Origin of the sequence: Microbacterium sp. B35-04 (assembly GCF_010634885.1) — a bacterium.
In the GTDB taxonomy this organism is placed as follows: domain Bacteria; phylum Actinomycetota; class Actinomycetes; order Actinomycetales; family Microbacteriaceae; genus Microbacterium.
Genome location: NZ_MWLP01000011.1, coordinates 1 through 53,415, shown reverse-complemented (window position 1 = coordinate 53,415; position 53,415 = coordinate 1). Strand labels below are relative to the sequence as shown.

The window sequence follows — 53,415 nt, the reverse complement described above, 5'->3', positions numbered from 1 at the left end:
CACCGGCGAGGACGGCCTCGTCGCGCACGAGTGCATCCTCGACCTGCGGCCGCTGCGCGAGGCCACCGGGGTCACGGTCGACGACGTCGCCGTCGCCCGCCTGGCCACCGAGCACCTCCTCGCCCTCGGCCACCGAGAGATCGCGCACATCGGCGCGAGCCCCGAGTTCGACATCGACTTCCACATCCCGACGCAGCGTCGCCAGGGCTTCGAACAGGCGCTGGCGGATGCCGGCATCACCGTCCGCCCGTCACTGTTCGAGCCCGCCGACTTCACGATCGAGGGCGGCTTCCGCGCCGCCAAGCAGCTGCTCGGAAAGCCGGGCGGCCGGCCGACCGCGATCTTCGCGGCATCCGACGAGATGGCGATCGGGGCGCTGCTGGCCGCACGCGAGCTCGGCTACCGCGTGCCCGAGGACCTCTCGGTCATCGGCATCGACGGCCACGAGCTCGGCGAGTTCTTCCGTCTGACCACGGTCGACCAGTTCCCCCTCGGCCAGGGCGAGCGGGCCGCCGACGCGATCCTCGAGGCCCTCGAACCCGCCGACTCCGACGCACCGCCGCACCGGCCCGGAGAACTGCCGTACGAGCTCATCGTGCGCGCATCGACCGCACGCCTCCCCTCCTGACCCCCTTGGCCGGCCCTCGGAACCCCTCGCGGTTCTGCCGAAAGCATGGCCCGTCACACGACACGCCGGCACCCGGCATGCATCCACGGCGCGTCGCCGTCACCGACCCGACTTTTTCGCGCTCTCGCCTCGAACCACAGGTCGTGACACCTCAACCGAGGCCCGGCGCCCCGCGGCGCTTCCGGGGGTCACAACACGCCGCAACGCTCGCCTCGACACCACGCGTCGTGACACCTAAACCGCATGCGGCAACGCCCGCTTCGTAGGCGCGCGTCGCGACGCGTGAGCCGGGCGGCAGGCCCGCGATGCCGCGGATAGGCTCGAGCCCATGACCCTCGACCTCGAAGCGCTCTACATCGATCTGCACCGGCATCCGGAGCTGTCCTTCCAGGAGACCCGCACGGCGGGTGTGATCACGCAGCGCCTCACCGAACTGGGCATCGAGTTCGAGGAGGGCATCGGCAAGACCGGCGTCGCGTCCGTGATCCGCAACGGCGAGGGCCCCGTCGTGTGGCTCCGCGCCGACATGGACGCCCTGCCCGTGCCCGAGCAGACCGGCCTCGAGTACGCCAGCACCGCCCGCGGCACCGACCCGTCCGGCAACGACGTGCCGGTGATGCACGCGTGCGGCCACGACATGCACGTCACCGCGCTGCTCGGAGCGCTCGAGCGACTGGTCGCCACGAAGGACGAGTGGTCGGGCACTGTCGTCGCCGTCTTCCAGCCTGCCGAGGAGTACGGCGCCGGCTCGCAGGCGATGATCGCGGACGGCGTGCTCGACCGCTTCCCGAAGCCCGACATCGTGCTCGGCCAGCACGTCACGCCGCTGCCCGCGGGAACCATCGGCGTCCGCAGCGGCACGCAGATGGCGGCATCCGACGGACTCACCGTCACCCTGCTGGGTCGGGGCGGCCACGGCTCCCGGCCCCAGGCGACCATCGACCCGGTCGTGATGGCGGCGGCCACCGTCATGCGCCTGCAGACCATCGTGTCGCGCGAGGTCGACCCGCGCGACGTCGCCGTCGTCACCGTCGGCTCGATCCACGCCGGCCTCAAGAACAACATCATCCCCGCCGAGGCGAAGCTCGAGCTGAGCCTGCGCTACCCCGACGACGAGGCGCGCGCCCGCGTGCTCGAGAAGGTGGAACGCATCGTGCGTGCCGAGGCCCAGGCGTCCGGCGCCGAGCACCCCCCGGTGATCGTCACCGACCACACGCTTCCGCCGACGATCAACGATGTCGCCGCGACCGAACGTCTCACCGCCGCCTTCGACGCCGCGTTCGGCGAGGGCACCGTCATCGACCCCGGCATGTTCACCGGCAGTGAGGACGTGTCGTGGTTCGCCCGCGAGGCCGGTGTTCCGCTGGTCTTCTGGTTCTGGGGCGGTGCCGACGCCGCAGCGTTCGCCGAGGCGTTCGCCGCCGGCACGGTCGAGCGCGACATCCCCACCAACCACTCGCCCTTCTTCGCGCCCGTGCTGCAGCCCACGCTGAGCCGCGGCGTCGACGCGCTCGTGGTCGCCGCGCGGGAGTTCCTCGACGCCCCCACCGCCTGAGGGCGAGCGGATGCCGCGGGTCGCGGAATCCGTCACCCCGCTGCGGCCGCTGCCCCGGGTGCGGCCGGTGCCGACCGTGTCCGCCCGGTGCATGGATTCCGTGAGGATCGCTGCCCGGATGCGTCCTCGCGAAGTCCTCGCGCGTAGCGTTACGGGCCGTGACGAACGAAAGCCGTGAGCCGTCGGTAGACGAGGCGCCGAAGGCCAAGCGCCTCATCCTGGGCGATCCCCTGGCGTCCACCGATACCGACGAGCACCTGCTTCCGAAGAAGAGGGCGCTGCCGATCTTCGCCTCCGACGCGCTGTCGTCCGTCGCCTACGCGCCGCAGGAGCTCCTCCTCATCCTCCTGACCGGTGGCCTGGCGTTCCTCGCCTTCGCCCCGTGGATCGCGGCCGCGGTGGTGGTGCTCCTCACCGTCGTGGTGATCAGCTACCGACAGCTCATCAAGGCCTACCCGTCCGGCGGCGGCGACTACGAGGTCGCCCGCAAGAACCTGGGCGAGATCCCGGGCGTGGTCGTGGCCGCGGCTCTCGCGGTCGACTACGCCCTCACCGTCGCGGTGTCGGTGGCCTCCGGCGTCGACAACATCATCTCGGCGCTGCCGGGTCTCAACCCGTTCCGCGTCGAGATGGCCGTGGGCTTCGTCATCCTGATCGTCCTCATGAACCTGCGGGGCGTGCGCGAGGCCTCACGCGCGTTCGCGATCCCGACGTACGTCTTCATCGGGTCGGTCGGGGTCATGATCGTCGTCGGACTGTTCCAGGTCGTGATGGGCGAACCGCCGGTGGCGTCGAGCGCGCACTACGCGGTCGAGACCCAGGACCTCACCCAGGCGGCCGTCATCCTGCTGGTGCTGCGGGCGTTCTCGAGCGGCTGCTCGGCGCTGACGGGCGTCGAGGCCGTCTCGAACGGCGTGCCGGCGTTCCGCACGCCCAAGGTGCGCAACGCGCAGACCACGCTCGCGCTCATGGGCGGGATCGCGATCCTCCTCTTCTCCGGGCTCACCGCCATCGCGCTGGTGGCGGGCGTGCACTACGCCGAGAACCCCTGCGACCTCATCGGCTTCGACTGCGCGAACCCGCAGCCGAGCCTCATGGCGCAGGTGTCGTCGGCCGTGTTCGGCATGAACTCGATCCCGTTCTTCGTCATCCAGGCCGCGACCGCGATCGTGCTGCTGCTCGCGGCGAACACGGCGTTCAACGGGTTCCCGCTGCTGGGGTCGGTGCTCGCCCGCGACGGCTACGCACCCAAGGCGCTCAACACCCGCGGCGACCGCCTGGTGTACTCCAACGGCATGATCATCCTGGGCCTGGTCGCGATCGGCGTGCTCATCGTCTACCAGGCGAACCTGACGAACCTCATCCAGCTGTACATCATCGGCGTCTTCGTCTCGTTCACGCTCGGTCAGATCGGCATGATCCGGCACTGGCGGCGGGGGCTGAAGGCGATCCGCGAGCTTCCCGCCGATGAGCGCAGCAGCAGGGCGGTCCGCTCCGAGCTGTTCGGTCTGCGCAAGGGCCTGTTCATCAACTCGCTCGGCGCCACCATGACGGCATCCGTCCTGATAATCGTGACCGTCACGAAGTTCACGCACGGCGCGTGGCTGATCTTCCTCGCGATCCCGGTGCTGTCGTTCCTCATGATCGGCGTGCACCGCTACTACCGCGACGTCGAGCACGAGATCGCGATGGACGACCGCACCCACTTCGGCTCGACGGGCGACGTCGCCCTGATCCTCGTGAACAAGCTGCAGAAGCCGGTCGTGAAGGCGGTCGACTACGCCCTGGCCGCCAAGCACGACAAGACGTTCGCGGTGCACATCTCGGTGACGAAGGAGGATTCCGCGGCCCTCGAGGCGGAATGGCGGGCGCACCGCATGCCCATCCCGCTGAAGATCATCGAGTCGCCGTACCGCACCTACGCCAGCCCGATCGCCGAGTTCGTCAAGGCATACCGGCAGCAGAACGGGTCCGCGGTGGTCACCGTCTACCTGCCGCAGTACATCGTCGGCCACTGGTGGGAGTCGATCCTGCACAACCGCCGCGCCCGCCGCATCGCGCAGCAGCTCATGCTGGTGCACGGCGTCTCGATCACGCTGGTGCCGTGGCTGCTGGATTCGTCCGAGCTCATATACGGGCGCCGCTCGCGGGCGCTTCCCGGCGACGACCGCGCGGGTCGGATGTCGGCGCCCGAGGTCAATCGCGTGGGCCGGCGGGTCATCCGCCCGGCCGGACCGCCCGAGAAGGCGGACGGGGCTGAGCCGCCGGTCCCGGCGCAGCGCTGACCGCGGGCGTCTCACGCGACGGTGTCACGCGAGCCCGCGCCGGGCGGCGGCATCCCGCGTAGCCTTGAAGGGTGACCCTTTCCGCTTCTGCCCCTTCGCCGGCCGCGCTCCTGGACGCCGCGGCGCTCCGCGCGGACTTCCCGATCCTCGGCGAGCGCGTCAACGGCGAGCGCCTGGTCTACCTCGACTCGGGCGCGACGAGCCAGAAGCCGCAGGCGGTCATCGACGCCGAGGTGGACTTCCTCACCCGCGCGAACTCCGCCGTCCACCGCGGCGCGCACACCCTCGCCGCCGAGGCGACCGAGCTCTTCGAAGACGCGCGCGCCACCGTCGCCGGTTTCGTCGGCGCACGGCCCGAGCAGCTGGTGTGGACCAGCGGTGCGACTGCCGGGCTCAACCTCGTGGCCTACGCGATCGGCAACGCGTCGGTCGGGCGCGGCGCTCCGGCATCCGCCCGCTTCGCGCTGCAGCCCGGCGACGAGATCGTCGTGACCGAGACCGAGCACCACGCGAACCTCATCCCCTGGCAGGAGCTCGCCGCCCGCACCGGCGCCGTGCTGCGTCACATCCCCGTCCACGACGACGGGACGCTGGACATGGATGCCGCAGCCGCCGTCATTGGTGAGCGCACGCGCATCGTCGCGTTCACGCACGTCTCGAACGTGCTGGGCATCGTGAACCCGGTGGCCGAGCTCGTCGCCCTGGCCCAGTCCGTCGGCGCAGTGACCGTGCTCGACGCCTGCCAGTCCGCGCCACATCTGCCCCTTGACCTCCCGGGCCTCGGGGTCGACCTCGCGGTGTTCTCGGGCCACAAGATGCTCGGACCGTACGGCGTCGGAGGCCTCTACGGCCGCGCCGACGTGCTCGAGGCGCTGCCGCCGTTCCTCACCGGCGGGTCGATGATCACGACGGTGACGCTCGACGAGGCCTCGTACCTGCCGCCGCCGCAGCGGTTCGAGGCGGGCACGCAGCCGGTGTCGCAGGCGATCGGCCTCGCGGCCGCGGTCCGCTACCTCGACGGCGTCGGCATGAGCACGTTGCACGCGCACGAGAAGGCGCTGGAGGCCCGGCTGGGCGAGGGGCTGCGGTCGATCCCCGGCATCCGCCTGCTCGGCGATGCGCCGGGCGCGGAGCGGGTCGGACTGTGGTCGTTCGACGTCGAGGGCGTCCACGCGCACGACGTCGGCCAGTTCCTGGACGCCCGCGGCGTCGCGGTGCGCGTCGGGCACCACTGCGCCCAGCCCCTGCACCGCCGATTCGGGCTCACCGCGTCGGTGCGCGCGTCGACGGCGCTCTACAACACCGCCGACGACGTGGACGTGTTCCTCGACGCGCTCTCGGGTGTGCGCGGGTTCTTCGGAGCCGGCGCATGAACGGCCTCGAGTCGCTGTACCAGGAGCTGATCCTCGACCACTCCAAGCGCCCGCACGGCAAGGTGCTCCTCGCCGCGGCCACCACCGAAACCGCCGCCGGAGCCGCCGATGACCCCGCCGACACCGGCCGGGTCGCCATGTCATACCAGCGCAACCCGATCTGCGGCGACGAGATCACGCTCCGCGTCCGCCTGTCCGACGACGGCAGCACGGTCGACGAGGTGACGTGGGACGGCGCCGGCTGCTCGATCTCGCAGGCCTCGGCATCCATGCTCGCCGCGCTGATCGAAGAGGAGGGACGGATGCCGCGGGCCGAGGCATCCGCTCTCGTCGAGGGCTTCCGCGAGGCGCTGCGCTCACGCGGCGAGACCCCGCTCGACGAAGAGGTGTACGGCGACGCCGCCGCGCTGTCGGGCGTCTCGAAGTTCACCGCCCGCGTGAAGTGCGCCATGCTCGCGTGGGTCGCGTTCGAGGACGCCGCCGCCCGCGCCTGACGCCGAAGAACGCCGTCAGCCGGCGACCGGGTGCGTGCGGTGCACGGTGATGTCGCCGTACCCCGTGCGCGCGTACAGCTCCAGAGAGGCCTCGCCCTCGATCGGGCCGGTGGCGGCGGCGAGCTCGTTGCGCACCGCGGCGTGCTGGCTGGACGCGTCCAGCCACACCGCCGTGCCCGAGCGGATGCCGAGCGTCACCGCGCCGTACGACGCCTCGATCCGTGCCGTCCCGCCGTTGAGGTCGCCGATCCGCACCGGCCCGTAGGCCGAGCGGACGGTGAGTGCCGGCCCGGGATCGCCGAGATGGACGACACCGCTCGAGGTCGCGATGTCGGCGACGCCCGAGACGGAGCCGACGTCGATGCCGGCATCCGATCCCTTCAGTCGCAGTGCGCCATCCACGATGCCGATGCGCGCACGGCCCGAGCTGATGCTGACGTCCGCGTCGCCGCGGACGTGCTCCACCCGCAGCTCGCCATGGCCGAGACCGAGGTCGGCGCGGCCGGTGCGCTCGAGGGTGGCATCGCCGTAGTCGAGCGCGATGCGCGCGGTGCCGACCGCGCCGGCGACGCGGATCGACCCGTACTTGAGCGCCAGCGACACGTCGGAACCGGTCGGCACACGCACCGAGACGTCGACCGAATCGCCTGAGCCGAACAAGGTGAACCGCACGGGGCCGACGATGCGCAGGTCGGATCCCGAGTGGATCACCCGCACGGCGTCGGCGGCGCTGCGGTCGCCGTTGCGATGCGGGTTGGCCGGACCCACGTCGACCGCGAGGTCGCGGCGCTGCTCGGCGACGACGTCGATGCGCCCCATCTGCAGTTCGATGCGCAAGGCGGCCGGACCCGACACCGGAAACGTCGTCATCAGCGCACGCCCTTCCTCAGCGCACCCAGCCGATGTACGACGCGCTCGTGCGCGCCGGGGCGTCCGACGCCGGATCGAGCGCGGCCGTCACGGCGCGCACGAGCCAGGTGTTGAGCGACAGTCCTTCCGCCGCGGCGGCGGCTTCGGCGCGGACCTTGAGCGAGTCCGGCAGCCGCAGGGTCGTGCGGGCGGTGGCGTCGTCGGCGTCGTCGACGGATGCCGCCGCCGACGCCGAGGCGACGGTGACCGGCCCGCTGGCGCTCGCTGCCGTCGGGGCGGACTCGGCGCCGGGGCGCGACACGACGAAGTCGACCTCGCGACCGCGCAGGCGCACATCGACGGAGCCCGGCGCGAGCTCGCGCGTGATCTCGCCCGCCGCCTCTGACAGGGCCTCGAGGATCGCCAGCCGCGCGGCAGGCTCGAGCGCGGCGGCCAGACGCGCGGCAACTTCGGCGGTCTCCGTCCCACCCGTGGCCGAAGCCGCCGCGAGCTGTCGCTGGAGCTCTTCGACATGACCGGCGATCTGCATGACGTCAGAGTGACATCACAATGGCGTCACGTCAACGTCGGACTCGAGCGGAGCGCCTGGGGACCGTGAGCGTCGGGCCGCGCGGCGTTCGGATTCCGTGAGGACGGCGGCTGCGGCATCCGCTCGGGAGTTGCATCGGATTCACGCCCGCCGCACCGCGGGCGACCGCAGGGTCCGCCGCGCGGACCGCACCATCCGGGAGTTCCTGTGCTCGATGTCATCTACCTCGCCCTGACGCTCGCGCTCTTCGCGCTCGTGTGGCTGATCGCCCGGGGCGCCGAGAAGCTGGCGGCCCCTGACCGGGCCACCGCTCCGCACGACGCGATGCGCGGCGAGGAGGGGAGCCGATGATCGTCTTCTCACTCGTCGCGGGAGTCCTCGGCCTGGCGGCGATCGCCTACCTGCTGGTCGCCCTCGTCAACCCGGAGAAGTTCTGATGGATGCCGCGACCGTGCTCACCGGCATCCTGCAGCTGGCGACCCTGCTGCTGATCCTCGCACTGCTGTACCGGCCGCTCGGGGACTGGATCGCGCACGTCTACACGACCCAGAAGGACGCGCGCGTCGAGCGCGGGCTGTACCGGCTCGTCGGCGTCGATCCTCGCTCCGAGCAGACCTGGCAGGTCTACACCCGCGGCGTGCTCGCGTTCTCGATCGTGGGTGTGCTCTTCGTCTATGCGCTGCAGCGGCTGCAGGGTCTGCTGCCGTACTCGCTCGGCCTGCCGGCGGTGCCCGAGGGCCTCGCCTTCAACACCGCGATCTCGTTCGTCACCAACACGAACTGGCAGTCCTACTCGCCCGAGCTCACGATGGGCTACACCGTGCAGCTCGCCGGCCTCGCGGTGCAGAACTTCGTGTCGGCGGCCGTCGGGATCGCGGTCGCGGTCGCGCTCGTCCGCGGCTTCGCTCGGCGGGGTTCGGCGACCATCGGCAACTTCTGGGTCGACCTGACCCGCGGTCTCACCCGTCTGCTGCTGCCGTTGGCGGTCGTCTCGGCCATCGCACTCGTGCTCGCCGGCGTCGTGCAGAACGCCAACGGCTTCGCCGAGGTCGCCACGGTGACCGGCGGCACGCAGGTGATCCCGGGTGGACCGGTCGCCTCGCAGGAGGCGATCAAGCTCCTCGGCACCAACGGCGGCGGCTTCTTCAACGCGAACTCGGCCCACCCGTTCGAGAACCCCACGCCATGGTCGAACCTGCTCGAGATCCTGCTGCTGCTCGCGCTCCCCGTCGCGATGCCGCGCGCATTCGGCCGCATCGTGGGCGATGACCGGCAGGGATACGCGATCCTCGCCGTGATGGCGTCGATCGCCGTCGTTTCGATCGTCGCGCTGACGTGGCTCGAGTCGCTCGGGCTGGGCACCGCGCCGCAGCTCGCCGGCACCGCGATGGAGGGCAAAGAGGCGCGCTTCGGCATCTTCGGCTCGACGCTGTTCGCCGGTGCCACCACGCTCACCTCGACCGGCGCGGTCAACTCGATGCACGACTCGTACACGGCGCTGGGCGGCATGATCCCATTGATCAACATGATGCTCGGCGAGGTCGCACCGGGCGGCGTGGGGTCGGGGCTCTACGGCATGCTCATGCTCGCCGTCATCGCCGTGTTCGTCGGCGGGCTCCTCGTCGGCCGCACCCCCGAGTACGTCGGCAAGAAGATCGGCCCGGCGCAGATCAAGCTCGCGAGCCTGTACATCCTCGTGACCCCGGTGCTCGTGCTCGCCGGCACGGCGTTCAGCTTCGGCATCCCGGCGATCCGAGCGGATGTCGAGTCGACGTCGATCTGGAACCCCGGCGTGCACGGCCTCGGCGAGGTGCTCTACGCCTTCACGTCAGCGGCCAACAACAACGGCTCGGCCTTCGCCGGGCTCACCGCCAACACCCCCTGGCTCAACACGGCGCTCGGCGTGGCGATGCTGCTCGGCCGGTTCGTCCCGATCGTGCTCGTGCTGGCTCTCGCCGGCTCGCTCGCCGCCCAGAAGCCGACGCCGTCGAGCGCCGGCACGCTGCCCACCCACCGCCCGCAGTTCGTCGGCCTGCTGGCCGTCGTCGCGGTCGTCATCACCGCACTCACCTACTTCCCCGTTCTCACGCTGGCTCCCCTGGCGGAAGGGCTCGTCTGACTCATGTCCACCTCCACGCTCGTCTCGACGCCCGACCCCGTTCAGGGTCCCGCCCGGCATCCCCAGCCTGCTCGGACGGAGGCATCCTCCCGCGCCTTCGGCGCCGCGCAGCTGTGGGCCGCTCTTCCCGGCGCCTTCCGGCGCCTCGACCCGGTCGCACTCTGGCGCAACCCCGTCATGTTCCTGGTGTGGGTCGGCGCCGCACTCACGACGGCCATCGCGATCGCCGAGCCGTTCCTCGGCGGCCCCGAGCCATCCGGCGGCACCGCGGTGCCCTTCGGCTTCACGTGGGGCATCGCCGTGTGGCTCTGGCTCACGGTGCTGTTCGCGAACCTTGCGGAGTCGGTCGCCGAGGGCCGCGGCAAGGCGCAGGCCGCGACGCTGCGCCAGACCCGCACGTCGACGACGGCTCACCTGGTTACCGGCGATGTCCGGACAACGGATGCCGCGGCCGGCCGCGCCGACGTCGTCGAGGTCTCCTCGGCCGACCTGCGGCTCGGCGACGTCGTGGTGGTGTCGGCCGGCGAACTCATTCCCGGCGACGGCGACATCATCGCGGGCATCGCCACGGTCGACGAGTCGGCGATCACCGGCGAGTCGGCTCCGGTCGTGCGCGAGTCGGGCGGCGACCGCTCGGCGGTCACCGGAGGCACCCGCGTGCTCTCGGACCGCATCGTCGTGCGCATCACGTCGAAGCCGGGCGAGACGTTCGTCGACCGCATGATCGCGCTCGTCGAGGGTGCGAGCCGCCAGAAGACGCCCAACGAGATCGCTCTCGGCATCCTGCTGGCGAGTCTGTCGATCGTGTTCGTGATCGTCGTGCTCACCCTCAACCCGATCGCGTCGTACGCCGCGGCCCCTGTCAGCATCCCCGTGCTCGTGGCACTGCTGGTGTGCCTCATCCCGACGACGATCGGCGCCCTGCTGTCGGCGATCGGCATCGCCGGCATGGACCGCCTCGTGCAGCGCAATGTGCTCGCGATGTCGGGCCGGGCCGTCGAGGCGGCGGGCGACGTCACGACCCTCCTCCTCGACAAGACCGGCACGATCACCCACGGCAACCGCCGGGCGTCGGACTTCGTCGCGCTGCCAGGCGTCGGCGATGCCGAACTGGCGCACGCGGCGGCGCTGTCGTCGCTGGCCGACCCCACCCCCGAGGGCGTCTCGGTGGTCGAGCTCGCGGCGACCCGCGGCGGTGCGGTCGACGAACCCGTCGACGAACCCGCCGGGTCCGTCGTGGTGCCGTTCACAGCGCAGACCCGCATGAGCGGCGTCGACCTGCCCGACGGCACCCAGGTGCGCAAGGGCGCGGGTTGGGCGGTGCTGGCGTGGCTCGAGGCATCCGGCGCTCCCGTGAGCCCTCCGACGCGCGCGCTGCTGACCGCCGAGACCGACGCCATCGCGCAGTCCGGCGGCACGCCGCTCGTCGTCGCCACCCTTCGCCCGTCCACGGAGTCCGCCGCCGAAGCGCGGGTGCTCGGCGTCGTGCACCTCAAGGACATCGTCAAGGAAGGCCTGCGTGAACGGTTCGACGAGCTGCGCGCGATGGGCATCCGCACGGTCATGGTCACCGGCGACAACCCGCTGACCGCGGCCGCGATCGCGAAGGAGGCCGGCGTCGACGACTTCCTCGCCGAAGCGACCCCCGAAGACAAGCTGGCCCTCATCCGGCGCGAGCAGCGGGGCGGCAACCTCGTCGCCATGACCGGCGACGGCACGAACGACGCTCCGGCGCTCGCGCAAGCCGACGTCGGCGTCGCGATGAACACCGGCACGTCGGCGGCGAAGGAGGCCGGCAACATGGTCGACCTCGACAGCGACCCGACGAAGCTCATCGACATCGTGCGCATCGGCAAGCAGCTGCTCATCACGCGCGGCGCCCTCACGACCTTCTCGCTCGCCAACGACATCGCGAAGTACTTCGCGATCATTCCGGCGATGTTCATGGGCGTCTTCCCGGGCCTTACAGCGCTGAACGTGATGCAGCTGAGCTCGCCGGCCTCGGCGGTCACGAGCGCGATCATCTTCAACGCCGTCGTCATCGTGGTCCTCATCCCTCTCGCCCTGCGGGGTGTGGCGTACCGGCCGGCGAGCGCCTCGCAGATCCTCAGCCGCAACCTGCTCGTGTACGGGCTGGGCGGCGTGATCGCCCCCTTCCTCGGCATCAAGCTCATCGACCTCGTCGTGAGCCTCATCCCGGGCTTCTGACCCTTCGAGCCAGACAGGAGACCACCATGTCCACTTCCACCCGCACCACCCTCCGCACCGCCGGCGTCGCCGTCCGCGCGATGCTCGTCTTCACCCTCGTGCTCGGAGTCGGCTACACGCTGGTCGTGACCGGCATCGCGCAGCTGGCACTGCCATGGCAGGCGAACGCCTCGCCGGTGCACGACGCCCGCGGCGAAACCGTCGGGTCGGCGCTCATCGGTCAGTCCTTCGCGGATGCCTCGGGGGCGGCGCTGCCCGAATACTTCCAGTCGCGTCCCTCGGCGGCCGGTGACGGCTACGACGGCGGCGCCTCGAGCGGCTCCAACCTGGGTCCCGAGAACCCCGACCTCGTCGCGTCCATCGGGGCCCGCCGGGTCGCGATCGCCGAGCTCGAGGGCGTCGATGTGTCCGAGGTTCCGGCCGATGCCGTCACTGCATCGGCTTCCGGCCTGGACCCGCACATCAGCCCCGCCTACGCCCAGCTGCAGGTCGGCCGTGTGGCCGACGCACGCGGGCTGGAAGAGGCCGACGTACGCCGTCTCGTCGACGCCCACACCCAGCAGCGCGACCTCGGCTACCTCGGCGAGCCCCGCGTGAGTGTGCTCGAGCTCAACCTCGCGCTCGATGCCCTGGGCTCATGACCGATCCCGGCCCACGGCATCCGTCCCCCTCCGGTCAGCATAAGAAAAGTCGGGTCCGTCACGCCGACACGCCGGCATCGGATGCTGCGGCCCGGCGTGTCGGGTCACCGACCCGCTTTTGGAACACCGACCGGAATCGCCACCACCAGGAGGGTCGTAGGGTGACCACATGAAGCGCGGCAAGCTGCGGGTGCTGCTCGGGGCAGCGCCCGGAGTCGGCAAGACGTACGAGATGCTCGAAGAGGGCCGCCGCCTCGCCGACGACGGCCGCGACGTCGTCATCGCCGTCGTCGAGACGCACGACCGCGCCGCGACGGCCGCCCTCGTCGAGGGCCTCACCGTCGTCCCCCGCACGACCATCTCGCATCGCGGGGTCGAGCTGACCGACATGGATCTCGAGGGCGTGCTCGCGCGGCATCCCGCGATCGCGCTCGTCGACGAGCTGGCCCACACCAACGCTCCCGGGCTCCCCCACCACAAGCGCTGGCAGGACGTCGACGCGCTCCTGGACGCCGGCATCGACGTGATCACGACGGTCAACGTGCAGCACATCGAGTCGCTCGGCGGGGTGGTCGAGCAGATCACGGGCGTCGCCCAGCAGGAGACGGTTCCGGATGCCGTCGTCCGGGCCGCCGATCAGGTCGAGGTGATCGACCTGTCGCCGCAGTCACTGCGCGACCGCCTGTCGGCCGGGCTGGTGTACCCGGCGGAGCGGATCGACGCGGCGCTGTCGAACTACTTCCGGCTCGGCAACCTGACCGCGCTGCGCGAGCTCGCACTGCTGTGGCTCGCCGACGAGGTCGACAGCGCGCTCAAGAGGTACCGTGCCGAGCACGGCATCAGAGGCGCCTGGCAGGCGCGCGAGCGCGTGGTCGTCGCGCTCACCGGCGGGGCGGAGGGCGAGACGCTGCTGCGCCGCGGTGCCCGCATCGCCGCGCGATCGGCCGGCGGCGAGCTGCTCGCGGTGCACGTGTCGAGCCAGGACGGTCTGCGTGCCGGCGACCCGGGCGCGCTCGCCGCCCAGCGTGCACTGGTCGAGTCGCTCGGCGGCACGTACCACCAGGTCGTCGGCGACGACGTCCCCCGGTCGCTCGTGGAGTTCGCCCGCTCGGTGAACGCGACGCAGCTCGTCATCGGGGTGAGCCGCCGGGGGCGGCTCGCGGCCGCCCTGACCGGTCCAGGCATCGGCGCGACCGTGATCCGCGAGTCCGGCGACATCGACGTGCACATCGTGACGCATGCCGCCGCCGGCGACCGGTTCCGGCTGCCGCGCATCACCGGCGGCGCCCTCAGCATGAAGCGGCGACTGCTCGGCTTCCTGCTGGCGATCGTCGGCGGCCCCCTGCTGACGTGGCTGCTGGTCTCCATCCGCAGCGACGAGACCATCACGAGCGACGTCCTGGCGTACCAGCTCCTCGTGGTGCTGGTCTCGCTCGTCGGCGGGATCTGGCCGGCCGTCTTCGCGGCGGTCATGTCAGGGCTCACCCTCAACTTCTTCTTCGTGCCGCCGTACTACACGGTCGGCATCGCCGATCCGCGGAACGTGTGGGCCCTGCTGCTGTACGTCGTCATCGCGGTGCTCGTGAGCTTCATCGTCGACCGCGCGGCCCGCGCGGCCCGCGCCGCTCGACGGGCCGAGGCCGAGGCCGAACTGCTCGCGACGGTCGCCGGGAGCGTCCTGCGCGGCGACTCGGCGGTGCCCGCACTGATCGCACGGACGCGGGAATCGATCGGCCTCGCAGGAGTGCGGCTCGTGGATGCCGACGGCTCAGTGCTCGCCACGGACGGCGAGCCCGTGCGCGACGGGCGCTTCGATGCGGTGACCGTCGCCCGCCACAACGGCGGCCCGCCGGCCACGCTCGAGCTGCACGGCCACGTGCTCGACGCGTCGGAGCGCCGCCTCGTCGATGCGGTGACGGCGCAGCTCTCGGCCGCGCTCGAGCACACCGACCTCACGGCGGCCGCGCGCAGGGCCGGCCTGCTGGCCGAGACCGACCAGGTGCGCAGCGCCCTGCTGTCGGCGGTGAGCCACGATCTGCGCCGCCCGCTCGCGGCTGCCGTGGCTGCGGTCGGGGGGCTCCGCGCCTCCGGCGCGATCCTGTCGCCCGAAGACCGGGCCGAGCTGATCGCGACAGCCGACGAGTCGCTCACGACGCTGTCGGCACTGGTCACCGATCTGCTCGACGTCAGCCGCGTGCAGGCAGGGGTGCTCGCCGTCTCGCTGCAGGCGGTCGACAGCGCGGGAGTCGTGCTCGCCGCGCTCGACGAGCTGGGCGCCGGGCCCGACCGGTTCGAGCTCGCCCTCGACCCGGAGCTTCCGTCCGTCGAGGCGGACCCGGTGCTCCTGCAGCGCGTGCTCGTGAATGTGCTGGCGAACGCCGCCCGCTACGCGCCCGCCGGCAGCCGCGTCCGGGTGACGACGAGCCGCCTCGGGGGCACCGCCGAGATCCGGGTCGTCGACCACGGCAGCGGGGTCTCGCCCGATCGCCGCGACGACATGTTCACGCCGTTCCAGAGACTCGGCGACACCGACAACACCGCCGGCCTCGGTCTCGGGCTCGCCTTGTCCAAGGGCTTCACCGAGGGCATGGGCGGTACGCTCGCCACCGAAGACACTCCGGGAGGCGGCCTCACCATGGTCATCTCGCTGCCCGTGGCCGACCCCCTCCACGCCGAAGAGAGGCCGCTCTCATGAATGACCTGTCGTGAAGGTGCTCATCGCCGACGACGATCCGCAGCTCGTCCGGGCTCTCCGCATCACCCTCGCCGCCCACGGCTACGAGGTCGTCGCCGCTCCCGACGGGGCGTCGGCGGTGGCACTGGCGGCCAAGGAGCATCCCGAGATCGTGATGGTGGACCTCGGGATGCCGCGGCTCGACGGTGTGCAGGTCATCCAGGCGCTGCGCGGCTGGACGACGGCCCCGATCATCGTGGTGTCGGGCCGCACGGGTTCGGCCGACAAGGTGGAGGCGCTGGATGCCGGCGCCGACGACTACGTCACCAAGCCGTTCCAGATCGACGAGCTGCTCGCACGGCTGCGGGCACTGTCACGGCGCGTGGGCGCGGCATCCGGAGTTCCCGTCGTGACCTTCGGCGACGTCGTCGTCGACCTCTCGACGAAGACCGTCACCCGCAGCGGCGAGCGCGTCCATCTGACGCCGACGGAGTGGCGCATCCTCGAGTTCCTCGCCCGCAACCCCGGGTCGCTCGTCACCCGGCAGGCCCTGCTCAAAGACATCTGGGGCACCGAGCAGGTGGCCGACACCGGCTATCTGCGGCTCTACATCTCACAGCTGCGCAAGAAGCTCGAGGCCGACCCCGGCCACCCCTCGCACCTGCTCACCGAGTCGGGCATGGGCTACCGCCTGCTCACCGACACCCCCGACCCCGCCTGACGCGGCGACGCCTCCCTGACCGGGGCTGGCCGCGTCAGCGTCAGCCGAGGCCCTGGCGCTCGTCGGCGGCGGCGCCAAGCCCTGTCAAGGGGGTTGCGCCTGGGCATGCACCCCCAACATGCTGGGCATCGTCAGCCCATTCCCCTGCGGTCATATGCACCTGCGTAGTGTGGGCCCTAGCGACCGGCATTCGTCTGTCGCTTCGCGTCGACCAGGCGGTCGGCAATCGACCAGAGCAGGTGCGATCATCGCCACCATCACCGCTGTCGCACCTGAGGTCGCCCGTCTGGGCCCGGTCCGTCAGACCTATGCCGGCTCCGAGACCTTTCCCCCCGTCGCGCGGGCCTATACCGAGGTGTCGCAGGTAGTACGCGAGACCGGCCTGCTCGCGCGGGCCCAGTGGTTCTACGCGCTCGTCGGCGCCGCACTCGTGCTCGCCCTCGGCGGCGCGATCACAGGATTCATCCTGCTGGGCGACACCTGGTACCAGCTGCTGATCGCCGGCGCGCTGGGCGTCATCTTCACCCAGGTCTCGTTCCTCGCGCACGAGGCCGCCCACCGGCAGATCCTCGCCTCCGGACCGGCGAACGACCGGCTGGGCCGCGTCCTCGCCTCCGGCATCGTGGGCATCAGCCTCTCGTGGTGGAACAACAAGCACAACCGCCACCACGCGAACCCCAACCGCGTCGGCAAGGACCCCGACATCGAGGTCGACACGATCCGCTTCCTCGAGGAGGATGCCGCGAAGGTGAGCCGCCTGGGCGCGCTCATCACCCGCAAGCAGGGCTGGCTGTTCTTCCCGCTGCTCACGCTCGAGGGTCTGAACCTGCACTTCCTCGGCCTCAAGCACCTGCTCTCGCGCGGCGAGGTCAAGGGCCGCTGGATCGAGCTGTCGCTGATCGCCGTGCGCTTCGCGCTCTACCTCACGCCGCTCTTCCTGTTCCTGCCGGTCGGCATGGCGTTCGCCTTCCTCGGCGTGCAGCTGGCCGTGTTCGGCGTGTACATGGGCGCCTCGTTCGCGCCGAACCACAAGGGCATGCCGATCATCGCGGCCGACGCGAAGCTCGACTTCTTCTCCAAGCAGGTGCGCACCTCGCGCAACATCCGTGGCGGCTGGTGGGCGACGATGCTCATGGGCGGCCTCAACTACCAGGTCGAGCACCACCTCTTCCCGAGCATGGCCCGCCCGCACCTGGCCAAGACCCGCGAGATCGTGATGGAGCAGTGCCGCACACGCGGCGTGCCCTACACCGAGACCAGCCTGATCCAGTCGTACGGCATCGTCATCGCGTACCTCAACCGCGTCGGCCTCGCGGCCCGCGACCCGTTCGACTGCCCGATGGTGAACCGGTTCCGCAGCGTCTGAGCTGACTTCGAGAAGAGGGGACGGATGCCGCGGCATCCGTCCCCTTCTCGTTCACGGCTGGGATGCGACCAGGCGCTGCATCTTGTCGAGGCACTGCTCCAGACCCATGCGGGACATGTCCCGCGCCTCGGCGGTCAGGTAGCCGTGCTCGACCATGTCGAGGCGGGTGCGCCCGTCGCCGAGGTCGGTCAACGTCACCTCGTGGCGGCCGTCTTCGGTCGTCGCCGTGGGGACTCCGGCCTCAGCCGGTGTGATCGGCGTGCCGTCCTCGTCGCAGAATCGCATGATGTAGCGCAGGGTCGTCGGCGCCTCGAGGTCGGTGATGTCCCAGCGGTTGTGGTAGTCGGCTCCACCCCATTCCGCCGGCGCCCGCATCGTCACGATGATCGCGCCGCCGACCCGGATGTCGGCTTCCGCGCGAGGGCACGTGAACCCCTCCGGTCCCCACCACCCCCGCAGGTCGGCGGGCGTGGTCCACGCCGCCCAGACGCGCTCGATCGGGGCCTCGAACTCGCGGCTCACTTCCACGTCGAACGTCATAGCCATCGTCGTCTCCCTTTCTCCGGTCACACCGCGGCGAGCACGCCCTCCGGGGCGCGGGTAGCAGGTTCTCGCCGTCGAACTCGTGGCGCCGCGACGCCGGGGGCCTCATACGTCAACCGAGAACCTCCTGAAGGCGGGCGGCAAAACCCGCCGGGTCGCCGGGGTAGCCCGGCTGATCGGTGAAGCCGGCATGGTGGCTGGGGAAGTCCGCCACCGGTACGCCTACGGCGGCGGCGACCGAACGGCCCCCGCGTGCGGCCAACGCGTCGCCGGACTCCACGCCGACCGCGACGACGAGGCGTTCGCCCCGCGCTCGCAACGCGTCGACGTCGATGCGGTACGCGATGGTCGCCGGCATGTTCCGCATCAGCGGATTCGTGCGGGCGCCGTCGTCCTCGGACGACATGCCGAACATCGCGGGGTCGGGCGCGGGCCCGTCGAGGTAGCCATGGGGCACCGGTCCGTCGAGCATCACGAAGGGGATGAACTTCGCCATCGCGGCGCCGTCGCCCTTTTCGCCGTAGGTGCGTTTCATGTCGGCAATCACGGCGAGCACTGCGTCGCGGTCGGCGAGATGCTCGGCGACCGGCGGCTCGTGCGCGACCGCGATACGCACGTCGCCCGGGTGGGCGGCGGCGAGCGCGAGCAGGTGCACCGCCCCGCCGCTGGTGCCGAAGGCATCGACGGGGCCCACACCGAGCGCCGCGATGACACGGTGCAGATCGGACGCGTGCTGCTCGACCGCGATGTCGGCGGCGCCGACAGGGTTGCGCCCGGCGCCGCGCGGGTCGTACGTCACCACCGGTCTGTCCGTGATGCACGCAGCGAGGAGCGCGAGCCCGCTCGCGTCCATCGGCCCGGCGAAGAGGAACAGCGCGGGCCGATCGACCGTCGCCTCCGCCAGGTCGCCGTGGATGTCGTAGGTGATGACGTCGTCTCCGGCGCCCACGACGTGGGTGGTCACGGCACGCGTGACGGTGTCCTCGGTCATCATCGTCTCCGTGTCGACCGTCAGACGGCGGCCAGCACACCCTCGAGGCGTGCGTAGCTGGTCTCCATGCCGTCGGTCATGCCGGTGGCGAGCACGATGTCGCGCGTCTCCTTGTCGGGGTACTCGATGAGCAGCGTGATGAGCGTGGCGCCGTCCTCCTCCTCGAGGTTGAGGTCGTTGAGCGTCGACGGGTAGTCGGTGCCCGTCATGTGCTCGGTGGTGACGGCACGACGCGGCGCCTCCGACAGCACGGTCTCGCCGTCGAACCCGAAACGCTCGCCCTCGGTGCCCTCGAGGGGCTCCCACTCGTAGCGGTAACGACCGCCGACGGCAGGATCGACCTCGCACACCGACATCCGCCAGCCGTCGGGGCCGAGCATCCACTTCTCGAGGAGCTCGGGCTCCTGGTGGGCGCGCCAGACCAGGTCGATCGGGCCCTCGATGAGGCGGGTGATCCGCACATGCGTGTCGTCGAGGATCTCGGTCTGCGTGCCCTTGCCGGCGGCGTAGTCGCGCAGGCCCTGCAGCACCCGGTCGAGCTGGTTGATCGCCATCGTCGAACCCTCGATCATCCCCATCGCCACGACCTGCTCCAGCGCCTCGGCCGACGTGAAGCGCGTGACGCTCTCGAGCCGCGCGCCGGATGATGTGGGCTCGAAGGCGAGTGTCATGCGCGAGGTCGGCATGTCTTCGCGCACGTCGCCGTTCTCATCGGCGAACGAGTCCAGCACCGCGAGCGAGCGGGGGCCATTGATCTCGAGGAACTCCCAGGTCGCGTGATACTTCTCGCCCTGTGGACTGGTCATGAGATAGCGCGCGCGGCCGCCGACGGTGAGGTCGAACGACGTGAAGGTCGCGGGGTATCCGGGCGGGCCCCAGAAGCGCTCGAGCTGGCGGGGGTCGGTGAAGACCTCCCAGAGCCGCTCGACCGGGGCCGGGAACTCGGCCGTGATCGTCATGGTGAGCGCTTCCGCGTCGGTGGTGACATCGGTGACAGGCATTGTCATTCTCCTTGCGTGGGTGATTCCTGCGTCGTGGATTCCTGCGTCGTGGATTCATCGGGGCCGGGGTGCGCAATCGGCGGCCCCGACCCACGGGGGCCCGCCAGGAGTGCGTCGAGCCGGTCGATGCGCCCGCGCCACATGTCTTCGTAGTGCCCCAGCAGCGCACGCGCGCGGGCGATCATCGCCGGATCCGCACGGACGAGCCGCTCGCGGCCCTCGGCGCGCTTGACGATGAGCCCGGCCGCCTCGAGCACGGCGACGTGCTTCTGCACCGCCGCGAACGACATGTCGTAGTCGCGGGCGAGCGCCGAGACCGAGTGCTCGCGCTCGATCGCACGGCGCAGGATGTCACGCCGCGTCGCCGTCGCGAGCGCGTGGAACACGCGATCGGTCTCGTCATCGGTGAGTTCAATTCGTACAACCATTTGGTTGTACGTTACGCCCGGGATGCAGCATCCGTCAACCGTTTCTCGGTGAGGATCTCGCCGAGCCAGGGGATTCTAGCCGAGACCGAGGGCGACGTCCCCTGGTTCGGCGGGAATCCCCTGGTTCGGCGCGACTGTCGCACGAGACGAGCGGATGCCGCGGCCGAAGATCGTCGAGCGCAGCACAGGCCCGAAGGCGATGGGCTGGCGCGATCCCTCCCGTCGTTGGCTGTTCCGCGCCTTGAGGGGCTCAGCGCACGGGCGGATGCTGAGCGCATGACTGCATCTTCCGACACCGCCCTTCTCGTCATCGACGCACAAGAGTCCTTCCGCCAGCGCACCAGCGACTGGGCTGCCACCGCGAACCCTGCCGTGCTCGACAACATCGCCCGCCTCGTCGAGCATGCACGTGCGATCGGCGACCCGGTCGTGTGGATCACCCACTCCGAGCCGCTGAGCGGAGGAGTGTTCGACCCCGCGGTCGGATTCGTGCGCGTGATCTCCGAACTCGGGCCGGGGGAGGACGAGGCAGCGGTCACGAAGACGACGATCAACGCCTTCACGTCGACCGATCTTCAGGCGCGGCTGGAGGGTGCCGGGATCCGACGCGTCGTGATCTGCGGCATCCGCACCGAGCAGTGCTGCGAGACGACGGCGCGCGTCGCCGCTGACCTCGGCTTCGACGTCGAGTTCGTCACCGACGCCACGACGACCTCGGCCATCCCGGCCCGCGGCGGGCTCGCCGCCGTCACGGGCGACGAGATCATGCGCCGGACCGAGAGCATCCTCTCCGCGCGGGGGTTCGCCACGATCACAGCCACGCGCACGCGCACTGCGGCGACGGCGGCCGCCTGAGCCGAGCTGCGCAAGCGACGCCGTGCACACGATGGGGCCGATCGTCCCCTCCGTTACGCAAGCCGTCTCGCACGAGACGAGCGGATGCCGCGGCCGAACTAGACTGGACCGGTCCGGCATCCCCCGAAATTTCTGGAGCTGAGCCGCGTGACCACCCCCTCTTCCACCGCTGTCGCCGATACCGTCGAGAACGCCACCGCCACGCCGGAGAAGGAGCAGCCGTACGCGGCGCTCGGTCTCAAGCCCGACGAGTACGACAGGATCCGCGAGATCCTCGGCCGCCGCCCCACCTCGGGTGAGCTGGCGATGTACTCCGTCATGTGGTCGGAGCACTGCTCCTACAAGTCGTCGAAGATCTACCTCCGCAAGTTCGGCGAGAAGGTCTCGGACGAGATGAAGACCCGCCTCATGGTGGGTATGGGCCAGAACGCCGGCGTCGTCGACATCGGCGAGGGCTGGGCGGTGACCTTCAAGGTCGAGTCCCACAATCACCCGAGCTACATCGAGCCGTTCCAGGGCGCCGCGACCGGCGTCGGCGGCATCGTGCGCGACATCATCTCGATGGGCGCACGCCCGGTCGCCGTCATGGACCAGCTGCGCTTCGGCGCCATCGACAACCCCGACACCGCTCGCGTGGTGCACGGCGTCGTCTCGGGCATCAGCTTCTACGGCAACTGCCTGGGCCTGCCGAACATCGGCGGCGAGACCGTGTTCGACGCGGTCTACCAGGGCAACCCGCTCGTCAACGCGCTGGCGGTCGGCGTCCTGCGCCATGAGGACCTCAAGCTCGCCAACGCGACCGGCGCCGGCAACAAGGTCGTGCTGTTCGGTGCACGCACCGGCGGCGACGGCATCGGCGGGGCATCCATCCTCGCCTCGGACTCGTTCGACAGCACCGGCCCGACCAAGCGCCCCGCAGTGCAGGTCGGCGACCCGTTCGCCGAGAAGGTGCTCATCGAGTGCTGTCTCGAGCTCTACCGCGATGAGCTCGTCGAGGCCATCCAGGACCTCGGCGCCGCCGGCATCTCGTGCGCCACGTCCGAGCTCGCCGCGAACGGCGGCTCGGGCATGCGCGTCGACCTCGAGAACGTGCTGCTGCGCGACCCCTCGCTCACGCCGGAGGAGATCCTCATGAGCGAGAGCCAGGAGCGCATGATGGCGATCGTGGCTCCCGAGAAGCTCGACGCGTTCCTCGCGGTGGTCGGCAAGTGGGATGTCGAGACCAGCGTCCTCGGCGACGTCACCGGTGACGGGCGCCTGCAGATCTTCTGGCACGGCGAGGAGATCGTGAACGTCGACCCGTCGACGGTCGCCGTCGACGGACCGGTCTACGAGCGCCCCGTGGCCTACCCGACCTGGATCGACGCGCTGCGCGACGACTCGGCATCCGCTCTTCCCCGCCCGACCGACGCCCAGACGCTGCGCGACCAGTTCACGCGCCTCGTCGCGAGCCCGAACCTGGCCGACACGTCGTGGGTGACCAACCAGTACGACTACTACGTCATGGGCAACACCGCGCTGGCGTTCCCCGACGACGCCGGCATGATCCGCGTCGACGAGAACTCGGGCCTGGGCTTCGCGATCGCCACCGACTGCAACGGCCGTTACTGCCAGCTCGACCCGTACCAGGGTGCGAAGCTGGCGCTGGCGGAGGCGTACCGCAACGTCGCCGTCACCGGCGCGGTGCCGACCGCCGTCACGGACTGCCTCAACTTCGGCAGCCCCGAGAACCCCGAGGTCATGTGGCAGTTCTCGCAGACGGTCGACGGCCTCTCGGACGCCTGCCTCGAGCTCGGCGTGCCCGTCACGGGCGGCAACGTCTCGTTCTACAACCAGACCGGCGACCAGCCGATCTTCCCGACGCCCGTGGTCGGCGTGCTGGGCATCATCGACGACGTCGCCCGCCGCATCCCGTCGGGGTGGCAGGACGCCGGCGAGAACATCTACCTGCTCGGCGTCACCGCGACCGAGCTCTCGGGCTCGCAGTGGGCCGGCACGATCCACGATCACCTCGGCGGTCGCCCGCCGGCGGTCGACCTGGCGCAGGAGAAGAAGCTCGCCGAGCTGCTCCACGCCGGGGGCCAGCAGTCGCTGGTGTCGTCGGCGCACGACCTGTCGTCGGGCGGCCTCGCACAGACCCTCGCCGAGGGCGTCATGCGCTTCGGCGTCGGCGCGCGCGTGTGGCTGAACGAAATCATGGAGCGGGACGGTGTGGATGCCGCCACCGCCCTCTTCTCGGAGTCCACGGGCCGCGTCATCGTCACGGTGCCGCGCGAGGACGACGTGAAGTTCCGCGGCCTGTGCGAGGGCCGGGGCTACCCGGTGCTGCGCATCGGCGTGACCGACTCCGCCGCGGACGGCGACGAGCCGGCGCTCGAGGTGCAGGGACTGTTCACGGTGCCGCTGGCCGAGCTGCGCGGCCTGTCGACGTCCACCCTGCCCGACGCCTTCGGGCCGATCGTCACCGAGCACACCGCCTGACCCCGGGCGTTTCGTCTCGGGCGCCAGAGCGCCCTTCGCTCAACGACCGGTCTCGGCCGGGCGCCAGAGCGCCCTTCGCTCAGCGACCGCTCTCCGCCGGGCGCCACCTCGGCCGCACCCGCGTTCGTGCGCGCGCGAACACCCACCGCGGATCGTTGAGCGAGCGAGGAACGAGCGAGACGAAACGTCGCGGACCATAGGATGGGACGCATGGCGCCGGAAGACGACGAGTACAGCGGTTTCAACGACACCCGGCAGCGGCGCGTCAAGATCATCGCGTGGGTGACGATCGTCGCCCTCATCCTCGTCGGCGGCGGAGCCACGGTGTTCGCCCTCCTCTTCGGCTGATCCGCTCGCCCCCCGAAGCGCTCGCTTCGAGGGGTCGCATCCCGTAGGGTCTGGCCATGAGCCAGAAGCCGTCGCTGTGGACCCGGGTGCGGAACTTCTTCTCGCCCCCGCGCGAGTCGTACGACACCCGCCAGGTGCGCCCCGGCGAGCCGGCCGAAGGCCCGGGCAACCCGGTGTACGAGGCCACCGACCGGCGTCGCCACGGCGGGACGATGGACATCGGCTCGCACTGATCCGGATTCCACCCTCCGCCCCCGCGCAGATCGTCGGCGAACTCCCGGACTCGGGACGGCAGCCGCGGCTACCATGGCAGGGTGGAGCCGATCCTCCTGATCGTGTCGAGCTGGTGGTGGATCGCTCCGGCCGCCGCCGGCGCCGGAGCGGCGACCTACGCCGGCCTGACGACGCGCAGCCGCCGAGCCAGAAGGCTCGAGCTCGATGCCGCGCGCCAGGAGGAATCGCTGGCTTACCGCGAGCTCGTCGCCGCCAAGGCGCGCGTGCGCACCGCGACCGCCGACCTGCTGACGGCGAAATCGCGCCACGGCGCACCGGCGTTCCAAGCCGGCGATGCGCGCCGCGAGTTGCTCGCGGCCAAGCAGGCGGAGAAGACGGCGTCGCTCGCGCTCCGCGCGAGCAGGTCCAGGGTGCAGGCGGGCTACGCCCAGTACCGGGCGGCGACGTCGAGCGATCCCCTTCCGATCGACAGGCTGTACGCCGCGCATGATGCCGTCAACCTGCGATGGCTGGCCTACGAGACCGATGTCGACCGGGCGCTGAAGTACCCGCAGATGACCGACGTGCGGCATCCGGCCACCGTCGCTTTCCTCCGTGCCCAGCGCGAGGCCCTCGCCGCGCGCCCGACGCTGCGCGAGCGCGCGACGCCCGAGCAGTTCCGCGAGTACAGCGCCGCGGTGCGCCATCTCGAGTCCACGTTCGACGAGGCCGAGCGTCAGGCCGGGGTCCCCGGAGCCGCCCGCCCCGCCTCACCCGCAGCGACGGCCGCCGCCGGGCTGACGGCCGCGGCCGCCGTCATTGCGGAGCTCGCGGACCGCCTGCCCTCGCTCATCGCACGGATGCCGCCGCCGCGGCCGACCGACCCGCCCGCTGGCAGGGTGCCCTGAGCACGACACAGCGGTCCGCGAGGCCGTTAGCATGACAGGGTGGAGCCGTTCTTCGAGTTCCTGCGCGACTTCTGGTGGCTGGCCTTCCCTGCGTTCGGCCTTCTTGCCGCCTTTGGAAACGCGTGGGAGCAGAGCACGAGACGCCGGCATAAGCGGCGTCTCGAGGTCATGCACGCGAAGGCCGAGCTCAAGGCCGCACAGGCCGCGGCACGGGGCAAGGCGGTTCCGGCGGCATCCCTGCCTTCCGTCGACGCCGGCTCGATCACCCAGAGCGTGAGCGATGAGGTCGCCGCAGGCAGAGGGGCCGCCGCCCCGGTGCGCGAGACCCAGACCACCCAGCTCGAGCGTCTCTTCGCGACGCATGACGCCGTCACGGCGCGCTGGCTCGAGTACGAGCTCGACGTCGCCAAGATCATCGCGTTCCCCGCGATGAGCGACGGTCGCCAGCCGCTCACGGCGGCGTTCCTGCGCGCCAAGCGCATCGCCGACGGGCTGCGACCGGCATCATCCAAGGCGCGTCCGTCGAAGGAGCAGCTCACCGAGTACCGCAACGCCGTGGCCGACTTCGAGGTGGCATTCGACGTCGCCGAGCGCGACGCCCGGCGCCTGCGCGACTCGAGCTTCACCGAGGTCGAGCGCAAGCGGCTCGACACCGCCAAGAAGCTTCTCACCGTCGCCATCGACGAGGCGGCCACGCCGGCGGAGCGCCAGCTCGCCTACCGGCGCGTGCGCGAAGAGCTCGACGGGCTCATCTCGATCTCGGACGAGGCGATCGAGGTGCTCGAGAGCAAGGTGATGCTCGAGCTCGGACCCACCACGACGCCGACACCGGCCGCAGCCACGCCCACATCCGAACCCGTCGCACCCGGGGCATCCCCGCCGACGACGACGCCGGAGCCCGTTGCCGAACCGCTGCCCGCGCCGAGGCGCCCGAGCACGACTCCGCCCGCGGCCACCCAGTGGCCCATTCCGTCACGCGGCACCGGCGACATGCCCGGCCGTGTGACGCACCCCAAACCCCACCGCTGAGCGCCCGCACACACCAGTCGCCGCGCGCGGTCAGGCGCTGACCACGGGCTGCGCGTCGATCCACGCGTCGATGCGTGCGAACCAGTCGAACAGCCAGGCGGCGCGGGCCTCCAGGTCTTCGGGCACGTCCGCACGGGGGACGCGCCAGGCGCGCATCGTGATGCCCTTGTCCATCGGCAGCTCGCGCCAGATGTCGCGGAGGGTGACGAGCCGGTCGAGGCCGGTGTGGGCGATGAAGACGACGTCCGCGTCGGGGGCGGCATCCAGCGCAGCGTGCATGCCGCCAGGCTGCGGCGCCATGACGTGCCGCAGCGCCTCGGCCCGCACGGCCATCGCCTCGCGCCCGGCGGCGCGCAGACGGTCGATCCGCGAGCGGCGCCGGGTGGGGCTGACGTTGCCGCCCTCCGGGAAGATGACGAACGCGTCGTCGGGTCCGAGTCCCGCCGCCAGCGCGGTGAGCGCCTCCTCCACGCGCAGGCCCCCGCCGATGTGACGGTTCCCGAAGCCGGTCGGCACGATGAACCGCGACGGCACGCGGTGCAGCAGGATGTCGACCGCGGGGTCCCACTGCAGCGTGTACTTCAGCACGATGCGCGGCTGCCGGGCGACGTCGTTCAGCAGCGTGTGGATCAGGATCAGCGAGTCGCCGGGTCCCCCGTGCCGGCTGGCGACGACCAGCGGGGTCCTGGAGGAGAAGAGCCGCTCGAACGCGGCCCGGCCCGACGCCGCCTCCCCTCCATCGGCCCCCGTCGTGGTGATGGTGAGCCGCAGCACGCCGCCGAAGATCCGGAACAGCACCCGCAGCCCCCAGCCGGCGAGGCGATAGTGGGCGGTCACGAAGCCCGGCCGGCGGAGCGCGTACCCGAACCCCGAGCCGATCCACAGCCCGAACATCACGATGACGAGCATGGCGTCCCACAGCAGGTACACGGTCACGAGCCAGAGCACGCGGGGCAGCCGAAACCGGCCCGGCACAAGCGACGTGAGGGCGAGCGCGACGAGCAGCCACACCGGCGTCAGCACCAGCATGACGAGGGCCGCGACGATCACGAGCGGCGCCAGCAGGATGCGGCGCACCCAGGTCGGCGGCACGCCCATCAGGCCTCGCCCTCACCGCGGGCGGTGTCGTCCCCGCGGAGCGCGTCGCCGCCTCGGGCGGCCTGCTCGCCGCCGAGGCCCCGCTCGGCCAGGAACGACCGGCTCGCATCGTAGGCGGCGTCGATGCGCCGGCGGACGGTGGCCATGCGGCGGTACGACATCAGCGCATCGTCGCCGTCAAGCCCGCCGCCGCTGGGCAGCACGTGAAGGGCGACGCCCTCCGGCAGCGTGGCGACGTCGTGGGCGTACCTGTAGCGGCGTGCGATCTCGAAGGCCACGCGCGCGGTGTCCACCGCCGACTGCGGCGCGACGAGCGGCGTCTCGATGCGGCCGACCTGCAGCACGAAGACGGTGCGGGCTCCGGCATCCACCGCCTGAGCGATCGGGATCGAGTTCACGATGCCGCCGTCGATGAAGTGCTCGTCGCCGATGCGCGTCGGGGGCAGCAGGCCCGGCACCGACGCCGACGCGAGGATCGCCTCCACCAGCGGGCCCGACTCGAACACGTGCTCGGCGGCGCGCTCGATGCTCGCGGCGACCACCCGCAGGCGCACCGGCAGGTCCTCGAAGCGGGTGTCTGCGCCGAGCGACCGCTCGAGAAGGTGCCGCAGCGGCGCCGGCGAGTTCAGGTGCGTCTTGGTCTTCACGAGCCGCGTGAACTGCGCGAAGAACGAGTCGCCGTAGACGGCGTTCGCCGCCGGCGAGGTCCACGCGTCGAGGAGGCGGTCGACGACGGCGGGCGTCGGGTCGCTCGCGACGAGCGCGCCGTTGATGGCGCCGATCGAGGTGCCCACGACGAGATCGGGACGGATGCCGGACTCGAGGAGCGCCCGCAGCATGCCGATCTCGACGGCGCCGCGGACGCCCCCACCGCCGAGAACGAACGCCACCGTCATGCCCACACCCTATTTCGGGTGCGGGGCCGCGGCAGAGATTCCCAGGGTCAGCGCGTGAGGCCGTCGACCCAGTCCCGGTTGTCGGCGATCCACTCCGCCACGACGGGGCCGTAGTCGTCGCCGTCGTACGCGCCGAACATGGCGTCCTCGAGGGAGTACAGCAACTCGTTGTCCATGCGGAAGTCCTCGAGCCAGCGCGAGACCTCGGGCTGCTCCTCGACGAACGCGGTCGAGGAGACCGTGTGGATGCCCTCCGCGTCGCCGAGCAGGCCGTCGGGGTCTTCGAGGTCCTTGATCGGGAACGCGTTGTACGCCCAGTGCGGGCGCCAGAGGGTGACGGCGACATTGCGCCCGGCTGGGCCCCCGCCGCCCGAGGCTCCGGGCGACGCGCCAGCGGCGTCTGGAGAGGCAGCGGGGACCGTCGCGGCCTGCAGCTCGGTGAGCATGGCAGGGGTCGAGGCGGTCACGAAGTCCATGCCCTCGAGGCCGTACCCGGGGATGACGTCGTCCTGGGTCACGGTGACGAGGCCGGATCCGGCCTCGATGCCGACCAGGCGGTTGCCGAACAGATCGGCGTTGGCGGCGAGCTCGGTCAGGGAGTCGATGGGGGCGTCCTCGTTCACCGCGATGGTGAGCTTCGCCTCGTCGTTCCAGGCACCCAGGTCGACGAGGTCGTCGCCGTAGGTGTCCATGTAGTCGGCGTGCGTGAGCGGCAGCCACGTGTCGAGCGTCAGGTCGTAGTCGCCCTGCGCGATGCCCGTGTAGGCCGCCGCGGGGTCGGCGTAGGCGAGCTCGACGGTGTACCCCTCTTCCTCGAGCACGGCCTTCCACAGCTCGGACGCGGCGATGCCCTCGTCCCAGCCGTTGAAGACGGCGATGGTCAGGTGGCCCTTGCCGGCATCGCCGGCGCCGGTCTGCGCGAGGGCGCCGGTCACGAGCAGTCCGGCGGTGCCCGCCAGGGCGATGCCGGCGGCGATGATGCGTCGCGTGATCATGTCAGTCCTCTCGGGTCGGTCAGACGTGGGCGGGCTCGGGTCGCGCGGACGGCGCGTCGTCGGGGACGGATGCCGCTGCCTCGGTGGCGGGTAGGCCTCCGCCGACGGTCACCGGGCGTGCGGCATCCGTCTCCGCGTCCGGAGTCTCACTCGCAACGGCGGCGGCGCGGCGAACCGTGCGCGGGCGCGGCGTGGAGAATCCGGACGTGACACGGTCGAGGATCATCGCGAGGATCACGACGGACAGGCCGGCTTCGACGCCGAGGCCGATATCGATGCGGCTGAGGCTCTGCACCACCTGTCCGCCGAGACCGCCGGCGCCGACCATGCCGGCGATGACGACCATCGACAGGCTCAGCATGATCACCTGGTTCACGCCGGCCATGATGCTCGGAAGCGCCAGCGGCAGCTGGATCTGCCGCAGGATGCGCCCGGGCGAGGCGCCGAACGCGTGACCGGCCTCGACGATCTCGGGGTCGACACCGCGGATGCCGAGCTCGGTCAGGCGCACGCCGGGAGCGAGGGCGAACACGATGGTCGCGACCATGCCGGGCACGGGCCCGACGCCGAAGATCAGCATCGCCGGGATCAGGTAGACGAACGCGGGCATCGTCTGCAGGAAGTCGAGGACGGGGCGCAGCGCGGCCGACACACGGTCGTTGCGCGCCGCCCAGATGCCGAGGGGAACGGCGATGGCGATCGCCACCGCGGCTGCGAGGATCACGAGGGCGAGCGAGTCCATCGCGTTGGCCCATTGCCCGACCGCGACGATCACCAGCAGTCCGACGGCGCTGCCGATAGCGAGCAGCATGCCCTTCGACCAGTATGCGAAGGCGGCGATCACGAGGATCACGACCCAGAACGGCGGGGTCGACAGGGACGCGTCGAGCCAGCCGTAGAGGCCGTTGAAGATGAGGGCGACGACGTCGAAGAAGCCGCCGAGCACGTCGATCATCCAGCGGACGGCGGTCTCGACCACATCGCCCAGCGGGAGGCGGAAGACATCGTTCATCGGGCGGCTCCCTCGGTCGTGGCGCGGGCATCGGTCGTGGCTCGGCTCCCGGTTGCCGGACGGGCGCCGGGCGCGGCGACCGCCGTCGGTGCGGCCGAGCGGGAGAGCAGCGCGGCCACGGGCTGCTCGACCGCCGCGAGCGTCTGCGTGATCTCACTCGCCGGCACCGTGGCCGGCAGGTCGATGACCGGGTTCTCGCGGGTGACCGGCGGCACGTTGCCGAGTGCGGCCAGCAGGGTCACACGGGGGATCGCGCCCACGAGGCGGCCGGCGTCGTCGACGACGGCGACGGGCACCGGGCGCTCCACGGCGCGCTCAACGACATCCGTCAGCGGGTCGTCGACGTGCACGGCCGCGTGCGCAGTGTGCACGATCGCGCGAAGGTCCGTTCGACCGTCCTTGACGGCCCGGATCACCGCGCGGTCGGTCACCGTGCCGAGGAACCTGCGGTTCTCGATGACGGACACGGAACCGACCTGCAGGTCGCGCATCACCCGCAGCGCTCCGCGCACGCCGGCACCCACCGGCGTGGTCGCGGCGGGCGGCGCCATGACGGAGCCGGCGGTGAGCACGCGGGCCCGGTCGACATCCTGCACGAACTGCGCGACGTAGTCGTTCGCCGGGTCGGTGAGGATCTCCTCGGGCGTCCCGTTCTGGACGATGCGGCCGTCGCGCATCACGGCGATGCGGTCGCCGAGGAACATCGCCTCGTTGAGATCGTGCGTGATGAACACGATGGTGCGTCCGAGCTCGCGCTGCAGCTCGATGAGCTGCTCCTGCATCTCGCGCCGGATGAGCGGGTCGAGGGCCGAGAACGCCTCGTCCATGAGCAGGATGTCGGTGCCCGAGGTGAGCGCCCGGGCCAGTCCCACGCGCTGACGCATGCCCCCCGAGAGCTCGTCGGGCATCGCGTCGGCGCGGTCGTCGAGCCCGACCTTGCCGAGGATCTCGCGCGCCCGGTCGCGTCGCTCGTCGCGCCCGACGCCCTGGATCTCGAGCGCGTAGGCGGCGTTGTCGAGCACCGTCAGGTGGGGCAGCAGCGCGAAGTGCTGGAACACCATCGAGACGGAACGCTGGCGGATGCCGCGCAGCGCCTTCGCCGAGGCCTTGGTGACGCTCTGCCCCTGCACGAGCACGTCGCCCGCGGTGGGCGGGAGCAGTCCGTTGAGCATGCGCAGCACGGTGGACTTGCCGGAGCCGGACAACCCCATGATGACGAAGATCTCTCCCGGCTGGACGGTGAAGCTCGCGTCGATCACGGCGGCCGAGCCGGCGTCCGCGACGTCGGCGCGCGTCGCGCCGGTGCGGAGCCGCCGGACGGCGTCCTTGGGGTTTCGTCCGAAGACTTTGAAGAGGCCCTTCGCCTCGATGGCAGGAGGAAGCGTCACTGTGTGCACCTCGGCAGCTTCCGTGCAGAAGCTGCAGCGGTTGCGCCCGGGTGGCGGCCGTACACGCAGCGGATGTCGGATCCGCGCGTCGGCCGCCGACCATACGTTCACCGGTCTGACGCCCCGTGAGGACGTCACCCGTGACCGCGGACTGGTCGGGAACAGCCCCATGAGGGGCCTGATCCACCGTTTCACGACGGCCCGCGGCCGGGCAAATTGGACAGGCGTCTGCTCGCTGGGTAGGTCGCGCACGCGCGATATCACGGCGCGCGCGGTGCTGGGCCGTGACGCTGACGGACGCGCGGCGACTTGCGGCACTTGACATGCCGACCGCTGCCATGGTTAGTTACTCAAGTAAGTAACCAACCCACTCAGGAGTGTCGTGATCGAAGAAGGCCGTGCCCTGTTCCTCCAGGTCGCAGAGAGCGTCGAGGACTCGATCATCGACGGCTCACTCGCCCCCGAGGCCCAAGCGCCGTCCACCAACGAGCTCGCCGCCTTCTACCGGATCAACCCCGCCACCGCCGCGAAGGGAATCGCCATGCTGACCGACAAAGGCGTGCTGTACAAGCAGCGCGGCATCGGGATGTTCGTCACCCCTGGCGCACGGGATCTGCTGCTCGCCGAGCGCCGCAACGCGTTCGCCGACCGCTTCGTCGATCCGCTGCTGGCGGAGGCCCGCAAACTCGGGCTCGGGCCCGACGACCTCGCTCTGCTCATCCGCGACCGTGCCGGCGCGCACGCCGCGACAACCATGGAAGGAAGCACACGATGACGACCGGGATGCCCGTCATCGAGGTGAAGGGCCTCACCAAGCGCTACCGCGACGTCGTCGCGGTAGACGACGTGAGCTTCACGATCGAGAAGAACACCATCTACGGCCTGCTGGGGCGCAACGGCGCCGGCAAGACCACCGTCATGTCGATCCTCACCGCGCAGAACTTCGCCACGAGCGGCGACGTGCGCGTGTTCGGCATGAACCCCTACGAGAACGCGAAGGTGCTCTCGCGCCTGTGCTTCGTGCGCGAGAGTCAGAAGTACCCCGACGACGCGCTCGCGAAGCACGCCTTCGCCACGGCACGCCTGTTCTTCCCGAACTGGGACCAGGACTTCGCCGACCAGTTGATCGAGGACTTCCAGCTGCCGGCGAAGACGCGCATCAAGAAGATGTCGCGCGGACAGCTCTCTGCGGTCGGCGTGATCATCGGCCTCGCCGCCCGTGCCGAGGTCACCTTCTTCGACGAGCCCTACCTCGGCCTCGACGCCGTCGCGCGGCAGATCTTCTACGACCGGCTGCTCGAGGACTACACCGAGCACCCCCGCACCGTGATCCTGTCGAGCCACCTGATCGACGAGGTGTCGAACCTCATCGAGCGCGTGCTCGTCATCGACCGCGGCCGGATCATCATGGACGAGGCGACCGACTCGGTGCGCGACCGCGCCGCGAACATCGTGGGCGACGCGTCCGCCGTCGACGCGTTCGTCGCGGGCCGCCAGGTCATCCACCGCGAGCGCCTGGGCAATGTGGCATCCGTCACCGTCCTGGGCGCCCTGTCGCTCGCCGACCGCGAGCGCCTCGATGCCGCCGGGCTCGACGTCGCACCGGTGTCGCTGCAGCAGCTCATCGTGCGCACCACCACGGCGCACGGGCAGGACGCCGGCGAAGCAGCATCCACCCTCGACGAAGGAGCTCTGCGATGAACCGCACCGTCAACGTCGTGCGCATGCAGCTGATCAACAAGCAGACGTTCGTCTGGGTGCCGCTGATCGTCCTCGGCGCCTCGTTCGCCATGTCGATCGTGATCTACGCGATCCTCTACAGCTCCGGCCTGCCCGGGCCCTTCTACGGCGGCGGCTCGCAGGCGCCCCTGTGGGTGCTGCTGTTCGTGGGGATCTCGTCGCTGACGCTCACGTTCCCGTTCTCGCAGGCGATGAGCGTGACGCGGCGCGAGTTCTTCTTCGGAACCATGCTGGCGGCCGCGATGTGCGCGGTGCTGCTCGCCGCGGTCTTCGCCATCGGCGGCCTCGTCGAGGAGGCGACGAACGGCTGGGGCATCAACGGCTACTTCTTCGCACTCGACTGGGTCGTGTCGCGGGGAGCGCTCGGCGCCGCAGCCTTCTACTTCGTCATGGCGATGCTCATCTTCATGCTGGGGTTCTGGTCGGCGACCGTGTACAAGCGGTTCGGCGCGCTGTTGCTGACCCTCATCTGGGTGGGCGTCGCCGTGGTGCTGCTGCTCGCCGTCTGGGCGATCACGCGCTGGGAGATGTGGGCGGACGTCTGGACGTGGTTCGTCGTGCAGGGCCCGCTCGGGTTCGCCCTCGGCGGTCTCGTCCTGACGCTGGTCCTCGGCGGGATCTCGTACCTGACCCTGCGGCGCGCGGTGCCGTAGAGCCTCTCCGGGCCTCGGGCTTCCGCCCGGAGAGCGGATGCCCCGACCGGGCTGTGCGCCGGGTCGGGGCATCCGTCATTCAGGTCTCAGCGGCTGTCGGCGGCCTCGGTATGGTGGCGGATGACCTCTGCCACGATGAAGTTGAACCACTTCTCGGCGAAGGCGGGGTCGAGGTCGGCCTCTTCGGCGAGGCGGCGCAGGCGGGCGACCTGCTGCTCTTCCCGAGCGGGGTCGGAGGCGGGCATGCCGTGCTCGGCCTTGAGATGGCCCACCTGCTTGGTGGCCTTGAACCGCTCGGCCAGGAGATACACCAGGGAGGCGTCGATGTTGTCGATGCTGCTGCGCAGACGCCGCAGCGTCGCCGTCGGATCCTCGGTCATGCAAACCTCCTCGCGACGACGATACCCGAGCCGCGCGACCCGACCGCGCCGGCTCGACCCTGCGGGGCGGCGTCCCCCGATCAGCACGAAATCTCGGCTCCTGTCCGTCCGTGTGCCCGCCCGCCCCTAGAGTGTGACGCATGACCGACGCCTCGTCCTCGCTCGGCGCGAGCGCCACAGAAGCCGCCGACCCGCTCGCCGTCGATCCGGCCGCGGGCACCGACGCCGTCGGCGATGCTCCCGCCGCCGACGGCACAGTTCTCGCCAGTCCCACGGATCGGTCGGCGAAGCCGTTCTGGGCGCGCCTCGACAGCCCCTTCACGGTCGGCTTCCTGCTCACCTTCGGCGGACTCGCTGCCGCCCTGCTCGGGCTCGCGCTCGTCAACATCTCGACGGTGATCATCTACATCGCCTTCGCGATGTTCGCCGCGCTGGGGCTCGATCCCGTCATCAAGTGGTTCGTCCGCCACAACGTCAAGCGCGCGTGGGCGATCACCATCGTCTTCCTCGCCTTCGGCGTCGTGCTGATCGGCCTCATCCTGCTCGTCGTCCCGACGCTGGTGGAGCAGATCGGGGCGTTCATCACCGGCATCCCCAATACGATCGACAACTTCGAGGACTCCGACTTCTTCCACTGGCTGGAGGGGATCTTCGGCACCGGCCTCGGGACGCTGGTCACCGACGTCGAGAAGTGGATCACCAACCCCGCGAACATCGCCGCGATCTCGGGCGGGCTGCTGAAGGTCGGCGCCGGCATCGCCACGGCGATCTCGGGCGGCCTCATCGTGATCGTCCTGACCCTCTACTTCATCGCCTCGCTCCCCGGCATCAAGGAGTCGCTCATGCGGTTCGCTCCGGCGCGCAACCGCGTGAAGGTGCGGTCGATGACCAATGAGATCACCGACTCGGTCGGCAGCTACCTCATGGGCATGGTGGTGCTGGCGTTCTTCAACTCGATCGTCGCCTTCCTGCTGCACTTCTTCCTGCAGCTGCCGTTCCCGCTGCTGATGGGCGTGCTGGCGTTCGCGATCACGATCATCCCGCTCGTGGGTCCGGTGCTCTACTGGATCACCGCGTCGGTCCTCGCGCTGTTCACGAGCCCACTGTCGGCGCTGATCTTCGCCATCGCGTACCTGATCTACATCCAGATCGAGGCGTACGTGATCACGCCCAAGGTGATGAGCAAGGCGATCGAGATCCCCGGATCCCTCGTCGTCATCGGCGCGCTCATCGGCGGCACGCTGCTCGGCCTCCTCGGCGCGCTGGTCGCGGTGCCGGTGACCGCATCGATACTGCTGATCATCAAACAGGTCTTCATACCGAAGCAGGACGCCAAGCTCTGACGCGGGTCGCCCCCCTCGCCGGGTCGCGGTCGCGCGATCCCGGTCGATTCGGGTGACGGATGCCGCGGCCCGCGGCATCCGTCATTCCCGGCCTCAGTAGTCGACGCGACGACCGAAGCGGCGCTCGCCCCGCGGGCGGGGCGAGCAGGTCGCGGCTTTGCGCAGCCGCACGATCTCATGCGGCTGCAGGCCCACGGCCTCGCCGAAGTCCTCGACGGACGTGAAGCCGCCCTGCGCTTCGCGCTCCTTGACCGCCCGGCGCGCACGCGAGCGGGTCATGCCGGGCAGCTCCTCGAGCTCGGCGGCGGGGGCGGTGTTGACGTCGATCGGCGCCGGGGCGGGGGCGTCGCCCTCGAGGTAGTCGGAAGGCGACGCGCCGGCCGCCGCCGCGAGCCGGTCCGCTTCGTCGGCCCTCGCCCGGGATGCTTCGTCGGCCTTCGCCCGGGACGTCTCGTCGGCCTTCGCCCGCGAAATCTCGTCGGCCGCCGCCTCGGCCTTCGCCTCGGCTTCGGCCTTGGCGGCCGCGCGGGTGGCAGCCGCGCGTGAGCGCCGCGACGCACGCGAGGTGGGCTTCCTCGTCGTGCTCGTACCTGAGCCCGACGAGCGACCGGAGCCCGTCCCGCCCGTCCGCGACGCGGCGTCACCACTCCGGCCCGCTCCGTCGAGGCGCCGCTGCCACATCGTGCGGAGCCATCCCGGATTCACCATGAGGGCGACGAGCATCCCCGAGAGGTAGACGATCCCCCGGACGAGCGGCTGCCACTGTCCCCAGATCTCGAGGCTCACCAGGATCGCGGCCGCGCCCCACACCACGGCGAGGATGAGAAGGCGCCGGCTGCGCGATGCGACCCCGATGATCGAGAAGCCGAGCCAGGTGACGATCGGTCCGGGAATGACCGTCAGCAGCATCCACGAGCTCATGCCGAGCATCCACGCGATGCTCGGGGCGTCCTTCGCGGTGCCCATGCGGGTGGAGGTGCTCATGCGTAGTCCTTCACGTCGAGCACCATCGTGACGGTGTCGTCGCCGTCGCGCGTCTCGGAGACGAGCTCGAAGCCGGCGGATGCCGCGCGCTCGCGGATGCGCGCCGCTACCGACTGCTGCACCCGCAGTGCATAGGCGGCGTCCAGCCGCTCGACCAGTGCCGCGGCATCGGCCTCAGCGAGCTCGAGACCGTCCGGGCGCCGGAAGTGCGCGCCCCAAACCCCTTCCGGGGTGCGCGTCATCGTGAGCTCGACGCCGTCGATCACCGCGGCGAGGTCGTCGCCCTGCCGCGTGAGCTCCGTCGCGCCGATGTCGCGCAGCGCGTCGCCGAGCAGGTCGGGGTCCTTCATGCGGGTGCGCACCGAGATCGGGCGGGGACCGTTGTCGGCGGTGGCGTCCGTGCCGGCGCGGTCGTCGTCGCGCACCCCGCCGGTCTGCGAGAGCGCGCCGATGCCGCCGGCGGCGGTGATCGCGGTGACGGCGGCGAGCGCCGCGGGGATCAGGATCAGCGACACGCTCATCGCGCGGCCTCCGCTCTCGTTCGTGCACGTGATCCCGCCGCGACCTGCGCAGGGCTGTCGGCGCGCGGGCCCAGGTCGTCCAGCAGGGCGGCGAGCGCGGCATCCGTCGCCCAGCCGTTCACCGCGACGGTGCCGTCGCGGGCGATCCGCACCTCGATCCGGTCGGCGCCGCGGTCGGTGGCGATGCGGCGCACGTCGTCGGCGTAGCGATCGGTGAGCGCGCGGATGCCCTGGTTGCGCGAGCCCACCCAGGGGCGCGCCACGTCGGGCAGACCGCGCAGGTACGGCCCGTCGCAGAGGAGGTCGGTCGCCTCGAGCAGCCCGGCGATGTCGTCGCGACCGCCCGCGGCCCACGCGGTGAGGCGGTCGAGGGGGTAGCCGGTGAAGGTCATGACGCCGAGGCCGGCTGCGCGGAAGGCGCTGGCGATGGATGCCGCAGCCCCCGCCTGATCGAACGGCTCGCCGCCGAGCAGGGTCACGCCCTCCGCCCCGGCCGCCGTCGCACGCTCGACCCACTCGGAGGCGAGCGCATCCGAGTCTCCGACGAGTCCGCCGCGGTCGGCCCACAGCTGCGGGTTGAAGCACTCGGGGCAGTGCACGGCGCACCCCTGCAGCCAGACCGCGGCGCGCACCCCCGGCCCCTCCGCCTCGGTAGCCGCGAGGAACCGCGACCAGCGCAGCGTGGGCGCCATCCCCCGGGACGTCCGACGCACCGGCTCGACCGTGCCGAGGAGCGAGGTCTCGCCGCCGACGCCCGGTGACTGCATGACGACGGGTGTCATGAGGCGCCGTCCTTTTGCTCGGCCTCGAGCCGGGTTCGGCCCTCCACCGACGCGGTCGTGTAGTCCTCGGTGAAGCGCGACGAGACGGTCTCGGCGTCGAGCAGCGCCTCGAGCGCCTCGATGTGATCCAGACACTCCGCCCCGTGCATGCCGATCGTCTCGGCGTCGACGGTGCCGTCGGCGCGGAGCCTCACCACGAGCTGCTTGGCCATGATCTGGTCATCCTTCCGTCGGCGGCGGTTGTGGTGCTCAATAGTCCACAGTGCGGCCGCCGCGACGCGACGACAGTGCACCCTCGGCGACAGCGCCGGTCGATTCGGCCGGGTCCAGATCCTCGCTGCCGGTGGCACGGACCGCACGCTCGGTCGCCCACGTGCGGATGCGCTGCACCTCCTCGGCCTGGGTCACGGCGAGCGGGATCATCGTATCCACGACCTGTCGCACCACGTCGGCCGTCACCTCGCCGCGCGTGGTGAAGCCCTCGTACAGCGCCGAGACGACCGACTGCTCGATCTCGGCACCGGAGTGGTTCTCGCTGGCGGCCACGAGCGCCGCGATCGCCGCGTCGTCGGATGCCACCGCCTCGAGCCCGTTCGCGTCGGTCGCGCGCGAGCGCAGCTGCAGCCGCCAGATCACCTCGCGCTCGTGGGCCGTCGGCAGGTCGACGAAGAAGATCTCGTCGAACCGGCCCTTGCGCAGGAACTCCGGCGGCAGCGCGTCGATGTTGTTGGCGGTCGCGACGACGAACACCGGGTGGCGCTTCTCCTGCATCCAGGTGAGGAAGGTGCCGAAGACCCGCGCCGTCGTGCCCGAGTCGCCCTGGCCGGTCGTGTTCGAGAAGCCCTTCTCGATCTCGTCGACCCACAGCACGCACGGTGCGACCGCTTCAGCGGTGGCGATCGCGGTGCGCAGGTTCTGCTCGCTCGAGCCGACGAGGCCCGAGAAGATGCGGCCGATGTCGAGCCGCAGCAGCGGCAGCCCCCACGACGCCGCGGTCGCCTTCGCGGTCAGGGACTTGCCGCAGCCCGGCACGCCGGTGATGAGCACGCCCTTAGGGGCGGGCAGTCCGTACGCGCGTGCGTCGCCGAGCCACGAGCCGTCACGGCGCGACAGCCAGCGCTTGAGGTTGTTGAGCCCGCCGACGTCGTCCAGGTCGATCTCGCCCCGCACGAACTCCAGGACGCCGGACTTGCGGACGACCTGGCGCTTCTCGTCGAGCACGATCGGCACGTCATGCCCCGACAGGCGCCCGTCGTTCACCATGGCGCGGGCGAACGCGTTCTCGGCCTCGGCCATCGACAGGCCGAGTGCCGCGTGCACGAGCTGGTCGCGGGCGGTGTCGTCGGCATCCACCCGGATCCTGCCGTCGCCCGACGCGTTGTTGTCGATCATGGTCTCGAGGAGCCCGCGGATCTCGGCCGCGGTCGGCAGCGGGAAGTCGAGCAGGTGCGTGACCTCGTCGAGCTCGGGCGGGATGACCCGCACCGGCGCCGTGATCACGAGCGTGCGCGACACGTCGCCGTGGCGGAACTCGAGCGCCGTCTCGCGCACGGTGCGCACGAGAGCGGGGTCGCCGGCGCGGTGCTCGCCGCCGAAGTACGCGTGCAGGTCGCAGAACACGAACACACTCGGGTCGTGGATGCCGGCGACGTGCTGGAGCGCCCGCGCGGGGTTCGCGGTGTTCGCCACGGCCTTGCCGTCGGGGCCCAGCAGCCCGAGCGCCGCCGTCCAGGTCCAGAGGGCGCGGGGGTGCCGCTGCGTCTCGGCCGCGTCCGAGATCGCGCCGATCGCGCGCACCTCCTCGCCGGTCTCGATGTACAGCAGCGGAAGGCGCGCCTTGAACGCCTCGGTGAGAGTGTCGGCGAACGTCACGTCTGCTCCTTGTCGGTCGGATGCCGCGTCATGGCGTCGGCGCTGGTGTCGGGGTCGTCGAGGGCGCGGGATCGCCCGCGGGCGTGTCGAGCGCGATGGTCCAGGAGCCATCGCCCGTGTCGGCCTCGACCTGGAAGACGACGCGATCCGTCGGCTCCCAGGAGGCGCGGACGTCCACCTCGTCGAACTCGTTCACGAGGAGGTCCCACCCGCCGACGGTCACGACCGCGACCACGAACAGGCCGCTCCCGGTGTGCTGGAACCGGCCGCTCAAGGCCTCGCCCTCGTACACCAGCACGGCGTTGCCCTGACCGGTGGCGGTCTCGCCCATCGGCAGTGCCTCCGGTGTCGAGACGCGCGCGGTCCAGTCGGTGAGCGAGGGCGAGAACCACAGCAGCCCGTCCTCCGCGCCCGGCAGCACCAGGACGTCGGAATCGGGATACAGCGAGCCGAGGTAGGCCGGGTACTGCCACTGCTCGGAATCGACGTCGAACTCGACGCCCTGCTGCTGGAAGACGCGCACCCAGTCGGCTTCGCCGGCGCCCTCGCGATTCTCGAGCATGAGGAGGTCGGAACCACCGTCGATCCGCAGGAAGCCGCCCGCGGCGGTGCCGTCGATCACGCCGTCCACGATCTCGTACTCCTGCGGATCGTCGGCGAGCCACGGCTGATAGTCCTCCTCGCCGGGTTCGCCCACGTACACGTCGCCGGTCTGCGGGTTCACCGCCACCTGCGGCAGCACGGTGAAGGCGATCGCCGCGATGACGATGGTGCCGACGATCCAGGTCACGAGTGAGAACCGCCGAATGCGATCGGCGCCCGCCATCAGGGGCTCACCCCTGTGGCGCCCGGCTCGGGCGTCGGCGCGGGTGTGCCGGCGGGGGTGGATGCCGCGTCCTCGGGAAAGACGATGGTCCAGCCGGCGTCGTCCCAGGCGTCGATCACGAACAGCACGGGCTCGCCGTCGGCCCAGGCGATCGAGCGGTCGGTGGGCTCGTTCTCGCTGAACACCTCGGTCACGCCCGCCGATGTGACGGTCTCGATGCTCACGCGGCCCTCGCCGCGCATGCTGACGCGCGCCGTGGTGGCGGTCGCGTCGAGCGCGAACACGGCGGGCCCGAAGCCGCTCACCGTGCCCGAGCGCTCCTCGACCGGCGGAGTGGTGACCTTCATGCGCCAGCGCTCGTCACTGAACCCGTCGATCCAGAGTTCGACGTCGGCCTGCGGCACGATCACCCAGTGGCCGTCGGATGCGATGTACGACTCGAACTCGGCGGGCCCGCCGTATTCGCCCTCGGTGAGGATCTCGCCGCCGGGACCGGTCACCGACACTCTGCCGACGTACGTGTCATCGAGTTCGGTGATCAGCAGCGGCTGTGCCGGATCGAGCCCGTCGAGCGGCACCATCGCGCCGTCGACCCCGCTGTACACGCCATCACCCTCGTCGTCCGCGAGCACGGGATCGGGGTTCAGCCACGGCTCATACGCGTAGTCGTCGGATGCCGAGACCTCGTCACCCGTCTCGGCGAGCAGGACGGCGCCGATGATGACGATGACGACGAGCCCGAAGATCCAGACGAACCCGTTGAAGGCGAGCAGGCGTCCCCGCGCGGCGCCGCTCAGCGTCGTGTTCGAACTCATTCCCGCCTTCCGACCCCGACCAGGCTATACAACCCGACGCGATCGCTCCGCGTTCAGCGCAGGGGCAGCAGACAGGTCGGCGACGGGGCGTCGGTCCGATGCCGCACGCGGCCGGGCACGCCGGTGCGCGTATCGAGCGTCAGCGAGGCGACCTCGTCCGAGAGCTGCCCGGCGACGAGCAGGATGTCGCGCACCACCGCGTGGTGCCGCGGCCAGTCGACGCCGGCGTCGACGAGCGCGACCGGAGCGACCTCGTCGCCCGCGCCGCGCACGCGGAGCGCGGCGAGGGTGTTGCTGCCGCGTACGCCGGCGTACACGAACTGGCTGTCGCGCGCGAGCGCCAGCTCCGCAGCGCTGTCACCGGGGAGCGTGCCCGCCCCGAGCGGGGTGCCACCTACCAAGCGCCACGTGCCGTCGATCGACGGCGCGAGCACGAAGAGCTCGCACGACAGCTCGGTGACGACGTACAGGTGACCGCTCGGGTGCCACACCATGTGCCGCGGTCCGCTGCCCTTCGGGAGCGTCACCTGCTGCATCGGCCGCAGCCGATCGCCGCCGTCTCGCCAGAAGCGCACGACGTCGTACCCGAGGTCGGTCGTCGCCACGAGCCCGCCGGGCAGGAAGACGGCCTGGTGCGCCCGGGACGGACGCGTCGCATCGGCATCGGCATCGGCATCGGCCTCGGCCTTGTCGGCGCCGTCGTGATCGGGCACGAGATGCGCATACTCGGCTCCCGCGGCTTCGCGCAGGGCGCGGGCCGCGGCGACGAGGTCGATGTCGCCGGCCGAGGCCGGGGCGGACGCGGCGTCGGGCCCGTACGGGTCGACCGCCGCAGGTGCCAGGACCGGCGACGACGGCCGGCCCGCGGCATCCAGGTCCATCCGGACCACGCGGCCGTCGCCCCAGCAGCTGGCGATCAGGACGCGGCCGTCGGGCGACACCGCTACATGGCACACCGCCTCGCCGGCCGCGACGGGTGCGCCGAGCGGCACGAAGGTGGCGTCGCCGGTGCGGCGGAACGCCTGCACCTGCCGGCGCTTCTCGAGCGCCGCGTACACGACGTGGCCCTTCGTCACGCTCCCCGATCCCGGGTGCGGCGCGAGCCACGACGGCGAGTCGGTGGTCGCGACGTCGCCCGCGAACGCGAGCGCGCCACCGGCGGAGGCGTCGTCGGGCGCGCCGGCGAGCAGCATCCCGATCCCGCTCCCGCGGCCGTCCATGTCGGCGGTGTAGCCGCCCAGCAGGAATCTCATCGGAGCCGCGACCGCGTCAATCGACGAGGTCGTGGCGGACGATGACCGCATCGCGCGAGGCGCCGACGCCGATCACCGAGATGCGCGTGCCGCTCATCGCCTCGAGCGCTAGCACGTACTCCTGGGCCTCCCGGGGGAGATCGTCGAAGCTGCGGGCGCCGGAGATGTCGCGCTTCCAGCCGGGGAAGTACTCCAGGATCGGCTTCGCGTGGTGGAAGTCGGACTGGTTCACCGGAATCTCGTCGAACCGCTCGCCGTCCACGTCGTACGCCACGCACACGGGGATCTGGTCGAGGCCCGTGAGGATGTCGAGCTTGGTCAGGACGAGGTCGGTGATGCCGTTGATGCGGGTCGCGTAGCGCGTGATCGGCGCGTCGTACCAGCCGACGCGACGAGGGCGCCCGGTCGTGGTGCCGAACTCGAAGCCGCGCGAGCGCAGGAAGTCGCCGTTCTCGTCGAAGAGCTCGGTCGGGAAGGGCCCCGAGCCGACGCGCGTCGTGTAGGCCTTCACGATGCCCACGATGCGGTCCAGGCGGTTGGGGCCGACGCCCGAGCCGGTGGCGGCGCCGCCGGCGGTCGCCGACGACGACGTGACGAAGGGGTAGGTGCCGTGGTCGACGTCGAGCATCGTGGCCTGGCCGCCCTCGAACACGACGACGTCGCCGGCATCCAGCGCCTCGTTCAGCAGCAGCCCGGTGTCGGCGACCATCGGCCGCAGGCGCTCGGCGTACGAGAGCAGGTCGTCGACGACCTCGTCGACCGTGATCGCACGGCGGTTGAAGATCTTCACCAGGAGGTGGTTCTTCTGGTCGAGGGCTCCCTCGACCTTCTGGCGCAGGATGTTCTCGTCGAAGAGGTCCTGCACACGGATGCCGACGCGGTTGATCTTGTCGGCGTATGCGGGACCGATGCCCCGGCCGGTCGTGCCGATCTGACGCTTGCCGAGGAAGCGCTCGGTGACCTTGTCGAGCGTGCGGTGGTACTGCGTGATGATGTGGGCGTTCGCGCTCACGCGCAGCCGCGACGCGTCGACGCCGCGCGCGTGAAGCGCCTCGAGCTCGGCGAACAGCACCTCGAGATCGACCACGACGCCGTTGCCGATGACCGCGTTGACACCGGGAGACAGGATGCCGGAGGGCAGAAGATGCAGCGCATACTTCTCGTCGCCGATCACGACCGTGTGGCCGGCGTTGTTGCCGCCGTTGAACTTGACCACCCAGTCGGTGCGCTCACCGAGGAGGTCGGTGGCCTTGCCCTTGCCCTCGTCTCCCCACTGGACTCCGACGATCACGATGCCTGGCATGGGCTACTCCCCCGTTATCGGACGGTTACACCCCATCCTATCGGGGCGACGCCGACACGCCCTCTGCGGGCGGGGTTCCGGCCCGGCGGTTTGGCAGCGCGGCTTCACCGCGGCCCTGTACGGCGCGTGGCCTCAGTGTGCGCCCGCCGCGCCCCTTTGGCGCACCTATCCGCGCGGTAACCCCGGGCGGGTCAAATGGGCACCGCAGTGCGCGTCGGCCGTTCCAGCCATGAGCATCCACGTGGTGCACGATCCGCAGCTCCCTTTCTACTGACGGGGTGCCGTCCTTCGGCGATCAAGACCACGCCGGTGCATCACTGCACGCAGGAGGACCGGCTATCGAACGTTGGTGCCGGCGCCGAAGGGTGCGGAGGCAGACCGGCTGGCGTCCTCACACGAGAGCGGTGCTGTTCGGCGCAGTCCCCACTTCCTCCATGGTGCCCGCATACTCCCCATCACGCCTGTGCACGCCCGCCAGGCCGGAGGCATACTGAGGCATGACCGACCGCGACGAGTTCTTGGCATGGGTCGATTCAGCGCTGTACCAAGCGGAACAGGCCCTTCACAACGGCGACGCAGACCCGCGACGAGCGCTGTGGTCCCATAACGAACCCGTGAGCATCCTGGGCGCGTGGCGGAACGCGTACGGGCAACGGGAGGTGGCGGAGACCTTCACACACCTCGAGCAGAACTTCTCCGACTGCACGTCCTACACGTTCGAACTGCAGGCGTACGACGACGTTGTGGATGACATGGCCTATACCGCTGGCCTGGAGCACATCTCAACTTCGGTCAATGGCCAGCCGCGTAGTTTCACACTGCGGGCCACTCAGGTGTACCGCCGAGAAGGCGGTGCGTGGAAGGTCGCTCATCGCCACGCCGACATGGTTACCGAGTAGCTGAACCCGCGCGGCTTAAGCTGCGTCACGGAGCGACCCTGCCGCGCGCGCATTGCTGTTTGCTCTGCGGATATGCTCGCCGCAGGAGGCAACATGTCAAGCGACGGCCAACACGTTCATCCTGGATCGGACATGGACCTCGCCATTGACCGGGCACTCGAGGCAGCCAAACTTCGGGCGGGGGATGCCTCCACGACATCTACCGCCATTGTCGGACACCCGGAGCCTTTCGCCGTCGAGGTCGATGGCGATGCCGGTGCCGGTGCCGCGGACGGCGACTAGCCGGGTCCAACTCCCGCTGCCAAGAGAGTGCGCTGCAGGGGGCTCTCATCTGCGCGCCAGACGACCCACGTTCGCACGCGATCAGTCGAGTCGTGCAGGATCGAACCGTGAAGCAAACCGGCTGGAGCGGCGTCGATCTTGCGCGGCACTACCACTCGGATCTGGTGCGCCCAATACTCGCGGAGCGGTTCCCTCACCTCCCATATGCTGCGGGCCGGGTCGGTTCCGGCTCCGACGTCCTTGGATTCGATGACGTCACCTCCCAAGACCATGACTGGGGCCTCCGACTGAACCTGTTCGTACCGGCCGACGCCGTCAACGAGGTAGACCGAGAACTCGAGCGACAGCTTCCCGAAACGTACGAGGGACTCCCGACCCGCTTCGCATTCACCGGTCAGACCGAGCGCCGCCACCACGTGGACGTCACCTCAGTCTCCGAGTTTCTTGACGCACGCCTGGGCTTCGACCCGCGCACAGACCCGTCCGTCGAAGACTGGCTGTCGCTCACCGGACAAGCCGCACTCGAGGTCACCGCCGGTCCCGTGTTCATTGATATCGACGGAGCGCTCATTGCGACCCGGCATGCTCTGGCCTGGTACCCCGACGACGTTTGGCGCTACATCCTCGCGTGCGACTGGATCCGGCTCGCGCAGGAACTCCCGCTGATGAGCCGCGCCGCCGAGGTCGGCGACGAAGCCGGCGCTCGCGTCATCGCCGCCCGCCTGACTCAGATCACCATGCACCTGGCGTTCATGCTCGAACGACGCTGGCCGCCCTACGCGAAATGGTTCGGCACGTCGTTCAACCGCCTCACGCGCGCGAAGGAACTCGGCGAGCCGCTCAACAAGACGCTCCACGCCGACGACGACACCGATCGACAGTCCGGCCTCGCCCGTGCACTAGAGGCGTTGCTGCGCGAGCAGAACACTCTCGGCCTCACCACGGCGACGCAGGCGATCGTGCCCTTCTGGGATCGACCCCACATCCACCCGAACCCATTGATCGTGAGCCAGCTACTCGGTGGCATCGTTCGCGACGAGGTGAGAACACTCCCGTATGGCCGTGGGTCCGCGGAGCAGCGCACCGACAACGTTGACATCCTCGTCAACGCTCGTGCCCGGGCACTTCTCGTGGCAGGCTAGTCCGCGACCCGAACTCAAACGTTCATGACGACGCTCGCAGAGCGACCGGCTTTCGGCCGGCTTCAGCTGGTGCAATGGTGGCCGCATGGAAACCATCGAGTGGTGGGCGAGGCTGGACTCCGACGCCTCGCCATCGTCGACATCCGCGATGGCGCCACACTGACGCTGCCGGACGCGGGCGAACGGTACATGTCCGTGATGGTGGTCAACGAAGACCACTACATCAACCGGGTCTTCCATTCCGGCGGCACGTACGAGCTCACGACGAGTGAGTTCGACACACCATGGGTACTCGTGGCATCCCGCATCCTGGTCGACCCGGCGGATCGTGCCGACGTTGCCGCGGTCAACACCCTGCAAGACGGGCTGAAGATCGACACCTCCTCCACGGAAGAGTTCACGATGCCCGAATACGACAAGGACTCGTTCGAGCCGCGCTCGTCCGGGGCGGGTCTCCCCCTGGCGCGCACCCCTGGCCGTGGGGTAGTCGGCAGACGCGGTGGCGCTGACGGGCGGCAGCGCGGCGATATGGGCCGCTTCGAGCTTGATCAAGCGCAACATGGCCGCTGGGTCGGCTCCGATGTCGGGTTCTGGACCATACGCCCGTGCACGCAGGTCATTCAGCTCACGCGCGACGTCGTCTGCTGCGACGTCAGTTGCTCGTTGCCGTCTGCGCTGAAGCTCGTCGGCCTCGCGCCCGGCCGACCCCCGAGGGGCGGCGTCCATGCCCTCACTATCCGCGCGGGTGCAACATGGCGATAGGAGGGGCTGCGGGTCAGCAGCGCACGACACCACTACCTTGAGGCCATGACCTTCGACTTCTCGGATCCGAATCAGGTGCTCCTGTTCTGGGTGATCTACATCAGCGCCACGATCCTTGGCTTGGTCCTGCTGTTCCTGTTCTGCTACTGGGTGATCCGTCTGGCCGTCGCGCATGGCATGCGGTCGTACCGTCGATGGGAGCGCTCGGGCGAGGGGTGAACGTCGTGGCGACGCGAGATGAGGCGCGAGTTTGACCCTCACGCGACGTGAGGACCCAGAGTGTCTCACGTGGCTGACTACTTCAATGCATTCGAGATGAGCCCCGTTCCGGACGGCCCGGACGCGGTCGCGCCCGATCCGTTCCTCGGCATCTACGCGATGCCGATGTTCGTGAAGATCCGGACGAGGGACCTTAGCGCGTCGACCGATTTCTGGGTACGCGGACTCGGCTTCGTCGACTTGTTCAGCGTTCCTGGACAGATCGTCCATCTGCGACGGTGGGCGTTCCAGGATGTTCTGCTGGTTCCCGCGGACGACCACGCGGCTCCGTCAGCGGCGTCCCCGGTTCAGGTGTTCGTCTCCTGCGTCCTCGGCCAGCTCGAGTCCGTGGCCGCGGCATGTCGACAACTGTCACCGGATTCGGTGACAGGACCGTACGACACGGCCTGGAGAACTCGCGACATCGCTGTCGTCACTCCGGAGGGGGCGCACGTCACGTTCACGGCGGCGACGCCGTTCGCGCCCGACAGCGACGTGGCGCGCGATTTCGCGTCTGTAGGGATCTTCGCGCCGGGAGACTCCGAAGGAGGAGCACAATGACATCAACGGTTGACAGCGAGATCGATGAGGATGCGACGGTCGGCGTCGCCGCCGATCTCCTCGGACTGACCGTGCGCACTCTCCACCACTGGGACGAGATCGGTCTCGCATCGCCGTCCCGCCGTACGCCTGCCGGCTACCGCCTTTACACCTGGGATGACCTCGAGCGCCTCAGCCGGGTCGTGGCGTATCGCGAGGCCGGGCTGGCGCTCGACGCGATTCGTGAGGTGCTCGATGATGCGACCGCGGACATCGGAGGCACGCTGCGCGAGCAGCGCGCACAGCTGGCAGAACGGATTCACGATTTGCAGCAGCTCGACGGACGACTCGAGCGCATGACTGACGCGCACGAGCGCGGCATCCTGATGAGCGACGACGAGCAGCGTGAGGTCTTCGGCGAAGAGTGGGACCCGCAGCAATCGCGCGCGGCCCGCTTCGTCTGGGGACGGTCGAGGCAGTGGGCGCAATTCGCGGAGCGCTCCGCGTCTCGATCACCGGCCCAGTGGCGGGCGCTGTCCGAGGCCATGTCCGCACTCCAGCACGACCTCGTCGATGCGGTGAGCCGAGGCGTCGAGCCGGGCAGCGAGGAGGCGGATGAACTCGCCGAGCGCCACCGGGAACTGTTCTCCAACTTCTTCCCTTTGACGCGACAGATGCAGGTGTGCCTGGGGCGGATGTTCGAGGCCGACCCAGGGTTCTCGTCGTACTACAACGGGATGGGAGACGGCCTCGCCACGTGGTTCCGTCAGAGCATCGACGGATCCGCGCGCCACCACGGGATCGATCCGGATACCGCGACCTGGGAGTAGTTCGCGGCCTCACATGTGCAAGAGGCGCATCGCATCGGTGGCCCAGCTTGCCGATTCGATGTGTCTGCCACGCGGTCGCGGCGAAGACCGCCGCAGGACGGCGCGTGCCGGCATCCGATTGACAATCCTCCCGATTGCTCCACGGTCGTGCCATTCCCCTGCGCATGCGAATTCACGGGGCGGATAGTACGCGTCGCCTGCCGTCGTGTCCATCCCGGTGCCGACCCCGAATGTGGGGCCCGAGGGTGTTCCGTACATTCGCCGACACCGGAGGAGAAGCCATGTACTTTCACCTGCAGAACCTGATCAACCCCATCGAGCAGGACGAGCCAGATCCCGCCGCGGCCAACGCCTTGCAGGAAGGGCTGGGTGGTCAGTTCGGTGAGATGCGCACGATGATGCAGTACCTGTTCCAGAGCATCAACTTCCGCGGCGCCAACGCGAAGCCCTACAAGGACCTCCTCCAGGGCATCGGAACCGAGGAGATCAGTCACGTCGAGTTGATCGGCACGACGATCGCCCGTCTGCTCGACGGATCGCCGGCGTATCAGGGGAAGCCGGACGATCCGGTCGACCAGCCCGGCGCGCGCGGCGCGACCCCGCTGAGCATCGCGCTGGACCACGGGAACATCCATCACTATCTGGTGGGGGCTCAGGGGGCACTGCCGGTGGACGCGGTCGGAAACCCCTGGAGCGGCAGTTACGTCTACAACTCCGGCAACCTCGTCCTCGACCTGCTCTACAACCTCATGCTCGAGTCCACCGGCCGCCTCCAGAAATGCCGCCTGTACGAGATGACCGACAACAAGATGGCCCGATCCACGATCTCGTACCTGATCGTGCGAGACCAGGCGCATGAGAACGCCTACGCCAAGGCCCTCGAAACGCTCGGTGTCAATTGGCGGACCGCGCTCCCGATCCCCAAGACCAGCGCGGAGCGGTTCCCCGAGGTGAAGCGACTGCTGGACCTCGGCCTGCAGAGCAAGCAGTACTCCTTCGACCTCGGCGACCAGTCCGAGGCGGGCAGGATCTTCCAGGGCATGTCGCCGTCAGACGACGGCACGCAGCTCGACGCCACCGAGCAGGCGCCCGAGGGCGTGCCCATCGAGATCGCACCCGAGCGACCCGAGGAGTTCTCTCCCGGCGCCGACCCGGAGCTGCTGGCGCTCATCGAAGCCACCGCGGCGATGGAGATGGCCGACATCGACACGACGTTCGGCAGACTCGGCTGACGCCGGCCTGTCTTTCGGTCACCGATCTCGGTGGGCGGCACGTCGCCGGCCCGCCCGATCGGTGGCCGTGCCACTTGTCGAGGGTCCGAGTTCGGTCCCAGACTGGCAGCACCGACGCAAGGATGCTGCCATGGCCGATGAGACCGTCCCGTCCGGCACGCGCGTGACGACTGCGCACGTGATCAAGCCGCTCACTCCCGAGACGTTCCCGGCGTGGCTGGCGCTCGCGCAGAAGCACAACGGCGTCTGGGGCGGGTGCTACTGCTCGTACTTCCACGGCGACACCGAGCAGACGGTCAAGGACGAGTACGACGGGCCGACGTTCAAGCAGCGACTCGTGGCGGAGGGCGTGGCGCACGCCGCGCTCGTCTTCGACGGCGACGATGCGATCGCGTGGTGCGAGTTCGGCAGTCCGGCCGAGTTGCCGAACATCTACCACCGCAAGCAGTACGACGGGGGCGAGACGCAGCCGGCTCCCTGGCGCATCACCTGCTTCTTCGTCGATCGCGACCACCGACGCTCGGGAGTGGCACGCGAGGCCCTGGACGGCGCGCTCGAGCTGATCGCGCAGGCCGGTGGCGGCGAGGTGGTCTCGTTCCCCAACGAGCTCGCCCCCGGCAGGAGGACGTCGTCGTCGTTCCTGCACAACGGCACGAGGGCGATGTTCGAGAAGGCGGGATTCACGTTCGAGCGCCACATCGGCAAGAGCAAGACCGTGATGCGCAGGACGATCCCCGCGGCCGGCGGCTGACGCCGGGTGGGGCCCTTCCCTACGGACCCGGGCACGATCAGTATGGACTTGTCCGCATCCAGTGATGAGGGGTCAGCATGAGCGTTTACCGAGTGATCGATGTCATCGGCACGAGTGCCTCGTCCTGGGAGGAGGCGGCACGAGAAGCCATCGATACCGCCGCAGGGTCGCTGCACGATCTCCGCGTCGCCGAGGTGACGAAACAGGATGTCGTCGTCGGCGACGACGGGACGCTGCTGTTCCGCGCCCGGATCCAGCTTTCGTTCAAGTACGCGCCGGAGTAACCCACCGGGCTGGACTACTGTCCGAGCTGCGTGCGCAGCTCGAGGCCGTTCTCCGAGCCGGTGAACTCCGAGAACCGCCCGCTCGTCACGCGGTACATCGCGAACTCCGCGACGTTGACGTGGCGCCGGGTCGGCGCGATGCCGCGGAACGTGCCGAGATGCGTGCCGCTGCCGCGCAGATGTGCGGCGAGGCGGTCGTCTTCCACGACGAGCTGGATGCGGCGCCACCGCCAATCCGGAAACCCCTGGAAGAGGTCGGCCATGTCGGCGATCCACGCATCGGCGCCACCAGGCAGGTGCGCCCGGCGCACCGACGGATGGACGAACGATCGGACGGCGTCGAGGTCGTGCCGGTTGCACGCGTCGATGTACTCGGCGTACCACTCGCGCATCTCCCACGACTCCATCCCTTCATTCTCCGCGAGCCGGCTCGTGTTCCAGGCCCCCACCGCTGCCCCGCCCGGGCCGGGTCACGGGCAGACGCGGACCCGGCGCCCCTCGAAGCTGACGATGTCGCCGAGCTGCAGCTGCCGTCCGCGGCGGCGATCGACCTCGCCGTTCACGGTCACATAGCCGTCGATGATAGCCTCCTTCACGTTCCCACCGGAGTCGAGGAGCCCGGCGAACTTGAGGAACTGCCCGAGGCGGATGACCTCACCGCCGATCGGCACATCTTCGATCGGCGCGTCTTCCCTCGGAGCGGGCTTCGTCATCCCCGAATGCTAACGTGACGACCCCTCGATCCCGCCTGGCCTCTGGCACTGCCTGTGGTCTTCTGCCAGCATGCACGGCAGCGGTACCCACTCAATGAGGAGGCTCGCCATGCCCAGGGAGATCATCACCACGTCGGACGCTCCGAGCTCGCCGTTCTACAGTCAGGCGGTGCGTGCCGGGACGCACGTGTACGTCTCGGGCACGGTGGGCATCGACGTGGGCACGGGGACCCTGGCCGGCGACACCATCCAGGAGCAGACGCGCCAGGCGCTCGCCAACTGCGAGGCGATCCTGAAGGCGGGCGGGGCGGGACTGGAGGACGTCGTCGAGATCGGCATCCTCCTCACGCGGCCGGAGGACTTCGCAGGGCTCAACGAGGAGTACGCACGCTGGTTCCCGTCAGCCGCACCGGCGCGATACGTCGCGAAGCTCGGCGTCGAACTGCCCGGGATCCTCGTGTCCATCCGTGCGACCGCCGTCACAGCGTAGTTCCATCACGGCGAACATGACGATGAGGGTTCAGTTCAGCGATACCGCTTCGCTGGCCTACGACGCGGTCGGCACCGGCATCCCGCTCCTCGCCCTTCACGGCGCATACTCGGCGAGGGGCGAGGTGCGCGACTTCCTCGAGCCGATGATCGATGCACGGCCAGTTCGTCGGGTGTACCTCGACCTGCCCGGTCACGGCGACTCCCGCCCCTCATCAGGAGTTCGGCAACCAGATGACGTGCTGGAACTCATCGACCGCCTCCTTGACAGGGAAGCACCGACCGGCAGATTTCTCGTACTCGGGCATTCGTTCGGCGGACACTTCGCGCGCGCGATCGCGGCCCGGCATCCCGACCGGATCGCCGGGATCGCGCTGATCTGCCCGGCCGTTCCCGGGGAACAGCGCATTCCTGCGCCGGCAGTGGTTCGAGACGATCACGTGTCCACTGCACTCGATCCGGATCAGCGGGCCGAGTACGAGGGGTACTTCGTCGTTCGGACGGCGGACACACTCGAGCGATTCCGTCGCGCGGTGTTGCCCGTCGTCGGGGAGGTCGACGAGCAGACGCTGGAGAGCGCGATCACCGCGGGACCGCACGCCGCGGATCCCGACACGGTGGCCGTAGAGACTCCGGTGCTCGTGGTCTCAGGCCGACACGATCATTGGGTCGGCTGGGAACGGCAACAGCGCCTCGGAGATCAATACCCCCGTGCCACTGTCGTGACCGCGGGCGACGCCGGACATGCACTTCCTCACGAGCGCCCCGGTCTCATGGCAGCACTCCTCTCCGACTGGCTCGACGAGATCGGCATCCCTGCAGCAGGCGTGGTATCGAATCTCAGCCCCACCGCCTAGAACCGTGTGTCGTATGTATGTTCTACTGTTGAAGCATGTCACACGACCCCGAACTCGACGATCGGATGCTCCCCGACGAGCTCGATCTGGTCATCGAGGCGGCCGACATGATGACGGTGCTCGCCGCCCAGCGACTGGTGCGGATCGATGCGATGCGGCGTGAGGCGCTTCGCGAGGCGACGCGCAACGGCCGGGTCCTGACCGAGGTCGTGGAGCGCGGCGTGCGACTGGAGCTCGCGGCCGCTCTGCGGATCA

At 70.2% G+C, this 53,415-nt stretch carries 58 protein-coding genes and 1 pseudogene; 36 read left to right on the top strand and 23 right to left on the bottom strand.

The annotated features are described in order from the left end of the window. From B1729_RS03360 to sufU, 5 genes are all read left to right on the top strand, one after another. On the top strand, nucleotides 1-628 hold a 628-nt coding region (locus B1729_RS03360; protein ID WP_239539350.1), incomplete at its 5' end, for a substrate-binding domain-containing protein. Between the two features lie 328 nt (nucleotides 629-956). Next, nucleotides 957-2,183: an amidohydrolase gene (locus tag B1729_RS03355; RefSeq protein ID WP_163617873.1), complete on the top strand. Its 1,227-nt coding sequence runs from the start codon at nucleotides 957-959 to the stop codon at nucleotides 2,181-2,183. A gap of 158 nt (nucleotides 2,184-2,341) precedes the next feature. Next, complete coding sequence (locus B1729_RS03350; protein WP_204260060.1) at nucleotides 2,342-4,468, top strand: APC family permease; 2,127 nt, start codon at nucleotides 2,342-2,344, stop codon at nucleotides 4,466-4,468. Between the two features lie 71 nt (nucleotides 4,469-4,539). Then, complete coding sequence (locus B1729_RS03345) at nucleotides 4,540-5,841, top strand: SufS family cysteine desulfurase (RefSeq protein WP_204318845.1); 1,302 nt, start codon at nucleotides 4,540-4,542, stop codon at nucleotides 5,839-5,841. Then, nucleotides 5,838-6,335: a Fe-S cluster assembly sulfur transfer protein SufU gene (gene sufU / locus B1729_RS03340; protein WP_163617872.1), complete on the top strand. Its 498-nt coding sequence runs from the start codon at nucleotides 5,838-5,840 to the stop codon at nucleotides 6,333-6,335. Before B1729_RS03345 ends, sufU begins: the two co-directional genes overlap by 4 nt. Before the next feature lie 15 nt (nucleotides 6,336-6,350). Here sufU and B1729_RS03335 read toward each other — a convergent pair whose 3' ends face one another. Then, the gene (locus B1729_RS03335) at nucleotides 6,351-7,205 is read right to left on the bottom strand and encodes a DUF4097 family beta strand repeat-containing protein (RefSeq protein ID WP_163630677.1); all 855 of its coding nucleotides are present in this window, start codon (nucleotides 7,203-7,205) and stop codon (nucleotides 6,351-6,353) included. 16 nt (nucleotides 7,206-7,221) lie between these two features. After that, the gene (locus tag B1729_RS03330) at nucleotides 7,222-7,734 is read right to left on the bottom strand and encodes a toxin-antitoxin system HicB family antitoxin (protein ID WP_163617870.1); all 513 of its coding nucleotides are present in this window, start codon (nucleotides 7,732-7,734) and stop codon (nucleotides 7,222-7,224) included. A 207-nt stretch (nucleotides 7,735-7,941) separates the two neighbouring features. On the opposite strand from B1729_RS03330, the gene B1729_RS03325 reads away from it, so the two are divergent. The 8 genes from B1729_RS03325 to B1729_RS03290 all read left to right on the top strand — a co-directional run bounded on the left by B1729_RS03325 (nucleotide 7,942) and on the right by B1729_RS03290 (nucleotide 17,463). Then, nucleotides 7,942-8,085 carry a hypothetical protein gene (locus B1729_RS03325; RefSeq protein ID WP_163617869.1) on the top strand — a complete coding sequence of 48 codons (144 nt, stop codon included), beginning with the start codon at nucleotides 7,942-7,944 and terminating at the stop codon, nucleotides 8,083-8,085. Continuing rightward, nucleotides 8,082-8,171 carry a potassium-transporting ATPase subunit F gene (locus B1729_RS03320; RefSeq protein WP_163630675.1) on the top strand — a complete coding sequence of 30 codons (90 nt, stop codon included), beginning with the start codon at nucleotides 8,082-8,084 and terminating at the stop codon, nucleotides 8,169-8,171. The genes B1729_RS03325 and B1729_RS03320 overlap by 4 nt, the downstream gene beginning before the upstream one ends. Continuing rightward, nucleotides 8,171-9,853: a potassium-transporting ATPase subunit KdpA gene (gene kdpA / locus B1729_RS03315; RefSeq protein ID WP_163630672.1), complete on the top strand. Its 1,683-nt coding sequence runs from the start codon at nucleotides 8,171-8,173 to the stop codon at nucleotides 9,851-9,853. The genes B1729_RS03320 and kdpA overlap by 1 nt, the downstream gene beginning before the upstream one ends. A gap of 3 nt (nucleotides 9,854-9,856) precedes the next feature. Next, nucleotides 9,857-12,061 (top strand): potassium-transporting ATPase subunit KdpB, encoded by a 2,205-nt coding sequence (gene kdpB / locus B1729_RS03310; RefSeq protein WP_163630670.1) that lies wholly within the window; start codon nucleotides 9,857-9,859, stop codon nucleotides 12,059-12,061. Nucleotides 12,062-12,087: 26 nt separating this feature from the next. Further along, nucleotides 12,088-12,702: a potassium-transporting ATPase subunit KdpC gene (gene kdpC, locus B1729_RS03305; protein WP_163630668.1), complete on the top strand. Its 615-nt coding sequence runs from the start codon at nucleotides 12,088-12,090 to the stop codon at nucleotides 12,700-12,702. A gap of 169 nt (nucleotides 12,703-12,871) precedes the next feature. Further along, nucleotides 12,872-15,397: a DUF4118 domain-containing protein gene (locus B1729_RS03300; RefSeq protein WP_163630666.1), complete on the top strand. Its 2,526-nt coding sequence runs from the start codon at nucleotides 12,872-12,874 to the stop codon at nucleotides 15,395-15,397. 10 nt (nucleotides 15,398-15,407) lie between these two features. Beyond that, a complete protein-coding gene (locus tag B1729_RS03295; RefSeq protein WP_163617863.1) occupies nucleotides 15,408-16,097 on the top strand; it encodes a response regulator transcription factor in 690 nt (229 codons plus the stop codon). 244 nt (nucleotides 16,098-16,341) lie between these two features. Continuing rightward, on the top strand, nucleotides 16,342-17,463 hold the full coding sequence (locus tag B1729_RS03290; protein ID WP_239539352.1) for an acyl-CoA desaturase: 1,122 nt from the start codon (nucleotides 16,342-16,344) through the stop codon (nucleotides 17,461-17,463). 51 nt (nucleotides 17,464-17,514) lie between these two features. On the opposite strand, the gene B1729_RS03285 is transcribed toward B1729_RS03290, so the two are convergent. The 4 genes from B1729_RS03285 to B1729_RS03270 all read right to left on the bottom strand — a co-directional run bounded on the left by B1729_RS03285 (nucleotide 17,515) and on the right by B1729_RS03270 (nucleotide 20,426). Then, nucleotides 17,515-18,009: an SRPBCC domain-containing protein gene (locus B1729_RS03285; protein WP_163630662.1), complete on the bottom strand. Its 495-nt coding sequence runs from the start codon at nucleotides 18,007-18,009 to the stop codon at nucleotides 17,515-17,517. Between the two features lie 109 nt (nucleotides 18,010-18,118). Continuing rightward, a complete protein-coding gene (locus tag B1729_RS03280; RefSeq protein ID WP_163630660.1) occupies nucleotides 18,119-18,997 on the bottom strand; it encodes an alpha/beta hydrolase in 879 nt (292 codons plus the stop codon). Nucleotides 18,998-19,017: 20 nt separating this feature from the next. Further along, nucleotides 19,018-19,998 (bottom strand): SRPBCC family protein, encoded by a 981-nt coding sequence (locus B1729_RS03275; RefSeq protein WP_163617859.1) that lies wholly within the window; start codon nucleotides 19,996-19,998, stop codon nucleotides 19,018-19,020. A gap of 2 nt (nucleotides 19,999-20,000) precedes the next feature. Then, on the bottom strand, nucleotides 20,001-20,426 hold the full coding sequence (locus B1729_RS03270; protein WP_163617858.1) for a metalloregulator ArsR/SmtB family transcription factor: 426 nt from the start codon (nucleotides 20,424-20,426) through the stop codon (nucleotides 20,001-20,003). Nucleotides 20,427-20,702: 276 nt separating this feature from the next. Here B1729_RS03270 and B1729_RS03265 point away from each other — a divergent pair, with 276 nt between their 5' ends. The 6 genes from B1729_RS03265 (at nucleotide 20,703) to B1729_RS03250 (ending at nucleotide 26,260) form a co-directional block, all read left to right on the top strand. Further along, nucleotides 20,703-21,281 (top strand): cysteine hydrolase family protein, encoded by a 579-nt coding sequence (locus B1729_RS03265; RefSeq protein WP_163630658.1) that lies wholly within the window; start codon nucleotides 20,703-20,705, stop codon nucleotides 21,279-21,281. Between the two features lie 147 nt (nucleotides 21,282-21,428). Continuing rightward, nucleotides 21,429-23,762: a phosphoribosylformylglycinamidine synthase subunit PurL gene (gene purL / locus B1729_RS03260; RefSeq protein WP_163617857.1), complete on the top strand. Its 2,334-nt coding sequence runs from the start codon at nucleotides 21,429-21,431 to the stop codon at nucleotides 23,760-23,762. 210 nt (nucleotides 23,763-23,972) lie between these two features. Beyond that, nucleotides 23,973-24,110 carry a hypothetical protein gene (locus B1729_RS20545; protein WP_204260058.1) on the top strand — a complete coding sequence of 46 codons (138 nt, stop codon included), beginning with the start codon at nucleotides 23,973-23,975 and terminating at the stop codon, nucleotides 24,108-24,110. A gap of 56 nt (nucleotides 24,111-24,166) precedes the next feature. Then, the gene (locus tag B1729_RS20540; RefSeq protein ID WP_204260057.1) at nucleotides 24,167-24,343 is read left to right on the top strand and encodes a hypothetical protein; all 177 of its coding nucleotides are present in this window, start codon (nucleotides 24,167-24,169) and stop codon (nucleotides 24,341-24,343) included. 81 nt (nucleotides 24,344-24,424) lie between these two features. Beyond that, nucleotides 24,425-25,231, top strand: a complete 807-nt coding sequence (locus tag B1729_RS03255; protein WP_163617856.1) for a hypothetical protein — start codon at nucleotides 24,425-24,427, stop codon at nucleotides 25,229-25,231. Nucleotides 25,232-25,270: 39 nt separating this feature from the next. After that, nucleotides 25,271-26,260: a hypothetical protein gene (locus B1729_RS03250; RefSeq protein WP_163617855.1), complete on the top strand. Its 990-nt coding sequence runs from the start codon at nucleotides 25,271-25,273 to the stop codon at nucleotides 26,258-26,260. Nucleotides 26,261-26,290: 30 nt separating this feature from the next. On the opposite strand, the gene B1729_RS03245 is transcribed toward B1729_RS03250, so the two are convergent. Genes B1729_RS03245 through B1729_RS03225 form a run of 5 tightly spaced genes read right to left on the bottom strand, consistent with a single transcriptional unit; the run spans nucleotide 26,291 to nucleotide 31,649 of the window. Continuing rightward, the gene (locus tag B1729_RS03245) at nucleotides 26,291-27,358 is read right to left on the bottom strand and encodes a 1-acyl-sn-glycerol-3-phosphate acyltransferase (protein ID WP_163617854.1); all 1,068 of its coding nucleotides are present in this window, start codon (nucleotides 27,356-27,358) and stop codon (nucleotides 26,291-26,293) included. Then, entirely contained in the window at nucleotides 27,358-28,254 is an 897-nt protein-coding gene (locus tag B1729_RS03240; protein ID WP_163630656.1) for a patatin-like phospholipase family protein, read from the bottom strand. Before B1729_RS03240 ends, B1729_RS03245 begins: the two co-directional genes overlap by 1 nt. Before the next feature lie 47 nt (nucleotides 28,255-28,301). Continuing rightward, on the bottom strand, nucleotides 28,302-29,249 hold the full coding sequence (locus B1729_RS03235) for a glycine betaine ABC transporter substrate-binding protein (RefSeq protein ID WP_163617852.1): 948 nt from the start codon (nucleotides 29,247-29,249) through the stop codon (nucleotides 28,302-28,304). Between the two features lie 19 nt (nucleotides 29,250-29,268). Continuing rightward, the gene (locus tag B1729_RS03230; protein ID WP_239525870.1) at nucleotides 29,269-30,261 is read right to left on the bottom strand and encodes an ABC transporter permease subunit; all 993 of its coding nucleotides are present in this window, start codon (nucleotides 30,259-30,261) and stop codon (nucleotides 29,269-29,271) included. Beyond that, on the bottom strand, nucleotides 30,258-31,649 hold the full coding sequence (locus B1729_RS03225) for a glycine betaine/L-proline ABC transporter ATP-binding protein (RefSeq protein ID WP_239539348.1): 1,392 nt from the start codon (nucleotides 31,647-31,649) through the stop codon (nucleotides 30,258-30,260). The genes B1729_RS03230 and B1729_RS03225 overlap by 4 nt, the downstream gene beginning before the upstream one ends. Nucleotides 31,650-32,031: 382 nt before the next feature. Here B1729_RS03225 and B1729_RS03220 point away from each other — a divergent pair, with 382 nt between their 5' ends. From B1729_RS03220 to B1729_RS03210, 3 genes are read left to right on the top strand one after another with little or no spacing between them, the layout of a single operon-like run. Then, the gene (locus tag B1729_RS03220; protein WP_163617850.1) at nucleotides 32,032-32,424 is read left to right on the top strand and encodes a GntR family transcriptional regulator; all 393 of its coding nucleotides are present in this window, start codon (nucleotides 32,032-32,034) and stop codon (nucleotides 32,422-32,424) included. Next, the gene (locus B1729_RS03215; RefSeq protein WP_163617849.1) at nucleotides 32,421-33,350 is read left to right on the top strand and encodes an ABC transporter ATP-binding protein; all 930 of its coding nucleotides are present in this window, start codon (nucleotides 32,421-32,423) and stop codon (nucleotides 33,348-33,350) included. Before B1729_RS03220 ends, B1729_RS03215 begins: the two co-directional genes overlap by 4 nt. Continuing rightward, on the top strand, nucleotides 33,347-34,042 hold the full coding sequence (locus B1729_RS03210) for a hypothetical protein (protein ID WP_163617848.1): 696 nt from the start codon (nucleotides 33,347-33,349) through the stop codon (nucleotides 34,040-34,042). The genes B1729_RS03215 and B1729_RS03210 overlap by 4 nt, the downstream gene beginning before the upstream one ends. A gap of 86 nt (nucleotides 34,043-34,128) precedes the next feature. On the opposite strand, the gene B1729_RS03205 is transcribed toward B1729_RS03210, so the two are convergent. Beyond that, nucleotides 34,129-34,422 (bottom strand): chorismate mutase, encoded by a 294-nt coding sequence (locus B1729_RS03205; protein WP_163630652.1) that lies wholly within the window; start codon nucleotides 34,420-34,422, stop codon nucleotides 34,129-34,131. Nucleotides 34,423-34,562: 140 nt separating this feature from the next. Here B1729_RS03205 and B1729_RS03200 point away from each other — a divergent pair, with 140 nt between their 5' ends. Beyond that, complete coding sequence (locus B1729_RS03200) at nucleotides 34,563-35,765, top strand: AI-2E family transporter (protein WP_163617846.1); 1,203 nt, start codon at nucleotides 34,563-34,565, stop codon at nucleotides 35,763-35,765. Between the two features lie 93 nt (nucleotides 35,766-35,858). Here B1729_RS03200 and B1729_RS03195 read toward each other — a convergent pair whose 3' ends face one another. From B1729_RS03195 to B1729_RS03155, 9 genes are read right to left on the bottom strand one after another with little or no spacing between them, the layout of a single operon-like run. Beyond that, nucleotides 35,859-36,749 carry a helix-hairpin-helix domain-containing protein gene (locus tag B1729_RS03195; RefSeq protein WP_163630650.1) on the bottom strand — a complete coding sequence of 297 codons (891 nt, stop codon included), beginning with the start codon at nucleotides 36,747-36,749 and terminating at the stop codon, nucleotides 35,859-35,861. Further along, nucleotides 36,746-37,270 (bottom strand): hypothetical protein, encoded by a 525-nt coding sequence (locus B1729_RS03190; RefSeq protein WP_163617844.1) that lies wholly within the window; start codon nucleotides 37,268-37,270, stop codon nucleotides 36,746-36,748. Before B1729_RS03190 ends, B1729_RS03195 begins: the two co-directional genes overlap by 4 nt. Further along, on the bottom strand, nucleotides 37,267-38,052 hold the full coding sequence (locus B1729_RS03185; RefSeq protein ID WP_163630648.1) for a 4Fe-4S single cluster domain-containing protein: 786 nt from the start codon (nucleotides 38,050-38,052) through the stop codon (nucleotides 37,267-37,269). The genes B1729_RS03190 and B1729_RS03185 overlap by 4 nt, the downstream gene beginning before the upstream one ends. Further along, a complete protein-coding gene (locus B1729_RS03180; RefSeq protein ID WP_163630646.1) occupies nucleotides 38,049-38,264 on the bottom strand; it encodes a DUF2997 domain-containing protein in 216 nt (71 codons plus the stop codon). The genes B1729_RS03185 and B1729_RS03180 overlap by 4 nt, the downstream gene beginning before the upstream one ends. A 37-nt stretch (nucleotides 38,265-38,301) precedes the next feature. Continuing rightward, complete coding sequence (locus B1729_RS03175) at nucleotides 38,302-39,924, bottom strand: AAA family ATPase (protein ID WP_163617841.1); 1,623 nt, start codon at nucleotides 39,922-39,924, stop codon at nucleotides 38,302-38,304. Between the two features lie 28 nt (nucleotides 39,925-39,952). Then, the gene (locus B1729_RS03170; RefSeq protein ID WP_163630644.1) at nucleotides 39,953-40,714 is read right to left on the bottom strand and encodes a hypothetical protein; all 762 of its coding nucleotides are present in this window, start codon (nucleotides 40,712-40,714) and stop codon (nucleotides 39,953-39,955) included. A gap of 35 nt (nucleotides 40,715-40,749) precedes the next feature. Then, entirely contained in the window at nucleotides 40,750-41,565 is an 816-nt protein-coding gene (locus B1729_RS03165) for a hypothetical protein (protein ID WP_163630642.1), read from the bottom strand. Nucleotides 41,566-41,618: 53 nt separating this feature from the next. Beyond that, nucleotides 41,619-42,818 carry a beta-propeller fold lactonase family protein gene (locus B1729_RS03160; RefSeq protein ID WP_163630640.1) on the bottom strand — a complete coding sequence of 400 codons (1,200 nt, stop codon included), beginning with the start codon at nucleotides 42,816-42,818 and terminating at the stop codon, nucleotides 41,619-41,621. A 16-nt stretch (nucleotides 42,819-42,834) separates the two neighbouring features. Beyond that, nucleotides 42,835-44,121 carry an adenylosuccinate synthase gene (locus tag B1729_RS03155; protein ID WP_163620877.1) on the bottom strand — a complete coding sequence of 429 codons (1,287 nt, stop codon included), beginning with the start codon at nucleotides 44,119-44,121 and terminating at the stop codon, nucleotides 42,835-42,837. A 497-nt stretch (nucleotides 44,122-44,618) separates the two neighbouring features. Between B1729_RS03155 and B1729_RS03150 the strand changes: the two genes are divergently transcribed. From B1729_RS03150 to B1729_RS03105, 10 genes are all read left to right on the top strand, one after another. After that, nucleotides 44,619-45,020, top strand: a complete 402-nt coding sequence (locus B1729_RS03150; protein WP_163630639.1) for a nuclear transport factor 2 family protein — start codon at nucleotides 44,619-44,621, stop codon at nucleotides 45,018-45,020. Nucleotides 45,021-45,152: 132 nt separating this feature from the next. Beyond that, nucleotides 45,153-45,302: a hypothetical protein gene (locus B1729_RS03145; RefSeq protein ID WP_163630637.1), complete on the top strand. Its 150-nt coding sequence runs from the start codon at nucleotides 45,153-45,155 to the stop codon at nucleotides 45,300-45,302. Between the two features lie 107 nt (nucleotides 45,303-45,409). Further along, nucleotides 45,410-46,444: a DUF4037 domain-containing protein gene (locus B1729_RS03140; RefSeq protein ID WP_163630636.1), complete on the top strand. Its 1,035-nt coding sequence runs from the start codon at nucleotides 45,410-45,412 to the stop codon at nucleotides 46,442-46,444. Between the two features lie 24 nt (nucleotides 46,445-46,468). Further along, entirely contained in the window at nucleotides 46,469-47,206 is a 738-nt protein-coding gene (locus B1729_RS03135; RefSeq protein WP_163630635.1) for a DUF1254 domain-containing protein, read from the top strand. Between the two features lie 45 nt (nucleotides 47,207-47,251). Next, nucleotides 47,252-47,425 (top strand): hypothetical protein, encoded by a 174-nt coding sequence (locus tag B1729_RS03130; RefSeq protein WP_163620872.1) that lies wholly within the window; start codon nucleotides 47,252-47,254, stop codon nucleotides 47,423-47,425. A gap of 69 nt (nucleotides 47,426-47,494) precedes the next feature. Continuing rightward, nucleotides 47,495-48,025, top strand: coding sequence for a VOC family protein (locus tag B1729_RS03125; RefSeq protein ID WP_163620871.1), 531 nt, complete (start codon nucleotides 47,495-47,497; stop codon nucleotides 48,023-48,025). Then, nucleotides 48,022-48,834 (top strand): MerR family transcriptional regulator, encoded by an 813-nt coding sequence (locus B1729_RS03120; RefSeq protein ID WP_163630634.1) that lies wholly within the window; start codon nucleotides 48,022-48,024, stop codon nucleotides 48,832-48,834. The genes B1729_RS03125 and B1729_RS03120 overlap by 4 nt, the downstream gene beginning before the upstream one ends. A gap of 281 nt (nucleotides 48,835-49,115) precedes the next feature. Next, entirely contained in the window at nucleotides 49,116-50,066 is a 951-nt protein-coding gene (locus B1729_RS03115) for a manganese catalase family protein (RefSeq protein ID WP_163630633.1), read from the top strand. Between the two features lie 130 nt (nucleotides 50,067-50,196). Continuing rightward, nucleotides 50,197-50,817, top strand: a complete 621-nt coding sequence (locus B1729_RS03110) for a GNAT family N-acetyltransferase (RefSeq protein WP_163630632.1) — start codon at nucleotides 50,197-50,199, stop codon at nucleotides 50,815-50,817. A 77-nt stretch (nucleotides 50,818-50,894) separates the two neighbouring features. Beyond that, the gene (locus tag B1729_RS03105; RefSeq protein ID WP_163620867.1) at nucleotides 50,895-51,101 is read left to right on the top strand and encodes a dodecin family protein; all 207 of its coding nucleotides are present in this window, start codon (nucleotides 50,895-50,897) and stop codon (nucleotides 51,099-51,101) included. 14 nt (nucleotides 51,102-51,115) lie between these two features. Here B1729_RS03105 and B1729_RS03100 read toward each other — a convergent pair whose 3' ends face one another. Continuing rightward, nucleotides 51,116-51,508, bottom strand: coding sequence for an ester cyclase (locus B1729_RS03100; RefSeq protein WP_163630631.1), 393 nt, complete (start codon nucleotides 51,506-51,508; stop codon nucleotides 51,116-51,118). Nucleotides 51,509-51,571: 63 nt separating this feature from the next. After that, entirely contained in the window at nucleotides 51,572-51,814 is a 243-nt protein-coding gene (locus B1729_RS03095) for an RNA-binding S4 domain-containing protein (RefSeq protein WP_163620865.1), read from the bottom strand. 109 nt (nucleotides 51,815-51,923) lie between these two features. On the opposite strand from B1729_RS03095, the gene B1729_RS03090 reads away from it, so the two are divergent. From B1729_RS03090 to B1729_RS03080, 3 genes and pseudogenes are all read left to right on the top strand, one after another. Further along, on the top strand, nucleotides 51,924-52,304 hold the full coding sequence (locus tag B1729_RS03090; RefSeq protein WP_163630630.1) for a Rid family hydrolase: 381 nt from the start codon (nucleotides 51,924-51,926) through the stop codon (nucleotides 52,302-52,304). Nucleotides 52,305-52,320: 16 nt separating this feature from the next. Further along, nucleotides 52,321-53,160 carry an alpha/beta hydrolase gene (locus B1729_RS03085; protein WP_163620863.1) on the top strand — a complete coding sequence of 280 codons (840 nt, stop codon included), beginning with the start codon at nucleotides 52,321-52,323 and terminating at the stop codon, nucleotides 53,158-53,160. A 35-nt stretch (nucleotides 53,161-53,195) separates the two neighbouring features. Next, nucleotides 53,196-53,415, top strand: a pseudogene (locus B1729_RS03080) (HNH endonuclease); the annotation flags it as partial.

Excerpts from the sequence above, each read along its gene's own strand:
- B1729_RS03355 (WP_163617873.1), top strand. The coding sequence starts at position 957 with ATGACCCTCGACCTCGAAGCGCTCTACATCGATCTGCACCGGCATCCG.
- sufU (WP_163617872.1), top strand. The coding sequence starts at position 5,838 with ATGAACGGCCTCGAGTCGCTGTACCAGGAGCTGATCCTCGACCACTCC.
- B1729_RS03335 (WP_163630677.1), bottom strand. The coding sequence starts at position 7,205 with ATGACGACGTTTCCGGTGTCGGGTCCGGCCGCCTTGCGCATCGAACTG.
- B1729_RS03330 (WP_163617870.1), bottom strand. The coding sequence starts at position 7,734 with ATGCAGATCGCCGGTCATGTCGAAGAGCTCCAGCGACAGCTCGCGGCG.
- B1729_RS03320 (WP_163630675.1), top strand. The coding sequence starts at position 8,082 with ATGATCGTCTTCTCACTCGTCGCGGGAGTCCTCGGCCTGGCGGCGATC.
- kdpA (WP_163630672.1), top strand. The coding sequence starts at position 8,171 with ATGGATGCCGCGACCGTGCTCACCGGCATCCTGCAGCTGGCGACCCTG.
- kdpB (WP_163630670.1), top strand. The coding sequence starts at position 9,857 with ATGTCCACCTCCACGCTCGTCTCGACGCCCGACCCCGTTCAGGGTCCC.
- kdpC (WP_163630668.1), top strand. The coding sequence starts at position 12,088 with ATGTCCACTTCCACCCGCACCACCCTCCGCACCGCCGGCGTCGCCGTC.
- B1729_RS03300 (WP_163630666.1), top strand. The coding sequence starts at position 12,872 with ATGAAGCGCGGCAAGCTGCGGGTGCTGCTCGGGGCAGCGCCCGGAGTC.
- B1729_RS03285 (WP_163630662.1), bottom strand. The coding sequence starts at position 18,009 with ATGGCTATGACGTTCGACGTGGAAGTGAGCCGCGAGTTCGAGGCCCCG.
- B1729_RS03280 (WP_163630660.1), bottom strand. The coding sequence starts at position 18,997 with ATGACCGAGGACACCGTCACGCGTGCCGTGACCACCCACGTCGTGGGC.
- B1729_RS03275 (WP_163617859.1), bottom strand. The coding sequence starts at position 19,998 with ATGCCTGTCACCGATGTCACCACCGACGCGGAAGCGCTCACCATGACG.
- B1729_RS03270 (WP_163617858.1), bottom strand. The coding sequence starts at position 20,426 with ATGGTTGTACGAATTGAACTCACCGATGACGAGACCGATCGCGTGTTC.
- B1729_RS03265 (WP_163630658.1), top strand. The coding sequence starts at position 20,703 with ATGACTGCATCTTCCGACACCGCCCTTCTCGTCATCGACGCACAAGAG.
- B1729_RS20545 (WP_204260058.1), top strand. The coding sequence starts at position 23,973 with ATGGCGCCGGAAGACGACGAGTACAGCGGTTTCAACGACACCCGGCAG.
- B1729_RS20540 (WP_204260057.1), top strand. The coding sequence starts at position 24,167 with ATGAGCCAGAAGCCGTCGCTGTGGACCCGGGTGCGGAACTTCTTCTCG.
- B1729_RS03245 (WP_163617854.1), bottom strand. The coding sequence starts at position 27,358 with ATGGGCGTGCCGCCGACCTGGGTGCGCCGCATCCTGCTGGCGCCGCTC.
- B1729_RS03240 (WP_163630656.1), bottom strand. The coding sequence starts at position 28,254 with ATGACGGTGGCGTTCGTTCTCGGCGGTGGGGGCGTCCGCGGCGCCGTC.
- B1729_RS03235 (WP_163617852.1), bottom strand. The coding sequence starts at position 29,249 with ATGATCACGCGACGCATCATCGCCGCCGGCATCGCCCTGGCGGGCACC.
- B1729_RS03230 (WP_239525870.1), bottom strand. The coding sequence starts at position 30,261 with ATGAACGATGTCTTCCGCCTCCCGCTGGGCGATGTGGTCGAGACCGCC.
- B1729_RS03215 (WP_163617849.1), top strand. The coding sequence starts at position 32,421 with ATGACGACCGGGATGCCCGTCATCGAGGTGAAGGGCCTCACCAAGCGC.
- B1729_RS03210 (WP_163617848.1), top strand. The coding sequence starts at position 33,347 with ATGAACCGCACCGTCAACGTCGTGCGCATGCAGCTGATCAACAAGCAG.
- B1729_RS03205 (WP_163630652.1), bottom strand. The coding sequence starts at position 34,422 with ATGACCGAGGATCCGACGGCGACGCTGCGGCGTCTGCGCAGCAGCATC.
- B1729_RS03200 (WP_163617846.1), top strand. The coding sequence starts at position 34,563 with ATGACCGACGCCTCGTCCTCGCTCGGCGCGAGCGCCACAGAAGCCGCC.
- B1729_RS03195 (WP_163630650.1), bottom strand. The coding sequence starts at position 36,749 with ATGAGCACCTCCACCCGCATGGGCACCGCGAAGGACGCCCCGAGCATC.
- B1729_RS03190 (WP_163617844.1), bottom strand. The coding sequence starts at position 37,270 with ATGAGCGTGTCGCTGATCCTGATCCCCGCGGCGCTCGCCGCCGTCACC.
- B1729_RS03185 (WP_163630648.1), bottom strand. The coding sequence starts at position 38,052 with ATGACACCCGTCGTCATGCAGTCACCGGGCGTCGGCGGCGAGACCTCG.
- B1729_RS03180 (WP_163630646.1), bottom strand. The coding sequence starts at position 38,264 with ATGGCCAAGCAGCTCGTGGTGAGGCTCCGCGCCGACGGCACCGTCGAC.
- B1729_RS03165 (WP_163630642.1), bottom strand. The coding sequence starts at position 41,565 with ATGAGTTCGAACACGACGCTGAGCGGCGCCGCGCGGGGACGCCTGCTC.
- B1729_RS03160 (WP_163630640.1), bottom strand. The coding sequence starts at position 42,818 with ATGAGATTCCTGCTGGGCGGCTACACCGCCGACATGGACGGCCGCGGG.
- B1729_RS03155 (WP_163620877.1), bottom strand. The coding sequence starts at position 44,121 with ATGCCAGGCATCGTGATCGTCGGAGTCCAGTGGGGAGACGAGGGCAAG.
- B1729_RS03150 (WP_163630639.1), top strand. The coding sequence starts at position 44,619 with ATGACCGACCGCGACGAGTTCTTGGCATGGGTCGATTCAGCGCTGTAC.
- B1729_RS03145 (WP_163630637.1), top strand. The coding sequence starts at position 45,153 with ATGGACCTCGCCATTGACCGGGCACTCGAGGCAGCCAAACTTCGGGCG.
- B1729_RS03135 (WP_163630635.1), top strand. The coding sequence starts at position 46,469 with ATGACGACGCTCGCAGAGCGACCGGCTTTCGGCCGGCTTCAGCTGGTG.
- B1729_RS03130 (WP_163620872.1), top strand. The coding sequence starts at position 47,252 with ATGACCTTCGACTTCTCGGATCCGAATCAGGTGCTCCTGTTCTGGGTG.
- B1729_RS03120 (WP_163630634.1), top strand. The coding sequence starts at position 48,022 with ATGACATCAACGGTTGACAGCGAGATCGATGAGGATGCGACGGTCGGC.
- B1729_RS03115 (WP_163630633.1), top strand. The coding sequence starts at position 49,116 with ATGTACTTTCACCTGCAGAACCTGATCAACCCCATCGAGCAGGACGAG.
- B1729_RS03110 (WP_163630632.1), top strand. The coding sequence starts at position 50,197 with ATGGCCGATGAGACCGTCCCGTCCGGCACGCGCGTGACGACTGCGCAC.
- B1729_RS03105 (WP_163620867.1), top strand. The coding sequence starts at position 50,895 with ATGAGCGTTTACCGAGTGATCGATGTCATCGGCACGAGTGCCTCGTCC.
- B1729_RS03100 (WP_163630631.1), bottom strand. The coding sequence starts at position 51,508 with ATGGAGTCGTGGGAGATGCGCGAGTGGTACGCCGAGTACATCGACGCG.
- B1729_RS03095 (WP_163620865.1), bottom strand. The coding sequence starts at position 51,814 with ATGACGAAGCCCGCTCCGAGGGAAGACGCGCCGATCGAAGATGTGCCG.
- B1729_RS03090 (WP_163630630.1), top strand. The coding sequence starts at position 51,924 with ATGCCCAGGGAGATCATCACCACGTCGGACGCTCCGAGCTCGCCGTTC.
- B1729_RS03085 (WP_163620863.1), top strand. The coding sequence starts at position 52,321 with ATGACGATGAGGGTTCAGTTCAGCGATACCGCTTCGCTGGCCTACGAC.